Annotated in this window: 61 protein-coding genes, 1 tRNA gene and 3 pseudogenes (2 of these 65 running past the window's edge); 43 read left to right on the top strand and 22 right to left on the bottom strand. The window is 62.0% G+C overall.

The genetic code is table 11. The features are described from left to right. Positions 1-853 carry the 3' portion of a Si-specific NAD(P)(+) transhydrogenase gene (gene sthA / locus AC0NIE_RS24605; RefSeq protein WP_473487786.1) on the top strand. It extends 536 nt beyond the left edge of the window, so 853 of the gene's 1389 nt are visible here — the last part of the coding sequence; the start codon falls outside the window, past its left edge; it ends in the stop codon at positions 851-853. Between the two features lie 12 nt (positions 854-865). Here sthA and AC0NIE_RS24600 read toward each other — a convergent pair whose 3' ends face one another. Then, positions 866-1537, bottom strand: coding sequence for an alpha/beta hydrolase (locus tag AC0NIE_RS24600; RefSeq protein ID WP_473487732.1), 672 nt, complete (start codon positions 1535-1537; stop codon positions 866-868). Between the two features lie 203 nt (positions 1538-1740). Here AC0NIE_RS24600 and AC0NIE_RS24595 point away from each other — a divergent pair, with 203 nt between their 5' ends. Continuing rightward, on the top strand, positions 1741-2970 hold the full coding sequence (locus AC0NIE_RS24595) for an OpgC family protein (protein ID WP_473487731.1): 1230 nt from the start codon (positions 1741-1743) through the stop codon (positions 2968-2970). A 16-nt stretch (positions 2971-2986) separates the two neighbouring features. On the opposite strand, the gene AC0NIE_RS24590 is transcribed toward AC0NIE_RS24595, so the two are convergent. Further along, the gene (locus tag AC0NIE_RS24590) at positions 2987-4069 is read right to left on the bottom strand and encodes a LacI family DNA-binding transcriptional regulator (protein ID WP_473487730.1); all 1083 of its coding nucleotides are present in this window, start codon (positions 4067-4069) and stop codon (positions 2987-2989) included. Positions 4070-4216: 147 nt separating this feature from the next. On the opposite strand from AC0NIE_RS24590, the gene AC0NIE_RS24585 reads away from it, so the two are divergent. Both AC0NIE_RS24585 and AC0NIE_RS24580 read left to right on the top strand, forming a co-directional pair. Further along, on the top strand, positions 4217-4360 hold the full coding sequence (locus AC0NIE_RS24585) for a hypothetical protein (protein ID WP_473487729.1): 144 nt from the start codon (positions 4217-4219) through the stop codon (positions 4358-4360). Between the two features lie 61 nt (positions 4361-4421). Further along, complete coding sequence (locus AC0NIE_RS24580) at positions 4422-4586, top strand: hypothetical protein (RefSeq protein ID WP_473487728.1); 165 nt, start codon at positions 4422-4424, stop codon at positions 4584-4586. A gap of 100 nt (positions 4587-4686) precedes the next feature. On the opposite strand, the gene AC0NIE_RS24575 is transcribed toward AC0NIE_RS24580, so the two are convergent. Together AC0NIE_RS24575 and AC0NIE_RS24570 are read right to left on the bottom strand one after the other, a co-directional pair. Then, positions 4687-5061, bottom strand: a complete 375-nt coding sequence (locus AC0NIE_RS24575) for a DUF423 domain-containing protein (RefSeq protein ID WP_473487727.1) — start codon at positions 5059-5061, stop codon at positions 4687-4689. A gap of 34 nt (positions 5062-5095) precedes the next feature. Then, positions 5096-6344 (bottom strand): annotated as a pseudogene (locus tag AC0NIE_RS24570) (multidrug efflux MFS transporter). A gap of 175 nt (positions 6345-6519) precedes the next feature. On the opposite strand from AC0NIE_RS24570, the gene AC0NIE_RS24565 reads away from it, so the two are divergent. Next, entirely contained in the window at positions 6520-7185 is a 666-nt protein-coding gene (locus AC0NIE_RS24565) for a GntR family transcriptional regulator (protein ID WP_473487726.1), read from the top strand. A gap of 58 nt (positions 7186-7243) precedes the next feature. Next, the gene (locus AC0NIE_RS24560) at positions 7244-7501 is read left to right on the top strand and encodes a DUF982 domain-containing protein (protein ID WP_473487785.1); all 258 of its coding nucleotides are present in this window, start codon (positions 7244-7246) and stop codon (positions 7499-7501) included. 55 nt (positions 7502-7556) lie between these two features. Here the strand turns inward: AC0NIE_RS24560 and AC0NIE_RS24555 are convergent, their stop codons facing one another. Next, a complete protein-coding gene (locus AC0NIE_RS24555) occupies positions 7557-7715 on the bottom strand; it encodes a hypothetical protein (protein WP_023798419.1) in 159 nt (52 codons plus the stop codon). Positions 7716-7918: 203 nt separating this feature from the next. On the opposite strand from AC0NIE_RS24555, the gene AC0NIE_RS24550 reads away from it, so the two are divergent. After that, positions 7919-8890, top strand: coding sequence for a glycosyl transferase family 90 (locus AC0NIE_RS24550; RefSeq protein WP_473487725.1), 972 nt, complete (start codon positions 7919-7921; stop codon positions 8888-8890). Positions 8891-8920: 30 nt separating this feature from the next. On the opposite strand, the gene AC0NIE_RS24545 is transcribed toward AC0NIE_RS24550, so the two are convergent. Then, positions 8921-9964 (bottom strand): aldo/keto reductase, encoded by a 1044-nt coding sequence (locus AC0NIE_RS24545; protein WP_473487724.1) that lies wholly within the window; start codon positions 9962-9964, stop codon positions 8921-8923. 258 nt (positions 9965-10222) lie between these two features. Here AC0NIE_RS24545 and ppk2 point away from each other — a divergent pair, with 258 nt between their 5' ends. Beyond that, positions 10223-11143 (top strand): polyphosphate kinase 2, encoded by a 921-nt coding sequence (gene ppk2 / locus AC0NIE_RS24540; protein WP_473487723.1) that lies wholly within the window; start codon positions 10223-10225, stop codon positions 11141-11143. Between the two features lie 273 nt (positions 11144-11416). Here the strand turns inward: ppk2 and AC0NIE_RS24535 are convergent, their stop codons facing one another. The 5 genes from AC0NIE_RS24535 to AC0NIE_RS24515 all read right to left on the bottom strand — a co-directional run bounded on the left by AC0NIE_RS24535 (position 11417) and on the right by AC0NIE_RS24515 (position 15007). Beyond that, a complete protein-coding gene (locus AC0NIE_RS24535) occupies positions 11417-12061 on the bottom strand; it encodes a dihydrofolate reductase family protein (protein ID WP_473487722.1) in 645 nt (214 codons plus the stop codon). 148 nt (positions 12062-12209) lie between these two features. After that, positions 12210-12560, bottom strand: coding sequence for a HepT-like ribonuclease domain-containing protein (locus AC0NIE_RS24530; protein ID WP_473487721.1), 351 nt, complete (start codon positions 12558-12560; stop codon positions 12210-12212). Next, entirely contained in the window at positions 12560-12856 is a 297-nt protein-coding gene (locus AC0NIE_RS24525) for a nucleotidyltransferase family protein (protein ID WP_202363192.1), read from the bottom strand. The genes AC0NIE_RS24530 and AC0NIE_RS24525 overlap by 1 nt, the downstream gene beginning before the upstream one ends. A 48-nt stretch (positions 12857-12904) precedes the next feature. Continuing rightward, a complete protein-coding gene (hemB, locus tag AC0NIE_RS24520) occupies positions 12905-13936 on the bottom strand; it encodes a porphobilinogen synthase (RefSeq protein ID WP_473487720.1) in 1032 nt (343 codons plus the stop codon). Positions 13937-14188: 252 nt separating this feature from the next. Next, positions 14189-15007: a DUF2066 domain-containing protein gene (locus AC0NIE_RS24515; protein WP_473487719.1), complete on the bottom strand. Its 819-nt coding sequence runs from the start codon at positions 15005-15007 to the stop codon at positions 14189-14191. 159 nt (positions 15008-15166) lie between these two features. Here AC0NIE_RS24515 and AC0NIE_RS24510 point away from each other — a divergent pair, with 159 nt between their 5' ends. From AC0NIE_RS24510 to AC0NIE_RS24430, 17 genes and pseudogenes are all read left to right on the top strand, one after another. After that, complete coding sequence (locus tag AC0NIE_RS24510; protein ID WP_473487718.1) at positions 15167-16210, top strand: enoyl-CoA hydratase/isomerase family protein; 1044 nt, start codon at positions 15167-15169, stop codon at positions 16208-16210. Next, complete coding sequence (locus tag AC0NIE_RS24505; protein ID WP_473487717.1) at positions 16207-16629, top strand: DUF6163 family protein; 423 nt, start codon at positions 16207-16209, stop codon at positions 16627-16629. Before AC0NIE_RS24510 ends, AC0NIE_RS24505 begins: the two co-directional genes overlap by 4 nt. A 277-nt stretch (positions 16630-16906) precedes the next feature. Continuing rightward, positions 16907-17422 (top strand): transcriptional regulator LdtR, encoded by a 516-nt coding sequence (gene ldtR, locus AC0NIE_RS24500; protein ID WP_473487716.1) that lies wholly within the window; start codon positions 16907-16909, stop codon positions 17420-17422. 351 nt (positions 17423-17773) lie between these two features. Next, positions 17774-19027, top strand: coding sequence for a L,D-transpeptidase family protein (locus tag AC0NIE_RS24495; protein WP_473487715.1), 1254 nt, complete (start codon positions 17774-17776; stop codon positions 19025-19027). Between the two features lie 108 nt (positions 19028-19135). Then, positions 19136-20774 (top strand): annotated as a pseudogene (locus AC0NIE_RS24490) (Na+/H+ antiporter); the annotation flags it as partial. Between the two features lie 126 nt (positions 20775-20900). After that, positions 20901-22214 (top strand): serine hydroxymethyltransferase, encoded by a 1314-nt coding sequence (glyA, locus tag AC0NIE_RS24485; RefSeq protein WP_473487784.1) that lies wholly within the window; start codon positions 20901-20903, stop codon positions 22212-22214. An 83-nt stretch (positions 22215-22297) separates the two neighbouring features. Continuing rightward, positions 22298-22888, top strand: coding sequence for a hypothetical protein (locus tag AC0NIE_RS24480; RefSeq protein WP_473487714.1), 591 nt, complete (start codon positions 22298-22300; stop codon positions 22886-22888). Positions 22889-23038: 150 nt separating this feature from the next. After that, positions 23039-23515, top strand: coding sequence for a transcriptional regulator NrdR (gene nrdR, locus AC0NIE_RS24475; RefSeq protein ID WP_023798407.1), 477 nt, complete (start codon positions 23039-23041; stop codon positions 23513-23515). 2 nt (positions 23516-23517) lie between these two features. Continuing rightward, a complete protein-coding gene (gene ribD / locus AC0NIE_RS24470) occupies positions 23518-24642 on the top strand; it encodes a bifunctional diaminohydroxyphosphoribosylaminopyrimidine deaminase/5-amino-6-(5-phosphoribosylamino)uracil reductase RibD (protein WP_473487713.1) in 1125 nt (374 codons plus the stop codon). Positions 24643-24750: 108 nt separating this feature from the next. Continuing rightward, the gene (locus tag AC0NIE_RS24465; RefSeq protein WP_473487783.1) at positions 24751-25368 is read left to right on the top strand and encodes a riboflavin synthase; all 618 of its coding nucleotides are present in this window, start codon (positions 24751-24753) and stop codon (positions 25366-25368) included. Positions 25369-25418: 50 nt separating this feature from the next. Beyond that, the gene (locus AC0NIE_RS24460; protein WP_473487712.1) at positions 25419-25724 is read left to right on the top strand and encodes a type II toxin-antitoxin system TacA family antitoxin; all 306 of its coding nucleotides are present in this window, start codon (positions 25419-25421) and stop codon (positions 25722-25724) included. A gap of 3 nt (positions 25725-25727) precedes the next feature. Next, positions 25728-26240: a GNAT family N-acetyltransferase gene (locus AC0NIE_RS24455; protein ID WP_473487711.1), complete on the top strand. Its 513-nt coding sequence runs from the start codon at positions 25728-25730 to the stop codon at positions 26238-26240. Positions 26241-26491: 251 nt separating this feature from the next. Next, entirely contained in the window at positions 26492-26986 is a 495-nt protein-coding gene (ribH, locus tag AC0NIE_RS24450) for a 6,7-dimethyl-8-ribityllumazine synthase (RefSeq protein ID WP_473487710.1), read from the top strand. Next, a complete protein-coding gene (gene nusB, locus AC0NIE_RS24445) occupies positions 26983-27483 on the top strand; it encodes a transcription antitermination factor NusB (protein WP_123147541.1) in 501 nt (166 codons plus the stop codon). The genes ribH and nusB overlap by 4 nt, the downstream gene beginning before the upstream one ends. Next, complete coding sequence (locus tag AC0NIE_RS24440) at positions 27480-28700, top strand: MFS transporter (RefSeq protein WP_473487709.1); 1221 nt, start codon at positions 27480-27482, stop codon at positions 28698-28700. Before nusB ends, AC0NIE_RS24440 begins: the two co-directional genes overlap by 4 nt. 155 nt (positions 28701-28855) lie before the next feature. Next, positions 28856-28957 (top strand): annotated as a pseudogene (locus AC0NIE_RS24435) (ABC transporter permease); the annotation flags it as partial. A 278-nt stretch (positions 28958-29235) separates the two neighbouring features. Further along, entirely contained in the window at positions 29236-31377 is a 2142-nt protein-coding gene (locus tag AC0NIE_RS24430) for a sodium-translocating pyrophosphatase (protein ID WP_473487708.1), read from the top strand. 255 nt (positions 31378-31632) lie between these two features. Here the strand turns inward: AC0NIE_RS24430 and AC0NIE_RS24425 are convergent, their stop codons facing one another. Beyond that, positions 31633-32172 carry an outer membrane protein assembly factor BamE gene (locus AC0NIE_RS24425; protein ID WP_473487707.1) on the bottom strand — a complete coding sequence of 180 codons (540 nt, stop codon included), beginning with the start codon at positions 32170-32172 and terminating at the stop codon, positions 31633-31635. A gap of 115 nt (positions 32173-32287) precedes the next feature. Between AC0NIE_RS24425 and AC0NIE_RS24420 the strand changes: the two genes are divergently transcribed. From AC0NIE_RS24420 to AC0NIE_RS24390, 7 genes are all read left to right on the top strand, one after another. After that, complete coding sequence (locus tag AC0NIE_RS24420; RefSeq protein ID WP_473487706.1) at positions 32288-32830, top strand: ubiquinol-cytochrome C chaperone family protein; 543 nt, start codon at positions 32288-32290, stop codon at positions 32828-32830. Positions 32831-32837: 7 nt separating this feature from the next. Then, positions 32838-33386 (top strand): YceD family protein, encoded by a 549-nt coding sequence (locus AC0NIE_RS24415; protein ID WP_473487705.1) that lies wholly within the window; start codon positions 32838-32840, stop codon positions 33384-33386. Between the two features lie 131 nt (positions 33387-33517). Beyond that, positions 33518-34588: a phosphate acyltransferase PlsX gene (gene plsX / locus AC0NIE_RS24410; protein ID WP_473487704.1), complete on the top strand. Its 1071-nt coding sequence runs from the start codon at positions 33518-33520 to the stop codon at positions 34586-34588. A 9-nt stretch (positions 34589-34597) separates the two neighbouring features. Continuing rightward, positions 34598-35569, top strand: a complete 972-nt coding sequence (locus AC0NIE_RS24405) for a beta-ketoacyl-ACP synthase III (protein ID WP_473487703.1) — start codon at positions 34598-34600, stop codon at positions 35567-35569. A gap of 104 nt (positions 35570-35673) precedes the next feature. Beyond that, positions 35674-35997 carry an integration host factor subunit alpha gene (locus tag AC0NIE_RS24400; RefSeq protein WP_095485783.1) on the top strand — a complete coding sequence of 108 codons (324 nt, stop codon included), beginning with the start codon at positions 35674-35676 and terminating at the stop codon, positions 35995-35997. 195 nt (positions 35998-36192) lie between these two features. Beyond that, positions 36193-36735: a MerR family transcriptional regulator gene (locus tag AC0NIE_RS24395; protein WP_123147533.1), complete on the top strand. Its 543-nt coding sequence runs from the start codon at positions 36193-36195 to the stop codon at positions 36733-36735. A 292-nt stretch (positions 36736-37027) separates the two neighbouring features. Continuing rightward, positions 37028-37366: a hypothetical protein gene (locus AC0NIE_RS24390; protein ID WP_123147532.1), complete on the top strand. Its 339-nt coding sequence runs from the start codon at positions 37028-37030 to the stop codon at positions 37364-37366. Between the two features lie 53 nt (positions 37367-37419). Here the strand turns inward: AC0NIE_RS24390 and AC0NIE_RS24385 are convergent, their stop codons facing one another. Beyond that, complete coding sequence (locus AC0NIE_RS24385; protein ID WP_473487702.1) at positions 37420-37698, bottom strand: hypothetical protein; 279 nt, start codon at positions 37696-37698, stop codon at positions 37420-37422. Positions 37699-38159: 461 nt separating this feature from the next. Here AC0NIE_RS24385 and AC0NIE_RS24380 point away from each other — a divergent pair, with 461 nt between their 5' ends. The 3 genes from AC0NIE_RS24380 to AC0NIE_RS24370 all read left to right on the top strand — a co-directional run bounded on the left by AC0NIE_RS24380 (position 38160) and on the right by AC0NIE_RS24370 (position 39469). Continuing rightward, positions 38160-38447 (top strand): helix-turn-helix domain-containing protein, encoded by a 288-nt coding sequence (locus AC0NIE_RS24380; protein ID WP_473487701.1) that lies wholly within the window; start codon positions 38160-38162, stop codon positions 38445-38447. Positions 38448-38623: 176 nt separating this feature from the next. Next, positions 38624-38700: transfer RNA gene (locus AC0NIE_RS24375), tRNA-Pro, on the top strand. A gap of 382 nt (positions 38701-39082) precedes the next feature. Continuing rightward, positions 39083-39469, top strand: coding sequence for a hypothetical protein (locus AC0NIE_RS24370; protein WP_473487700.1), 387 nt, complete (start codon positions 39083-39085; stop codon positions 39467-39469). A gap of 17 nt (positions 39470-39486) precedes the next feature. Here the strand turns inward: AC0NIE_RS24370 and AC0NIE_RS24365 are convergent, their stop codons facing one another. Further along, complete coding sequence (locus tag AC0NIE_RS24365) at positions 39487-39720, bottom strand: hypothetical protein (RefSeq protein WP_473487699.1); 234 nt, start codon at positions 39718-39720, stop codon at positions 39487-39489. Positions 39721-39955: 235 nt separating this feature from the next. On the opposite strand from AC0NIE_RS24365, the gene AC0NIE_RS24360 reads away from it, so the two are divergent. After that, entirely contained in the window at positions 39956-40369 is a 414-nt protein-coding gene (locus AC0NIE_RS24360; protein WP_473487698.1) for a hypothetical protein, read from the top strand. 218 nt (positions 40370-40587) lie between these two features. Here the strand turns inward: AC0NIE_RS24360 and AC0NIE_RS24355 are convergent, their stop codons facing one another. Beyond that, a complete protein-coding gene (locus tag AC0NIE_RS24355; RefSeq protein ID WP_473487697.1) occupies positions 40588-40761 on the bottom strand; it encodes a hypothetical protein in 174 nt (57 codons plus the stop codon). Between the two features lie 524 nt (positions 40762-41285). Continuing rightward, a complete protein-coding gene (locus tag AC0NIE_RS24350; protein ID WP_473640376.1) occupies positions 41286-42125 on the bottom strand; it encodes an ATP-dependent DNA ligase in 840 nt (279 codons plus the stop codon). Between the two features lie 875 nt (positions 42126-43000). On the opposite strand from AC0NIE_RS24350, the gene AC0NIE_RS24345 reads away from it, so the two are divergent. The 3 genes from AC0NIE_RS24345 to AC0NIE_RS24335 all read left to right on the top strand — a co-directional run bounded on the left by AC0NIE_RS24345 (position 43001) and on the right by AC0NIE_RS24335 (position 45302). Next, positions 43001-43804, top strand: a complete 804-nt coding sequence (locus AC0NIE_RS24345) for a MipA/OmpV family protein (RefSeq protein ID WP_244555124.1) — start codon at positions 43001-43003, stop codon at positions 43802-43804. 373 nt (positions 43805-44177) lie between these two features. Continuing rightward, complete coding sequence (locus AC0NIE_RS24340) at positions 44178-44627, top strand: hypothetical protein (RefSeq protein ID WP_474044162.1); 450 nt, start codon at positions 44178-44180, stop codon at positions 44625-44627. A 66-nt stretch (positions 44628-44693) separates the two neighbouring features. Next, a complete protein-coding gene (locus AC0NIE_RS24335; protein ID WP_474044160.1) occupies positions 44694-45302 on the top strand; it encodes a hypothetical protein in 609 nt (202 codons plus the stop codon). An 84-nt stretch (positions 45303-45386) separates the two neighbouring features. Here the strand turns inward: AC0NIE_RS24335 and AC0NIE_RS24330 are convergent, their stop codons facing one another. From AC0NIE_RS24330 to AC0NIE_RS24320, 3 genes are all read right to left on the bottom strand, one after another. Then, a complete protein-coding gene (locus AC0NIE_RS24330; protein WP_258117765.1) occupies positions 45387-45878 on the bottom strand; it encodes a hypothetical protein in 492 nt (163 codons plus the stop codon). A gap of 152 nt (positions 45879-46030) precedes the next feature. Further along, complete coding sequence (locus tag AC0NIE_RS24325; RefSeq protein ID WP_473490040.1) at positions 46031-47386, bottom strand: IS5 family transposase; 1356 nt, start codon at positions 47384-47386, stop codon at positions 46031-46033. A gap of 648 nt (positions 47387-48034) precedes the next feature. Then, positions 48035-48193, bottom strand: coding sequence for a hypothetical protein (locus AC0NIE_RS24320; RefSeq protein ID WP_258117762.1), 159 nt, complete (start codon positions 48191-48193; stop codon positions 48035-48037). 112 nt (positions 48194-48305) lie between these two features. Between AC0NIE_RS24320 and AC0NIE_RS24315 the strand changes: the two genes are divergently transcribed. Both AC0NIE_RS24315 and AC0NIE_RS24310 read left to right on the top strand, forming a co-directional pair. Then, positions 48306-48485 carry a DUF3606 domain-containing protein gene (locus tag AC0NIE_RS24315; protein WP_258117761.1) on the top strand — a complete coding sequence of 60 codons (180 nt, stop codon included), beginning with the start codon at positions 48306-48308 and terminating at the stop codon, positions 48483-48485. 121 nt (positions 48486-48606) lie between these two features. Further along, positions 48607-49071 carry a hypothetical protein gene (locus AC0NIE_RS24310; RefSeq protein ID WP_473489897.1) on the top strand — a complete coding sequence of 155 codons (465 nt, stop codon included), beginning with the start codon at positions 48607-48609 and terminating at the stop codon, positions 49069-49071. On the opposite strand, the gene AC0NIE_RS24305 is transcribed toward AC0NIE_RS24310, so the two are convergent. Beyond that, positions 49072-49461, bottom strand: a complete 390-nt coding sequence (locus tag AC0NIE_RS24305) for a hypothetical protein (RefSeq protein ID WP_473489896.1) — start codon at positions 49459-49461, stop codon at positions 49072-49074. Positions 49462-49757: 296 nt separating this feature from the next. Here AC0NIE_RS24305 and AC0NIE_RS24300 point away from each other — a divergent pair, with 296 nt between their 5' ends. Continuing rightward, the gene (locus AC0NIE_RS24300; RefSeq protein WP_473489895.1) at positions 49758-50180 is read left to right on the top strand and encodes an ATP-dependent DNA ligase; all 423 of its coding nucleotides are present in this window, start codon (positions 49758-49760) and stop codon (positions 50178-50180) included. Between the two features lie 382 nt (positions 50181-50562). Continuing rightward, complete coding sequence (locus AC0NIE_RS24295) at positions 50563-50943, top strand: hypothetical protein (protein ID WP_473489894.1); 381 nt, start codon at positions 50563-50565, stop codon at positions 50941-50943. Between the two features lie 675 nt (positions 50944-51618). Here the strand turns inward: AC0NIE_RS24295 and AC0NIE_RS24290 are convergent. Together AC0NIE_RS24290 and AC0NIE_RS24285 are read right to left on the bottom strand one after the other, a co-directional pair. After that, a complete protein-coding gene (locus tag AC0NIE_RS24290) occupies positions 51619-52878 on the bottom strand; it encodes an O-antigen ligase family protein (protein WP_473489893.1) in 1260 nt (419 codons plus the stop codon). Beyond that, positions 52875-54058: the 3' portion of an undecaprenyl-phosphate glucose phosphotransferase gene (locus AC0NIE_RS24285; protein WP_473489892.1), read on the bottom strand. It continues 352 nt past the right edge of the window; 1184 of the gene's 1536 nt are visible here — the last part of the coding sequence; its start codon lies off the right edge, out of view; it ends in the stop codon at positions 52875-52877. The genes AC0NIE_RS24290 and AC0NIE_RS24285 overlap by 4 nt, the downstream gene beginning before the upstream one ends.

Genomic DNA, 54058 nt, shown 5'->3' with positions numbered 1-54058 from the left:
CGGCGCCGGCGTCATCGGCGTCGAGTACGCGACGATCTTTTCGGCGCTCGACGTGCCGGTGACGCTGGTCGAGCCGCGCAACACCATCCTCGATTTCGTCGACCGCGAAATCGTCGACGATTTCATCCATCAGATGCGCGATCGCGGCATGACGATCCGGCTCGGCAGTGCGATCAAGGAGATCGCCTCGAAACCCGACTACGCCGAGGTGACACTCGCCGACGGCCGCACCATACGCTCGGAGATGGTGCTCTATGCCGCGGGGCGCACCGGCAATGTCGGCGCGCTCGGCCTGGACGCGGTCGGCATCGAGGCCGATTCCCGGGGCCGCATCAAGGTCGATCCGCAGACCTTCCGGACCAGCGCGCCGAACATCTATGCCGCCGGTGACGTCATCGGTTTTCCGAGCCTCGCCTCCACCTCGATGGAACAGGGCAGGGTGGCCGCCTGCCATGCCTTCGGCGTGCCGTTGCCGCCGCCGCCGGAAACCTTTCCCTACGGCATCTACGCCGTGCCGGAAATCTCGACCGTCGGCCAGTCCGAGGAGCAGGTGCGCGAGAGCGGCGGCGCGTATGAGGTCGGCGTGGCGCGCTTCCGCGAAACCTCGCGCGGCCATATCATGGGCGTTAACACCGGCTTCCTGAAGCTTCTGTTTTCGATCGAAACGCGCAGGCTGCTCGGCGCGCATATCGTCGGCGAGGGCGCGACCGAACTGATCCATATCGGCCAGGCGGTGATCAATCTCGGTGGCACCGTCGATTTCTTCGTCAACAACACCTTCAACTATCCGACGCTGGCCGAAGCCTACAAGATCGCTGGGCTGGATGCCTGGAACCGGATGGGGCGAGCGTAGAGCGTCGGCTGATCAATTCGCCTGCGCGATGGCGGTTGCCGGACGCGCCAGCCACTGCCTGACGATTTCAGCATCCCGATCGCCGATTTCATGGCCGGAGGCGATGGTGTGGGCCTCGACCTCGGCGCTACGTGATTCGAGCAATGTGACCAACGCCGGCGCGAAAGGCGCGTAGGTCTGGTCGGCGGCACCGGCGATGATCAGCACGCGCGCTTTGGACAGGTCGGCTGGGGGCACGTCATCGAGCACCGGCATCGGGCGCAGCAATGCTGCCCGTTCGATGGGGCCGGAATGCAGCAGCAACACGGTCGAAACCAGGTTGGCGCCGTTCGAATAGCCGAGAAAAATCGTTCGGGAGAGATCGAGGCCGTGGCGCTTCGCGGCCGCGGTGATGAAGCCGGCGAAAGCGTCCGCCTCGGTGCGGATGCTCTCCTGTTCGAAGAGCGTCGGCGTGATCCGCGCGAACCAGCGGAAACCGTCCTCCTGCGCGATGCGGCCACGCACCGCCACCAGCACGGCGCGCGGTGCGATTTGCCGCGCCAGCGCCACCAGCGTCGTCTCGTCGACGCCGGATCCATGCAGCAGAAAAAGGCATTCGCCGCTCGCATCCACGGGCCGATAGAGTCGGTAGAAAAACGGCAGGTCGCGCCGCAAAAAGCCGTCTTCCGGAGGTTTTTCGGCCATATTCCATCCTTTTGATTTCGTGTGGTTTTTATTCATTTGCCGGCTTCAAAACGGAATATTTTCGGGCTCCTTGAAAGTTGATTGAACCGGGCGCATTTCAGTCCGTTTGTTTGCCGATATGCTCCTGCGGGAGGAATCGAAGCGGTGCGTCCGGCGGTCGCATCGATCGCGGCATGAACAACCAGCTTTGAGGCCTTTTATCGATGACCATGCCAATTTCACCGGATCGCGGCATGCGTATCCCGGATCGCGATACGCGTATCCCGGATCGCGGCACGCGTGCCGCGGGACGCGATACGCGCATTGACGTGTTCCGCGCTCTCGCTCTGCTGATCATATTCGTCGATCATGTCCCGGGCACGGTTTTCGAAACCCTGACATACAAGAATTTCGGCTTTTCGGATGCCGCCGAGGCCTTCGTGCTGATCTCCGGCATGTCCGTCGCGCTCGCCTACGGCCCAAAATTCCAGTCCGGAGACCGGCTCCTGGCGACATTGAAATTGTGGCGCCGCGCCGGTGTGCTCTATGTCGCCCACATCGTCACCACAATGGCGGTGCTGGCCATCTTCTGCGCTGCGGCGATGTTGGCGAAGCGGCCGGACATGCTGACGCTGATCAATATCGAGCCATTGATCAGGGACCCGCAACACGTGCTGATCGGCATCGTCACGCTTGGCCATCAGCTTGGCTACAACAACATCCTGCCGGTCTATGCGGTGCTGCTGCTGATGGCGCCAACCTTCCTGCTGTTCATCAGCTATCGGCCTTTCACGGCGCTCGCGCTGTCCGGAACTCTGTGGCTGGTTGCCGGGATCTACCAGATCGCCCCGCCCAATTACCCTGAGCCCGGCTTCTGGTTCCTCAATCCGCTGTCGTGGCAGTTCCTCTTCAACATCGGCCTGGCGAGCATGCTGCACATCAGGCGCGGCGGCGCCATTCCGGTCAATCGCTGGCTGGTCGGCGCGTCGGCGGTTTATGTCGCGACGGCGTTGGTCTGGGTGCACAGCCCGCTATGGGGGCACGTGTCGTGGCTGAACCTGCCGGTGGTGCTGACTGGCTTCGACAAGACCTTCCTGTCGCTGCCGAGGCTGCTGCACATCCTGGCGGTGAGCTATCTGATCGTGGCGTTTCCTTCTGTCTCCAACCTGTTCCGCACCAGCCGCGACCATCCGCTCGCCATCTTGGGCAAGCGATCGCTGCCGGTTTTCATCGCCGGCACGCTGATCGCCATGGCGGCGCAGGTGATGAAGCTGATCAACCCGGGCGGATTTGCCTATGACGGCCTGCTGATCGCCGCCGGCATCGCCATGCAGTTCGCGCTCGCCTATTACCTCGAATGGCTGTCGGGTATTGGCGGCAACAGCAAGCCGGTCCGCAGCGAGCCGCCGCCGGTCAATGCATCCTTCGGCGTGAGCGGCATGGCGACAGGCTGAATCGATAGCGTCTGCCTCACGCTGTCTTGGGCGGCGGCCCCGAAGATGCCCTGACGACAAGCTCGACGCCAAGCGTCTCGCGCCGCACCGTGCCGTCGAAATCGAGGATCGTTCGCGCCGCCCGGCGGCCGATCTCGGCGATTGGCTGCGCGACCGTGGTCAGCGGAGGATCGCAAAGTGCGGCGTCAGGCACGCCGTCGAAGCCGACGACGGAGACGTCGCCGGGAACCGCAATGCCACGCGCGGCCAACCATTCGATCGCGACCATGGCGATCCGGTCCGACATCGCCAGGATGGCGGTCGGCGGCTCTGCCGAGGCGAAGATCGTTTCGAGGCCGGCCCTTGTGGTGGCTTCGTCGTTTTCGGTCTCGTATACCGGTATCCCGGCGGTATCGACGCCATACCGGGAAAATGCCTCGAAATAGCCGACGAGGCGATCGCGCGTGCCGGTGTAGAGCGCCGTCCGGACCTTCTCCGGCGAGACAAGGCCGGTGCTGCCGTCGGCGAAAGGCAGCGCTAGCACGGCGAAGCGCCGATGGCCAAGCTCGGCGAGATGCTGCGCCGCCAGGCGGGCGCCGGCGACATTGTCGACGCCGATTGCCGAAACAGTGTCGTCGTCGAAACCGAGCTCAAGCGCGACGAAGGGGAGTTTGCGTTCGCGCGTCAGTTCGACGAGGCGCGAGCCGCCCTCGATGCAGAACAGGATGAAGCCGTCGACCAGCGCGCTCTGGATGTTCCAGGCAAGCTTCTCCTGATTGCCGGCCGATACCAGCGCGATGCCGGCGCCGGTGGCGTCGCATGCCTCGGAAATCCCCGCCATCATCGCGCGGGCAAAGGGATCGTCGAAGAAATAGGACAGCGGCTCGGTCGTGGCGACGCCGATCGCGTTGACCTTGCCGGCGCGCAGCAGCCGTCCCTTCGGGTCGGGACCGGCATAGCCCATCGCCTCGGCCGCCGCCTTGACCCGTTCGCGGACTTCCTCGCGTACGATCTCGGGACGGCTGAACACGTTGGAGGCAGTGCCGTGCGAAACTCCGGCGGCCTTGGCGATGTCTGCCAGCCGGATGGGTTTCGTATTGCTTTCGGTGGATGACGCCATTTTCTGCTTCCGGACTCCTTATCCAGTATCTAGCACCTTTGTTGGATCGATTCAAATTTTGCTTGACATTGGTGCATTTGGGCGTATTTTTGAATCGATCCAAATTTCGCTAACTGTCGATGGGATCGATTCAGGAAGGAGAGAGCCATGCACCCCGTCAATTACCTGTTCGAAGACATCTATCGCAACGACTGGAGCATGATTTCGAACGCGGTGACCCGGAGACGTCGCGGCGGCGCCGGTTCGTGGATCCGCGGTCTGCGTTTTCTCGTGGAGCGCAAGCGGGGCTGATCGGCACGGTATTTTCTGGCCTGTCGATTGGATCGATTCAAGTTTGAAAAAGGAGCCAAACATGCATCCGATCAATCATTTGTTCGAAGACATCTATCGCAACTATTGGGGCATCTCGCCGGCCATCGACAGGCCGGAGCGACGCCGGCTGACCAAGCCGGCGGCACACAATCGCGACCTGCCGGTCCGGCCCGAACGCCGGCAAGACTGGTCATCGTCTGATTGATCGTCGTTTGGCGGGACCTGGCCGCCTGTCCGCAAGCGCCGTACTTGAGCTGGGGAGGGCTACCAGCCTAGCTCTCCCGCTAAGCTGCGGGAATGCCATTTCAGGAGCGTGGGCGCACCAGCGCCGAGGCTGCAACAGCCAGCCAGCCGGCGATGAGCAAGGTGCCGCCGATCGGCGCCGACATCGAAAAAAGCCGCGAGCCGAGGAAGTCGCGGGCAAGCAGATCGCCGCAGAACAAGGCAAGCCCGACGAGAAGAATAAGGCTTGCGGTACGCAGCATCCGGTTTGCGCCAACGAGGCCGACGGCAAGGAAGACCGGTGCATGCATGAGCAGGAACGACGCGACCGTGCCGACAAAAGCGCCGCCCAGATGTGCCGCCGCGGCAAAAAGCGCCACACCGGCGGCGCCGCACAGGCCGCCGACGAAAACGAGGATGCGGCCGATGCCGCTTGCTGGGTGGTCGGCTGTGCTCATGTCTTGGACTCCATGAAGTGGCCCGCAAACGGTGTCAGGATTTGTCCGCCCGCACCAGCATGTCGCGTGCGCGGCGCGTCTGGACCAGCCAGTTATACGCCGCTCCGCCCGCCATCAGCACGGATGTGCCGAGAAACACTGCGCGCATGCCGAAATGACCGCCGACGAAGCCGCCGAGCAACGGCCCGGCGACCTGTCCGACATATTGCGCCGAGATCGACATTGCCGCCGACGCCGTCCGGAACATTGTGACGGATGACGCTGGTGATGCAGGGCAAGAGACCGCCAAGCGCCAGCCCCATCAGGAAACGCAGGCCGACAAGCTGCCAGCCCTGTGTCACGAAGGCCTGCGGGATCAACAGCAGCGCCGAGACGGCGAGCGCCCCAATGATGACGTTCCAGTGGCCGACGTGGTCGGCAAGCTTGCCGAGGCGCGACGCCGACAGGATAGCGCCAAGTGCTGCCGCCGACATGACGACGCCGGAGGTCAGTGTTAGCAGGCTTTGGTCCTCGATGAGCTGCTGGACGTAGACCGTGATGATCGGCTCGATCGACATGGTGGCGAAGCTCAACAGCATGCCGGTCGCCAGCATGGCGACGACCGGGCGTTTGTCCGAGATTTGCGACCAGCCGCCTTTCGGCTTCTCAGTCGGTGCTGATTTGTCGGCTGCCGGGCGAGGGTTCTCCTTGATGAGAAAAGTCGTTGCCAGGAACGCCAGGAAAATGACGCCGCCGGCGAGCAGGAAGGTGGCGCGGATGCCGATCAAGGGCGGCAGCGCGCCGCCGAGCAGGGGACCGACGAGGGCACCTGCGGTGATGCCGGCCGACAGCACGCCCAGCGCCCAGCCCGACCGGTCCCTCGGCGTCTGCATGGCGACGAGAATGGTCGAACCCGAGGAATAGCCGCCGGCGAAACCGATCAGCAGGCGCAGCAGCACCAATTGCCAGACAGTCTCCACCATGCCGGTCAGCGACATGCAGACGGCCATGCCGAAACTGGCGCGCACCAGCATCAGCTTGCGGCCGTAGCGGTCGCCCAGCCGTCCCCACAGCGGCGCCACCAGCGCGGCGGCGAAGAACGTCGCGCCATAGGCGAGGCCGGACCACTGCACGATCGCCGCGTGCCCCTCGGCGCCCAGCTGCTCGACGTAAAGCGGCAGGAAGGGTAACAGCAGCGTCATGGCGACAAGTGTGCTGAACGAGCCGGCAAAGCACACGGCGAGATTGCGGCGCCAGTGGATGTTGTGGGCGCCTTGCATGGCAGGGGTGGCTTCTTGCGGCATGTCCTGTCCGGCAGGTCTCTCGACGACTTGTTCCGGATTGCATTTTGGGATACCAAGTTGGTATCCGTCATGGACGCAAGCTCGACGGCTGTCAATGCGGCGCTCTCTAACGTGATCGGCAAACGATGGTAGTCGAGCCGATCGCCAGCAAAACGGCCAGAAATCGGAAACCACAATGTCGCAGATGCAGAATGTCGAAAAGCAGCTTCGGGAGATGATCCTCGGCCTCGAGATCGGTCCCGGCGAGCGGCTGACGGAACGCTGGATCGAAAGCCGCTTCGGGGCGTCGCGCACGCCGGTCAGGGCCGCATTGCTGCGGCTCGAGACGGAAGGTCTGGTCTGCCGCGACGGGCGCGGCTGGACGGTATCCCCAATCAACCTCGCCGAGATCGAGCAGATCGCCGTCTACCGCGAGGCGGTCGAGGTCGCGGCGGTCAAGCTGACTTGTGCCTTGGAGGACAGGAGCGCCGTCGACGTCGTCGAGGCGATGCTGGACTCCTGCGACGCCGGCACCCCGCGCGAGGAATGGCATCGCGTCGGCATGGACTTTCACATCGAGCTGGCACGCCTGTCCGGCAACGAGTTCCTGTTCAGGGCGGTTCGCGATGCCATGATGCGCCTGTCGCGGGCGCGTTGGCTGGAGGTGCGCGACGAGGCAGCACTCGGCCGTGCCTGGGCCGAACACCGTGCCATTCTGGCAGCGGTGCGGGCCGGCGATGCCGATGAGGCGGCACACCGGCTTTCGACTCATATCGTCGGCAGCCGCGACCGGCTGGTGACATCGCTGCACAATGACCGGCGCGGCCTGCGTGCCAGGGGATTTGCCATCGTCGCGGCGTGATTGCGGAGGCAACCACTTTCGCCCTCGCTTCGCGAGCGCCGATGGCGTAAGAGCGGCGATGGAAAACAACCGATTTGAAACACCCGTGACCGTCAAGTCGGCGGACGGAACCACTCAGCTCTTGCGGACCGCGCGCGAGGCTTCCGACTACCTCCTCAACAATTGGCCCGGCAAGCGCAGTCCAAAGCATCGCGAAGCGCTGCAGGCCTGCCATGATGCCCTGGCCGGCGACAAACCGGCCATGATCGCGAGGCGCGCCTTCATCGCCGCCGCGCGCGAGGTGAACGTTTTCGTCAGCGACAAGGCGCCGGCCTGAAGACGCAGCGGAATTCCCAGGCCAAATCCGATCCGCCTCGCGGGCCGGATGCGTTTTACTCTGCCGTTTCTGTTTCGGTCTCGGACGTGGTCTCGTCTTCGGGCTTCGAACGTTCCTTGGCTGCGACCTTGGCCGCTTGCTTTTCCGCCTTCTTGGCGGCCTTCTGCCGGTCGCGTTCCTTGCGTTCCTGGCCGTAATTCGGTGCTCGCGCCATATCTCTTCCTTTCACAATCCCACAGGTTTCTTAGCCCTGCCTAGGAGCATTGGGCTACAAACACAACACCGCAAAGGGCGATCGGCTCCATACACAGCCGGCAGGCCGGCTGAACACGGTTCCGTGGCTTGCAAGATAGCCGGCACAATGGTGTAGGAGGGCCGGGGGGTGCAAATCACAAGCCGATTTTTACCAAGTGACCGATGGCCACCCTGCAAAGAAACACACAGAAGCTCTTCTACTATGCGCGCAATGTCGTGCGCGATATCGCACCGCAGGCGCTGTTCCGCCGCAGGCTCGCCGGGCTGCTCGATCAGGCCAGGCTTTCGGACGGATCGGTCCGCGCGCGTCTCAACCACTACAACAGCTTGCAGGGCGCTTTCGCGCCGAGCGCCGGGGCCCTGCCGGTCAGCCGGCTACCGAGAGGCCGGAGCATGTATTACTACGATCTGAAGGAATTTACCCGCTACTTCGATCCCGATTTGCGCATCGACCTCGAATTCGGCGACGTCGTCGAAGTGCCTGCGATGCCGTCGATCGTCAAGGATCGGCCGATCGCCGGCGACAACAGGAACGGGATCCTGTTCAAGCTCAACAAGTTCCGCCACTTCCACATGCCCGCCGACGATTTTGCTTTTGCGGACAAGCTTCCGGTTGCGGTGTGGCGCGGCGAGCTCAACAACCCGATAAGGACCTTGCTTCTGGAGGCGGCGCACGATCTGCCCTTTTGCGATGTCGGCACGCCCAAACCGACGGCAGCGCCCGAATATCGCAAGCCTTATCTGAGCATCGATCAGCAGCGGCGCTGTCGCTATATCATTTCGCTCGAAGGCAACGATGTGGCGACCAACCTCAAATGGATCATGAGTTCGAATTCGCTGTGCCTGATGCCGCCGCCGACATACGAGACATGGTTCGCCGAAAGCGATCTCGTGGCCAACGTCCACTATGTGCCGCTCGAACCTGATTTCACGGATCTTGCCGAGCGGGTGCAGTATCTCGAACGCCATCCGACTGAGGCCGAACGCATCGTCGCCGCCGCCAACGCCTATTGCCGCAACTTCGCCGACGAACGCGCCGAGCAGGCGATCTGCTTGCTCGTGCTCTACAAGTATTTTGTGCTCAGCGGTCAGATCGAGCCTGATCCCGAGGTCTGGCGTTTTATCTCAGGCTAAGCCCGCGGCGACCTTCGACCTGATCCGTTGTCAGACACCTTCCCGGTCGAGAACCAGATCGGCCGGACCAAACCGGTCCTTTGCCGTGAACTGCTGGTGCCAGTAGGGGTAGAGAACGGGCGGGCGGCTGACTGCGTCGAGGCGTGCGCGCTCATCGCTGGTCAGCACAAGGCTTGCAGCGGCGATATTGTCCTTGAACTGTGCTTCGGTCCGTCCGCCGATGACCAGCGAACTGATGGCCGGCCGGCCGAGCAGCCAGGCAAGCGCCACCTGCGCCGCCGACACGCCATGGTTGTTGCCGATATAGGCAAGCACGTCGACGATCCGCCATAGCCGCTCCTCATCACGGATCGGCGGTTCAGACCAGCCGCTGAGCTGGCGGGCGGTGGCCTGGTCGCGTTTGTATTTGCCGGACAGCAGTCCGCCGGCGAGCGGGCTCCACACCAGCACGCCAAGCCCCTGGTCGACCGAGATCGGCAGCAGTTCATATTCGGCTTCGCGCGCTTCCAGCGTGTAGTGGATCTGCTGGGTGACGAAGCGCGGCTGGTGCTGGCGGTCGCTGATCCCCAGCGCCTTCATCACTTGCCAGCCGGAATAGTTGGAACAGCCGACATAGCGGACCTTGCCCTGGCTGACGAGCGTGTCGAGCGCGGCGATGGTCTCCTCCAGCGGCGTCGTGCCGTCCCATTCGTGCAGGAAATATATGTCGATGACGTCGGTCCTGAGGCGCTTCAGGCTCTTCTCGCACTCGCGGATCAGATGGTAGCGCGACAGCCCTTCGTCGTTGGGACCGTCACCGATCCGCATGCGCGCCTTGGAGGCGATCAGTACATCGCCCTTGCGCCTGCCACCGAGCGCGTCGCCGATGATCTCTTCCGAAAGCCCATTCGAATAGACATTGGCGGTGTCGATGAGATTGATGCCGGAATCGATGCAGAGGTCGATCATCCGGCGCGCCTCGTCGAGATCGGTCTTGCCGACCGCCGAAAATGCGCCGGCGCCGCCAAAGGTCATGGTGCCCATGGTCAGCGTCGAAACCTTCAGCCCGGAACGGCCGAGAGTGCGGTATTCCATGTCAGATCCTCGCAATTGCGTTGAGAAGGGCTGCTTCGAAGGCTGCCCAAAAGGACGTGGCATTTGTAGGACAATTCGCGCCGCTTGTCGTGCATGCGATTGAGGTTGATCGATCACATCTCACGGATTTGCGCGACCGGCGCACAGGCCGGCTGCAATAAAACCGTCATTGCCGGCCTGTATGCAAGTCGGCTCAAGGTGTTCGATCTTGGCTGGCAGGCCGGACGCCGACACGGGCGTGCACGCGGAGCAGCATAAATGACTGAAGCAAAACAGAATTCTCCCGCCAAGGACTGGCTGGAGGCGGAACTCGCCGACACGCTCGACGAAGACTATGAGCTGGAAATGTCGGAACCGGCGCTGTCGCTGGAAATCGCCAGAATCTACAAGAACGCGCATCCGCCCTCGATGAATCGCCTGCAATATTTTCGCGACCTGATCACGCTGCAATCCGAATTGATCAAGCTGCAGTCCTGGGTGGCTTACACCAAGAAGAAGCTGGTTGTGGTTTTCGAGGGCCGCGACTCGGCCGGCAAGGGCGGCGTCATCAAGCGCATCACCCAGCGGCTCAATCCGCGCATCTGCCGCGTCGTTGCCTTGCCGGCGCCGACCGAGCGCGAGAAGTCGCAATGGTATTTCCAGCGCTACGTGCCGCATTTGCCGGCAGGCGGCGAGATCGTGCTGTTCGACCGCTCCTGGTACAACCGCTCCGGCGTCGAAAGGGTGATGGGATTTGCCGAACCGGATCAGGTCGAGGAGTTTTTTCGCGACGTGCCGGAGTTCGAGCGCATGCTGGTCCGCTCCGGCATCACGCTGGTCAAATACTGGTTCTCCATCACCGACGAGGAGCAGCAGATGCGTTTCCAGATGCGCATCCATGATCCGATGAAGCAGTGGAAGCTGTCGCCGATGGACCTGCAGTCGCGCGTGCGCTGGGAGCAGTACACCAAGGCCAAGGAAGAGACCTTCGCCCGCACCAACATTCCCGAAGCCCCCTGGTTCATCGTCGAGGGCAACGACAAGAAGCGGGCACGGCTGAACTGCATCGATCATCTCCTCAAGCAGATGCCTTATCAGGAGGTGCCGCACGAGGAGATCACGCTGCCCGACCGCGTCTTCAATCCCGAATACGAGCGCCAGGTATTGCCGCGCGAGCTGTATGTGCCGGAGAAGTATTAAGGCAGAGCTCCCTTCTCCCCGTCACTATACGGGAGAAAGATGCCGGCAGGCGGATGAGAGACAGCGCCAACCTCGACAGTTGAACCTGCCAAAGTCACTGCATGGGACCAAATTTATTTTGATGTCATATTGCCATAGGGGGTATTGTCCGGCAGCGTAATCATTGATCGATTGCGCCGCCCCTCATTGCCCTGCCGGGCATTTTCTCCCCGTATAGTGACGGGGAGAAAGGGGCCTGTACCGAGGTTTCGCCAACAGAGCAGACGAAACGTCCTAATCGCGCTTGATGATCAGATGCGTGGCATTCGGCGTTGCGACCTGCTCGCTGCAGCGGTAGCCGAGCCGGGGCATGTCGATGCCGGCAAAAAGATTCTCGCCTGAGCCGAGCAGCATCGGCGATATCGCAAGATGCATGTCGTCGACGAGCTTTTCCTGGAGATATTGCCGGATCGTGGCGACGCCGCCGCCCAGCCGTACATCCTTGCCATCAGCCGCTGCCTTCGCCTTTTCCAGCGCTGAGTGGATACCATCGGTTACGAAATAGAAGGTCGTGCCGCCGTCCATGACAAGAGGATCCCGCGGAAAGTGGGTGAGCACGAAGACCGGCACATGGTAGGGCGGATTGTCTCCCCACCAGCCTTTCCAGGTGTCATCGGGCCAAGGTCCGCGGATCGGCCCGAACATGTTTCGGCCCATGATCCACGCCCCGATATCTTCGAAGCTGCGCGTCACAAACGTGTCGTCGGTATCCGTGGTCCCGCCATCTTCACCAGACATGTTGCGGAAGGTTCGGGTGCCGAGCATCCATGTGTGCAAGGCTTCCCCGCCGATGCCCAGCGGCTCTTTCAGGTCCTGGTCGGGACCGGCGCCGAAGCCGTCGATAGACAGGGTGAATGCGTTGACACGAAGCTTGGACATGAGTACCTCTTAAACCGGTTGTGAAATGCAATCAGTTGTTTTTAGCTGGACTGATTGCGTTTTGCAAGCGGTACTTCGCCGCCGAGCAAGAGCGGCTTGTTTGGCCAGCATCAGGACCACCGCAAAGAGGGGATGGTTGCAGCAGCAGCTACTTGCGCCGCGACGCCTCGAGTATGCGCTCGACAGCTAGGCGGAGCGGCGACAGGCTGTCTGTCACTACGGTCCAGACGATGGCGTCGGAAGTCTTGTGGTATTCGTGACGCAAAACGTTGCCAATTCCACGAATCTGTTTCCAGGGAATTTCTGGAGCAAGAGCGAGCAAATCGTCCGGGATGTGCCGGGTGGCTTCAGAAATGATCTCGATGCCGCGCTCCACGCCATGACGAAGCAGCCAGTCGTCACGAAAGTCATCCAGGGTCTTGCCGGCGGTGGCAGTGCTGATGCCATCCAAAGCCGCTATGATCTCGGCTAGGATCGGCTCGATCCGGCGGACTGCCATCAGAATACGCGCACGGCCGATTGTTCGATCTCGGCCTTCAACATGGGATGAAGGCTGTCGCGTGTGGTGATGTCAATTTCCGTTGACATCTTCTCTTCCAGAAATTGCTTGATCCCGACCAGGTCGATCAGAGAAAAGCGCCGCGCCGGATCATAGTCGATGAACAGATCAAGATCGCTGTCCGGCTGCGCATCGTCCCGCGCCGCCGACCCGAACAGATACAGCGAAGTCGCGCCCATGCCCTTGATGGCATCTGCGTTCCTCTGCAACCGTTCGATGACCTCGTTCCTGCTCATGAGTCCATTCTAGCGGATTGCAGCAAAATCCCAAAACGATGCGAGTGCCTACCCCTTCAGCATCGCCGCCACCTCGGGCGCGAAATAGGTGAGGATGCCGTCGCAGCCGGCGCGCTTGAAGGCGAGCAGCGATTCCAGCATCGCCTTGTCGCCGTCGATCCAGCCATTGGCGGCGGCCGCCTTGATCATCGAATATTCGCCCGACACCTGATAGGCGAAGGTCGGCATGCGGAATTCGTCCTTCAGCCTGCGGATGATGTCGAGATAGGGCAGGCCGGGCTTGACCATCAGCATGTCGGCGCCCTCGGCGAGGTCCTGCTCGGCCTCTCGCACCGCCTCGTCGAAATTGGCATGGTCGAGATAGTAGGTCTTCTTGTCGCCCTTGAGCAGGCCGGCGGTGCCGACCGCCTCGCGATAGGGTCCGTAGAAGGCGGAGGCGAATTTCGTCGCGTAGGACATGATCGCCACATCCTGAAAACCATTGGCGTCGAGCGCATCGCGGATGGCGCCGATGCGGCCATCCATCATATCGGACGGGGCAATGATGTCGGCGCCGGCCGAAGCCTGGATGACGGCAGCCGCGGCGACCTGCTCCACGGTCTGGTCGTTGACGATGATGCCGTCGCGCAAGATGCCGTCATGGCCGTGCGAGGTGAAGGGATCAAGTGCTGCGTCGGTGATGATGCCGATCTCGGGCACCGCGTGCTTGATGGCGCGCGTGGCGCGGTTGATGACGTTTTCCGGATCGAGGATGTGCGAGCCGGTCTGGTCGCGCAGGCCGAGCTCGACATTGGGGAAGGTGGCGATCGCCGGAATGCCGAGCTTTGCCGCGCGCTCAGCCTCCTTGACGGCAAGGTCAAGCGACAGGCGGAAGACGCCGGGCATGGCGGCGATCGGCTCGCGGATGTTTTTCCCGTCGACGACGAAGATCGGCCAGATCAGGTCGTCGACGGAGAGCCGGTTCTCCTGGACGAGGCGGCGCGACCAATCGGCCTTGCGCATGCGGCGCAAACGGCGGCTGCCGGTGATCTCGTCGACGCTGCGCGCGCCGGCAGGCTTTGCTGGGGTAAATTTGTTCATCGCCAAATCTCCGGATCGGGCGGCTTTTACCACGAGCCTCCGCCGCTGACCAATGCGACACGATTGTGCCAGCGTCGTAAGGGAGGGGTATGCCGAGTTTCAGGTCAGGCCGAGCCGGAGTCGAAGACGGGCGCGAAGCGACCAAACAGGTGTGTTCCGAGAACCGGAACGGAGCGTACGTTTAGGTACGCGAGTACTGGAAGCGCAGGAAACCACCGTTTGCAGGCCGGCATCACCTGAAACTCGGTATACCTATGGCTGACCGTTGCCGGACAGGACCTGCGCCGCTCCCCGCATGGCGACGCGGAACGCCTCGTCGAAGCTGACGCCGCGCACCTGCCAGCTGTAGGTCCTGCCGCCCGTGGCCAGCCGCCAGTCGGCGATCCAGCCCAATTCCTTGTCGCTCCAGACGATCCTGCCGGCAAGCGCCTGGTCGGCGCCGGCCTGTTTGGCGGCCTTGTCCAGAGCCGCGATATCCACCTCGTGCAGCGCCTTGTCGTCCAGCCCGGATTCGGAGAGCAGCGACGCCTTGAGGAATGCGATCCGCATCGCCACCGGGTCGGCAGCATTCACGAACGATTCGCGCATCGGTGCGCCGCGCTCATCGTCGGCGGCCAGCGCGAAATGCCTGGCGCCTCGCTCCGTTGCGAGAAAGATCGCCAGCCGCGGCCGCTCGGCGAGCCACGGCTTGCTGCCGAGCGAGGCCAGTACCGGGTCGATCACACCAGGCCTGTAGAGGCAGGTAAGATCGTGCGGCCGGTCATGCGTGCCTTGCTCGTCGTGGATCGGAATGCCTTCCATCCGGTCGCGATAGCGGAATTCGGCAACGAAGCTGCCGGCCTTGTCGCGCAGCGCCGCCATTTCAGGCTTTTTCGGCAGCCGCTGATCGCCGGAGACCCTGACCAGAACCGCATCCAGACAGGCCTTGAAGCCGATCCGGCGGTTTTCTTCGCCCTGGCCGGTGACGATGGTCTTCGCACGATAGAGGTCGTCCCCGGCCAATGCGGGACGAGCGGTCGCGCATACCATCAGGCCGATCGCCACCAGGGCAAGACGGGAAAATCCAAGCATGGCTCAACGTCCGGTTTGAAAGCCCGTCATCAAGATGGTCCGTTCTAGCATCGGCCGCCGGCGGTGGCCAAGGCGGTAGGATTGCCCTTGGCATTGACGCAGCCATGCGCCACGCTTTAGCACTTCAGTCCCGGCGGCGCGGGGAGGGATTCTTAGGCGATGGATTTTGGTGGCGGCAACGAGATCCGCTTCGAACGATCGGGCAGGGCCGGCATCGTCACGCTGACGCGGCCGCAGGCGCTCAATGCCGTCACCCATCGCATGGTCAACGCGCTCGACAAGGCGCTGCGCGCCTGGGAGCGCGACGACGGCGTCGATGTCGTCGTCGTCAAGGCCGAGGGCAGGGCGTTTTCGGCCGGCGGCGATATCCTCCACATCTACGAGGCTGGCCGGGCCGGAAAGCCGCCGGTCGATTTCTTCGCCGACGAATACCGGCTGAACGCCCGCATCGCGCGGTTCGAAAAACCCTATGTCGCGCTGATCGACGGTATCGTCATGGGCGGCGGCGTGGGCATCTCGTTCCACGGCTCGCATCGGGTGCTGACCGAGAACGCCCAGTTCGCCATGCCGGAAGTCGGCATCGGCTTTTTCCCGGATGTCGGCGCCAGTCATCTCCTGCCGGATCTCGGCGGCAGTTTCGGCATGTATCTGGCCCTGACCGGAAACCGCATCCGCTATGGCGACGCTTTGTGGTCGGGCTTGGCGACGCATACGATCAAGGCGCAGGATCAGGCCGGCTTTCTCGACCGGCTGGTGGCGAGTGGCGACCCGGAACCGGCGCTGCGCGGCTTTTCCATCCCGGCCCGGCGCGAGACGGACAGTCCGACGCTGGAAGCGATCGCCCGCCATTTCGCGCAACCGACGCTGGGTGACATCATCGGCAGCCTCGAGCGCGCCGCACCCACCGATGCGTTCGCGGCCAAGACGCTGGCGACGATCCGCACCCGCTCGCCAACCAGCCTGCATGTCGCCTGGCGCGAGATCAGCGCCGGACTGACGCTGTCGATGGACGAGTGCATGCGGATGGAGTTCCGCATCCTCAACCGCATGCTTGCCGGCCACGATTTCTACGAAGGCATCCGCGCCGCCATCATCGACAAGGGCTCGACGCCGCAATGGCGGCCGGCAGGCATCGACGACGTCAGCGCTGCCGACGTCGATGCCTATTTCGCTCCGCTCGGCGAACGGGAACTCGAACTGTGAGCGACGTCACGTCGAGACGCGTCGTGCTCCAGCCCTCGACGGCCGAGGTCATCTTCGCCTGGTTCCAGCGCGTCATATCGGGCTACTGCCTGTTGTTCGGGATTTTGTACTGGATCCGGCTGATCGGCTTCTATCCCGGTTCGTTGTGGCGCTTCGACCTGATGCCGGTGCATTGGCAGGTGGCGGCGGTGACGCTCGCCGTCTTCTTCCCCTTCGCCGCCGCCGGCCTGTGGATGCTGGCCTCCTGGGGGCCGGTGATCTGGTTCATCTGCGCGGCGACCGAGACCGTCATGTATGCCGGCTTTCCCGAGCTCTTCGGCCACCGGCCGCTTATCCTCGCCTCGCATGCGGCGGTGGCGCTGCTCTACATCGTCTTTCGCGTGGTGATCTGGATGCAGAAGCGCCAGAGCCGGCAATAGAGCATCGACCGATGCTCAACAAGAATGGCGCCCGCGCGTCCTGTCGTACGCGCAAAGGACGCTCTAACTTCTATCGGCTTCCGCCCGGAATCATTGGCTAAATCTTTAGGTTAATCATCCTTGTTCGGGTGACCCTTCGTTAAGCCTCTTTCGAAACCTATTGCCGGTAAGCTCTTGTTAGCCCTAGCGTTTAAGTCGAATTTTATGAGTATTCGATAGTGTCGCGATCAAGGTGAAAAACAAAAAATCACCAGGCGACAAACGAGAGGCAAAGACAATGATCAATTCCCGTCCGGCGGCGAAGACCGCCAACGTATCCGATGACCGTCGCGAGGCGATCCGTTCGCTGTACATGGAGTCGCTGCAACTGGTGGAGCGCCTGCACCGCCGCCTGCTTGACGTGATCAAGGACGAATTCGACCGCAACGGCCGTTCCGACATCAACGCCATCCAGGCGCTGCTGCTCTTCAACATCGGCAATTCGGAGCTGACCGCCGGCGAGCTGCGCTCGCGCGGCTACTATCTCGGCTCGAACGTCTCCTACAATCTGAAGAAGCTGGTCGATCTCGGCTTCATCAACCACCAGCGCTCGCGCATCGACCGCCGCTCGGTACGGATCTCGCTGACGCCAAAGGGCAGTGAGGTGGCGGAAGTCGTCGCCGGCCTATACGAGCGCCATGTCGGCTCGATCGAGCAGGTCGGCGGCATCAACACGGAAGAATTCAAGCAGATGAATCGCGCCCTGCAGCGCCTCGACCGCTTCTGGAACGACACCATCGCTTACCGGATGTAACGCATCCGCAGCATGTAGGGGAAAACCGCGCCGAAGAAGCGCGGTCGGGAGCGACCTAAAGACCGGTGCCGAAAAGCACCGGTCTTTCCGTTTCGTCACGCCAGACGATCCAAATCGCGGTCAGGGTCACGTTGCCGCCATATTCCCGGTGAAAGCGAGAATGCGAGTGATGTTGCGGCGAGAGCGAACCGTCTCCCTGCCAACCGTCTCTCTGAACGCGCATTGCGCCCGGCGCGTTCTCACACAGCAGGAACAGGGGGCCATGGTTGGCTAATTGTTAAGGACGCCAACCCTAGAGTACGGTCGGGATCGCCCGGTGAAAAAACTGTTACAGGAATGTCTGGAGCGTAAATGAGAACCAGTCGCCGTTTCTTCCTTTCTGGAGCCTCCGCGTTGGCCGCGACGATGATTGCCGGCGGCGCCAGCGCGCAGGACGTGATCGCGGATATCCTGAAATCCTCCGGCCGCGGCAACTGGGACGACCAGTTCGACGCCCGCGCCAGCCAGGGCGGCAAGGTGGCCTCGACGCTGCCGATCGTCAGCCTGCAGACCGTTGCGTTCACCGAGCAGGCGATCGCGCAGTATCAGAATATTGTCGCGCAGGGCGGCTGGCAGCCGGTCCCGGACACCAAGAAATTGCAGCTCGGCGTCATCGATCCCGACGTGGTGCCATTGCGCAGGCGCTTGATGATTTCGGGCGACCTGGCGCAGAGCGCCGGCCTTTCAGAGGCCTTCGATTCCTACGTCGATGCGGCGGTCAAGCGCTTCCAGGCGCGCCATGGCCTGCCTTCCGACGGGACACTGGGCCAATATTCGTATGCGGCGATGAATGTTTCGGCGCAGGTCCGCCTTGGCCAGCTGCAGACCAATCTGCAGCGGCTGCACGAGCGCGCCGGCACGCTGGGCAACCGTTATGTATTGGTCGACATCCCGGGCGCCCAGATCGAAGCGGTCGAGAACGACCGCGTCGTGCTGCGCCACACCGCCGTTGTCGGCAAAATCGATCGCCAGACGCCGATTGTCGATTCCAAGATCAACGAGATCATCGTCAATCCCTACTGGAACGCGCCGGTCTCGATCGTGCGCAAGGACATCATTCCGCTGATGCGGAAGGACCCCAACTATCTCAAGGACAGCAACATCCGTCTGTTCGCACCGGACGGCAGCGAGGTCGATCCGCTGACCGTCGACTGGTCGACCGACGACGCGGAGAAATACCGCTTTCGCCAGGATCCGGGCGCCGGCAATGCGATGGCCTCGGTCAAGATCAATTTCCCGAGCCCGGACGGCGTCTACATGCACGACACGCCGCAGCAGAGCCTGTTCGGCAAGATGATGCGCTTCGATTCCTCGGGCTGCGTGCGCGTCCAGAACGTACGCGACCTCGTCACCTGGATCCTGCGCGACACGCCGGGCTGGAGCCGCCAGTATTTCGAGGCGGCGATCAAGAGCGGCGAGAACATCCCGGTGCAGGTCACCAATCCGGTGCCGGTCTTTTTCCTCTACATCTCGGCCTGGTCGACGGGGCCTGGCGTCGTGCAGTTCCGCGACGACATCTACGGGCTCGACGGAGCCAACGAGCTGCAGATCACCTCCGCGCTCTAAGCGACTGATTTTTTTACTGAAAGGGCCGCCGGTGAGGGCGGCCTTTTTGCATCCGGCTGGGGCGCGCGCTTTGCGCCGGGTCCGGAAAGCGCCGTTCGGTACAGGCCCATGCAAGTCGCCATCTTCATCCTGATCGTGCTCGTCTTCGTCGCCGTTTCCGGCGCGCTGGTCCGGCTGGTGCGGGTGCCGTTGCCGGTGCTGCAGATTGCCATAGGTGCCGCACTCGCCTGGCCGATGCGCGGCATCCATGTCGAGATCGATCCCGAGCTTTTCCTGCTGGTGTTCATTCCGCCGCTGCTGTTCAGCGATGCCTATGGCGCGCCGAAGCGCGAACTGGTGGCGCTGCGCGGGCCGATACTGGACCTTGCCATCGGGCTGGTCTTCTTCACCATCGTCGGCTTCGGCTACGCCTTGCACTGGCTGGTGCCGAGCGTTCCGCTCGTCGTCGCTTTCGCGCTCGCCGCGGTGCTGTCGCCGACCGACGCAGTGGCCGTGTCCTCGATCGTCGACAAGAATGTGGTTCCGGCACGGCTGATGCACATTCTGGAAGGCGAGTCGCTGCTCAACGATGCGTCGGGACTGGTCATGTTCCGTTTCGCGGTGGCGGCGGTGTTGACCGGCAGCTTTCCTTCGCCGCGGTATCTCTGACTTTCCTCTACGCGGTGGCAGTCGGCATCCTGGCCGGCGTGGTGGCATTGTTCGTTGCCGCCAAGGCGCTGCAATTGCTGAACCGCATCGGCGGCGTGCCAGCCGAGGCGCAGGTGCTGATCATGATCCTGCTGCCCTTCGTCGCCTATCTCGGCGCCGAGCATGTCGGGGCTTCGGGTATCCTGGCTGCGGTCACCGCCGGCGTGCTGACCGGCGGTTCCGAATATTCCGCTTCCTCGGCGTTTCGGCGCGTATCCAGACGATGTCGCTGTGGACGACGCTGTCTTTCGTTTTCAACGGCGCGCTCTTCATCCTGCTCGGCCTGCAGTTTCCCGACATCATTGCCAACGTGCCGCCCGAGCTCAGCGGCCGCTATCAGGTCATCCAGCCGATCCTGACGGTGTTGGCGCTGACGCTCTGCCTGATCGCGCTACGCTTTGTCTGGATCTGGATTGGCGACACTACGGCCCGCGTCGTGGCGCGATTGCGCAAGCGCAAGGCCGAGCCGTTCGGACTGCGTATTCTCCTCGCCGGCTCGGTGGCCGGCGTGCGTGGCGCGATAACGCTGGCCGGCATCCTGTCGCTGCCGCTCGCCATGCCGGACGGCTCGCCCTTTCCGGCGCGAGACGTGGCGATCTTCCTGGCCGCCGGCGTCATCATCTGCTCACTGGCCATCGCCAGCCTCACGCTGCCCTGGATAGCGCGCGGGCTGGTTGAGCCGGGCGAGGATGCCGGCGCTGCCGAGGAACGCCTGGCGCGTGTCGGCGCGGCCAAGGCCGCCATCGACCGCATCGAGAGCATCGCCGGTGCGGAAGACGGGGACGAAGGTGAGGTGCCCGTCGCCCGGCTCGCCGCGGCCGACAGCATTGTCGCCGGTTACCGCCGCCGCATCGCCGCCTCCGACGAGGCCGATGAAGCGCGCACTGAAGCCCGTGAAGCCGGACGGCTGGAGCTCGAAATGAGGCTCGCCGGCATCGAGGCCGAGCGCAAGGCGGTGCGCGCCATGTTTCGCAGCCGTGAGATCAACGATCACACCATGCAGGCGCTGCTTACTGAGATTACGCTTACGGAAGCTTTGCTGAAGGGCCGTCAGGCGCGAGGAAATAGCCAGCTCTTCGCCTTGCTGCCGCAATCCGGCCAGCAAATTTCGCGCTGCAAACGTGGCGGGGCGAAAGCAACTGTGTTAATGGCGCGGCAGGCCCCCCGGACGACAAGGATCTCAAGCATGGCAACAGCAGCGGCAGTGTCGAACAAATTCGAATCCTTCTTCGAAACCACGCTTGCCGATGCGGATCCGGAGATTTTCGGCGCGATCCGCAACGAACTCGGCCGCCAGCGCCACGAGATCGAGCTTATAGCATCGGAAAACATCGTCTCCCGCGCCGTTCTGGAAGCGCAAGGGTCGATCATGACCAACAAATATGCCGAGGGCTATCCGGGCAAGCGCTACTATGGCGGCTGCCAGTTCGTCGACGTGGCCGAGGACCTGGCCATCGAGCGTGCGAAAAGGCTGTTCAGCTGTAACTTCGCCAACGTTCAGCCGAATTCCGGCAGCCAGATGAACCAGGCGGTGTTCCTGGCGCTGCTGCAGCCCGGCGACACCTTCATGGGTCTCGACCTCAATTCCGGTGGCCACCTGACGCACGGTTCGCCGGTCAACATGAGCGGCAAATGGTTCAAGGTCGTTTCCTACGGCGTGCGCAGGGACGATCATCTGCTCGACATGGATGCGATCGAGAAGACCGCCCACGAGACCAGGCCGAAGCTGATCCTGGCCGGCGGCACCGCCTATTCGCGCGTCTGGGACTGGAAGCGTTTTCGCGAGATCGCCGACTCGATCGGCGCCTATCTGATGGTCGACATGGCCCATATCGCCGGCCTGGTCGCCGGTGGCGTGCATCCGTCGCCGCTGCCATATGCCCATGTGGTTACCACCACCACGCACAAGTCGCTGCGTGGCCCGCGTGGCGGCATGATCCTGTGCAACGACGAGGAGATCGCCAAGAAGATGAACTCGGCGGTGTTTCCGGGCCTGCAGGGCGGGCCGCTGATGCATGTCATCGCCGCCAAGGCGGTGGCCTTCGGCGAAGCGCTGAAGCCGAGCTTCAAGGTCTATGCCGAGAGCGTTGCCGCCAATGCCAAGGCGCTGGCCTCCAGCCTGCAGGAAACCGGTCTCGACATCGTCTCCGGCGGCACCGACAACCATCTGATGCTGGTCGACCTGCGCCCCAAGAACGCCACCGGCAAGCGCGCCGAGGCAGCGCTTGGCCGCGCCAACATCACCTGCAACAAGAACGGCATTCCTTTCGATCCCGAAAAGCCGTTCGTCACCTCGGGTGTGCGGCTCGGCACGCCGGCCGGCACCACGCGCGGCTTCGGCCAGGGCGAGTTCCGCGAGATCGGCAAGCTGATCGCCGAGGTGCTGGACGGGCTCAAGGCCGCGAATTCGGACGAGGGCAATGCAGCCGTCGAGGCCGCGGTGAAGGCGAAGGTGGCCGCGCTGACGGATCGTTTTCCGCTCTATCCCTATCTCGGTTGAGCTTACGCAAAAGTGTCATCCGTTATCGGCCACACGAGAAGCACTGTTGCAGTGGGGACCGAGTCCGGACAGGAGGCTTGACGATGATGCAGATTTTCCGTGTCGCTGGGTTTTGCGCGCTTGGCGTAGTGGCGACATTGACCGCCTTGCCGCTGTCCGCCGCCTTGGCACAGTCTGCGCCCACCCCAGCCGCACCGAAGACCGAAACCTTCGGCATGTGGTCCACCACTGTGGACGAGATCGATACCGGCGAGGATCTGCGCAAGACCTGCGTCGCCTCGACTGCCTTTCTCGACGCGAGCGGTGCCAGCGGCACTCTCACGCTCGCCATCTCGAACGGCGATGCACTGCCGCCCAGTGGCTATCCGACGCTTGTCATCGCCATGAAGAACAAGGACTTGCCGACTGGCGAGAATATTTCGGCGGTGTTTGGCGACAGCAACGGCAAGGTCAAGGCGACGGTCAATGCCATGGCCGGTGCCGGCGGAAAATGGATGTTGAACAACAAGCCCGAGATCAGCCTGGCGCTGCTGCGTGCCATGCGCCGCGCCAGCGCACTCGACGTCACCTTCGGCGACATGCCGGTCGCGACGGTATCGATGGACGGCTTCACCAAGGCCTATCGCAGCCTTGGCGTGTCATGCGGCTTTCCGACCGGCGACGTCACGCCGTGATCGGCTGGTATTGCCGTCTGGTATGATGCTGGCAATTTTCCTCGCGCCTCGCTATCTCTGAGGCGCGAGAGGCCATCCCCGGTGCTTTGCCATCCCGGCAAAAACCTCTAAGCCTTTCGCCCCACGAGAATCGCGAACACAAGGCTCTCCATGCGCTGTCCCTACTGCCAGTCCGAAGATACGCAGGTGAAGGATTCGCGCCCCGCCGAAGATGGCGCAGCGATCCGCAGGCGGCGCGTCTGCCCCGATTGCGGCGGCCGCTTCACCACCTTCGAACGCGTGCAGTTGCGCGACCTCGTGGTGGTGAAGAAGTCCGGGCGCAAGGTGCCGTTCGACCGCGACAAGCTGCTGCGCTCGGTCGAGATCGCGGTGCGCAAGCGCAATGTCGATCCCGAGCGCATCGACCGCGCGGTGACCGGCATCGTGCGCCAGCTCGAAAGCTCGGGCGAGACCGAAGTCGCCTCGGGCGAGGTCGGCCGCCTGGTGATGGAGGCGCTGAAATCGCTCGACGACGTCGCTTACGTCCGCTTCGCCTCGGTCTATCGCAATTTCCGTGAGGCCAAGGATTTCCACGACGTGCTGGGCGAACTGAAGGGTGACGAGCTCAAGGAAGAGGACGCCGGCTGAGCATGGCAAGGCGCAGCCAAGCCGAACAAGAAGTTCTTGATCGCCGCTTCATGGCGGCAGCACTCAGGCTGTCGCGCAAAAATGCCGGGCGGACCTCGACCAACCCCTCCGTCGGCACGCTGATCGTGCGCGACGACGGCACCGGGCCGATGATCGTCGGCACCGGCGTCACCGCTGTCGGCGGCCGGCCGCATGCCGAGACCGAGGCGCTGGCCGAGGCCGGCGAGCTCGCACGCGGCGCCACCGCCTATGTCACACTGGAGCCCTGCGCCCACCATGGCCGCACGCCGCCTTGCGCCAATGCGCTGCTCAATGCCGGCGTCGCGCGGGTGGTTGGGGCTGCGAGCGACCCCGATCCACGCGTGTCCGGCAACGGCTATGCGATCCTGCGTGCCGCCGGTGTCGAGGTGGTCGAAAAGGTGCTGCTGGCAGAAGCCGCCGAGCAGATGGCCGGCTATCTCATTCGATCTCTGAAAAAACGTCCGGAAGTGATCCTGAAACTTGCGCTTTCCAGCGACGGCAAGATCGGCACGGAAGGCGCGGGGCAGGTCTCGATCACCGGCGACGTCGCCCGGCGCGAAGTCTACCTGATGCGGGCCGAAGCCGACGGCATATTGATCGGCATCGGCACGGCGCTGGAGGACGATCCGGCGCTGACGGTGCGGTTGCCGGGGCTGGAAAACCGTTCGCCGGCGCGCATCGTGCTCGACCGCCAGATCAGGCTGCCGGAAACGTCGAAACTGGTCGCCGGCGTCGACCGGGTTCCGCTCTATGTCGCCGCCTGCGCCGAAGCTGATCCGCACCGGCGCGCCGCGCTCGAACGCGCCGGCGTGCGCTTCATCGGCACCGAGACGTACGAAGGCGATATTGCGCTGCCGGAACTGCTCGAGGATCTGGCCGCGCTCGGCATGGCCAGCGTGCTGGTCGAGGGCGGCGCCAAGGTGGCCAAGGCCTTCCTCGCCGAAGGGCTGGTCGACCGCATCGTGCTGTTCCAGGGCCAGGAGCCGATCGGCAAGCGCGGCATTGTATCGCCCATTGACGCCGACCATATCCCGGCAGGATTTCGCAAATTGCGCGACATGCGTTTCGGCGAAGACAGCTACGCCGAGTGGATAAGGGATTTCTAGGCCATGATCCCGAACCGAAGGTCCGCGTTAGCGAAAAGTGGGAACCGGATTTCGGAATAGATCATGCCAAACAAAAAAGATCATGGCCAAACAAGAAGACAGGATCTGATGTTCACCGGGATTGTCACTGATGTCGGCACCGTCGCTGCCGTGAAGCCGCTGAGAGATGGCATCGGCTTGCGCATCGACACCGCCTATGACCCGCAGACCATCACCATTGGTGCTTCGATTTCCTGCGGCGGCGTCTGCCTGACGGTGACGGCGCTGCCGGAAAGCGGCGCCAATGCGCGCTGGTTCGAGGTCGAGGCCTGGGAAGAGGCACTCAGGCTGACGACGGCGATGGCCTGGAAATCCGGCACCAGGATCAATCTGGAGCGGGCGCTGAAGATCGGCGACGAACTCGGTGGCCACATCGTTTCAGGCCATGTCGACGGCACGGCCGAGATCGTGGCGCGCAAGGAGGAAGGCGATGCCGTGCGCTTCACGCTGGAAGCGCCGCGCGACCTGGCCAAATTCATCGCACCCAAGGGCTCCGTCGCGCTCGACGGCACTTCGCTCACCGTCAACAAGGTCGAAGGCACCCGCTTCGACGTGCTGCTGATCCATCACTCGCTGACCGTGACCACCTGGGGCGAACGCCAGGTCGGCGACCGGGTCAATCTGGAGATCGACACCATGGCCCGCTACGCGGCGCGCTTGGCCGAGGCCGCGAAAGAGGGGCTTTGAGGCAACAGCCTTGAAGTTTCCGGCCATTGGCCGTACATTGCCGCTGGAGAATGACGATGACAGCACATGCACAGCCACCTCGCGGCCGTGTCCGTGGCGAGCGTTTGGAGACGCGCGTTACGGCCGACCAGAAAAGCCTAATTGAACATGCTGCGGCCCTGCAGGGCCGGACGGTGACGGATTTCGTGCTGACCAGTGTGCAAGAAGCCGCCCGCAGGACCATCGAGGAGCATCAGCGTCTCGATTTGTCTGTCCGCGACAGCCGGGCCTTCGTCGATGCCCTAATCAATCCGCAGCCGGTAAACGATCGTTTGCGCGATACCGTGCGTCGGTATCGTCAGGCCACCGGCACCTGACGAGTGAGCGCCTCCAACGAGGATTCTCTTCGGGTTGAGGTGCTTGGCCCACATCACGAAAGGACTTCGTTCGAGAGCGACGTAGAGCCGCTCGATCGATATTTCCGAATGCAGGCTGGACAGGACGCGCGCAAGAACATCGCGGCACCGTTTGTTCTTGTCCTGCCGGACGGAGCCATCGCCGGCTACTACACGTTGTCGGCGACTGCCGTGGATATTGGCGAGTGGCCCGCCCAGACCATCCGCAAGCTTCCTCGCTACCCCCTCATTCCAGCGACGCTGCTCGGTCGTCTCGCCGTTGATCGGCGATATCGGGGGCAAGGCCATGGTCGCTATCTCCTGGCCGATGCACTGTCCCGGTGCGTCAGAAGCGAGATTGCCTCGTTCGCTGTTATAGTCGATGCCAAAGGCGAAGACGCACGCCGCTTCTATCAACGCGAGAGCTTTCTGCCGTGCCCAGATCAGCCAATGAAGCTGTTCCGGCCGATGGCTGATATCGCTGAGCTGTTCAAATGAGGAAGGGACTTTGATGGAAAGCAGGGATTCCAAAGAGGAAGAGCGGCTGACGCGCGAAGCCTTGGCCGACGTGGATGACGGCCGTGTGGTGGATCACGAGGCCGTTCTTGTGTGGACTGAAAGCATCGGTGCTGACTGCCCCCACTCCGCACCTCGCCCAAAGATGCGATAAACCTGGCTCGTCTCCACCAATCTTCCGCTTGCGATCAAACCGGCTTCGGCCTAAGTCACCGGCGATCCCGGAGACATCTATGGCTGGCACATCCCAACACGGCAAAGCGTTCATTCGCCCGAAGAAGAAGGCCCACCTTCTTGTCATCGAGGCGCGCTTCCATGACGATCTTGCCGACGCGCTGCTCGAAGGCGCGACAATCGCGCTCGAGGAAGCGGGCGCGACATACGATGTCGTCACCGTTCCGGGCTCACTCGAAATTCCCGCAGTGATTTCCTTCGCGCTCGACGGCGCCGCCGAAGGCGGGCCGAGCTATGATGGTTTTGTCGCCCTCGGCACCGTCGTGCGCGGTGATACCTATCATTTCGACATCGTCGCCAATGAATCCAGCCGTGCCCTGATGGACCTGTCCGTGCAGGATGCGGTCTGTATTGGCAACGGCATCCTGACCACCGAAAACGACGAGCAGGCCTGGACGCGGGCCAGGCGTTCGGAAGGCGACAAGGGCGGCTTTGCCGCGCGTGCGGCGCTGACTATGATTGCCCTCAAGCAACAGTTGGGAGAGCGATCGTGAGCGAACCCGCATCACCCGGCCAGCCTGCGGTACGCCACGCCAACAAGCGCGGTGCTGCCCGTCTGGCCGCCGTGCAGGCGCTCTACCAGATGGATGTGGCCGGCAGCGGCGTCTTCGAGATCACCGCCGAATACGAGGCGTTCAGGCTCGGCAAGGAAGTCGACGGCGCGCTCTATCGCGAGGCCGACGCGCAATGGTTCCGCGCCATCCTGGCCGGCGTCGTCGAGAACCAGAAAACCATTGATCCGATCATCCGCCAGGCGCTGACCGAGGACTGGCCGCTGTCCAGGCTCGATTCGACGCTGCGCGCCATATTGCGCGCCGGCGTCTACGAACTGATGAAGCGAGAGGACGTGCCGGTGGCTGTCATCGTTTCGGAATATATCGACATCGCCAAGGCGTTTTACGAAGAAGACGAGCCGAAGCTGGTCAACGCGGTGCTCGATCGCGTGTCGCGCCGGGTGCGCGGCGAGGGGCGTGGCAAGGACGCTTCATGACGGCCGTCGCTATCGCCGACGCTGGCAGGGAAGCGCGCCGCACGGCGCTCATCCTTGCCGCTTCGCAGGCGATCATCGGCTCGGCCGCACCCATCGCCATTTCCGTGGGTGGGTTGGCCGGGCACTATCTGCTCGACTCCGACAAGTCGCTGGCGACGGCGCCGATCACCGGCTTCAACGTCGGCGTGGCGCTCGGCGCCCTGCCGGCCGCAGCCATCATCCGCCGGCTCGGCCAGCGCGACGGCTTCATGACCGGCACGATCGTCACCGCGCTCGGTGGTCTGGTCGCCACGCTGGCGCTGTTTTACGCCAGCTTCTGGCTGTTTGCCTTCGGCCTGCTGGTGATCGGCATCGGCGGTGCCTTCGTCCAGCAATTCCGTTTCGCCGCCGCCGACAACGCGCCGTCTGAATTCAAGGCGCGCGCCATCTCCTTCGTGCTGGCCGGCGGCATCGTCACCGCCATCCTTGGGCCGCAGATCGTCATCTTCACCCGCGAATTGTTTGCGCCGGTGATGTTTGCCGGCTCGTTTGCGTCAATCCTGGTGCTGGCGGCGGTCGGCGCCGCCATCCTGTCGTTCCTGCGCATCCCGGCGAGGGCGACGGGCAAAGCAGAAATCGCCGACAGCGACGCGCGGCCGCTCGCCGAGATCGTCACCAGACCGCGTTTCGTTGCGGCGCTGTTCTGTGCCGTCGGCAGCTATGCGCTGATGAGCTTCGTCATGACCGGCGCGCCGCTCGCCATGGTCGGCTGCGGCCTGTCGACGGACGACGCCACTCTCGGCATTTCCTGGCATGTCATGGCGATGTTCGCGCCGAGCTTCTTCACCGGCTCGCTGATTTATCGCTTCGGCGCCGAACGGATCGTCGCAACCGGCCTTGTGCTGCTGATCGGCTGCGCCGTGGTGGCGCTGTCGGGCCTGGCACTGTGGCAGTTCTGGACGGCGCTGATCCTGCTCGGCCTTGGCTGGAATTTCGGCTTCATCGGCGCCACCGCCATGGTCGCCGACAGCTACCGGCCATCCGAAAAGGGCAAGGTCCAGGGTTTTCACGACTTCGTCCTGTTCGGCTCCGTCGCCTTCGCTTCGCTGATGTCGGGCGCCGTCTACAATGCCTGGGGCTGGGAGATGCTGAACTGGATCATCTTCCCGGTGACGGTGCTGTGCTTCGTGGCGCTGGGCGTGCTGAAGATGACAAGCGCGCGGCCGACCAGCGGATGACCCCGAACCGAAGGTTCGGAAAGGATCATGCGCAAATCAAAATTGCTACAGCGTCCTTTGCGCGTCCAAGCGGACGCGCGGCGCTGTAGTGACATGACGCTGTCGGGATCAGACAGCCGCGGATTCACCCGCATCCGAACAAAATTATTGCCTGCAGGGGCGGCCTGATCGTCGCCGCCCTTGCCGTGCTGATCTATGACGGGCTGTCGGCGATCGAGGGCTACACCGCGCGTCGCATGGGGCAGGAGACGGCGTAGTCACCAAAAACTCAGATGTCGCGTTCACTCATCTCGGCGGAAATGGATTCCAAACAGCGATTTCGATGACTCGGCCGGGGTTCTGAAGTGAAAGAGCGGCTCTGCCGAGAGGCTTTTGGGCGAAAGCCGGGCAAAAACCGAACAATATCTTGACGTTCGCAACCCTGTTTCGCATAAGCCGGTGCGAAGGGAGCGGATTCCGCGCGCGGAATCCGCTCCCCTGTCTCAACGGCCCAGGGAGGGGTTCTTTTGGGTCATCAAGCGAGGAAAATCCGGCAATGACCATAATTTCAGCTGTCATCGCCTGCGGTCTGCTTTCAGTCCTTTACGCCATCTGGGCGACACGTTCGGTCCTCGCGGCCGATCAGGGCAATGCACGCATGCAGGAAATTTCCGCGGCCATCCGCGAAGGCGCGCAGGCCTATCTGGCGCGCCAGTACACCACCATCGCCATCGTCGGTGTCGTGGTCCTGCTGCTCGCCTGGTGGCTGCTTTCGATCACCGCCGCCATCGGCTTCCTGATCGGCGCCGTTCTGTCGGGCGCTGCCGGCTTCATCGGCATGCACGTCTCGGTGCGCGCCAATGTCCGCACCGCGCAGGCGGCTTCCAACAGCCTCGCTGCCGGCCTCGAGATCGCCTTCAAGTCTGGCGCCATCACCGGCATGCTGGTCGCTGGCCTGGCCCTGCTCGGCGTCTCGATCTACTACCTGATCCTCACCCAATTCATGGGCCTCCAGCCCAACGACCGTGTCGTCATCGACTCGCTGGTTTCGCTCGGCTTCGGCGCCTCGCTGATCTCGATCTTCGCCCGTCTCGGCGGCGGCATCTTCACCAAGGGCGCCGACGTCGGCGGCGATCTCGTCGGCAAGGTCGAAGCCGGCATTCCCGAAGACGATCCACGCAATCCGGCCACCATCGCCGACAATGTCGGCGACAATGTCGGCGACTGCGCCGGCATGGCCGCCGACCTGTTCGAGACCTATGCGGTGACCGTGGTCGCCACCATGGTTCTGGCCGCCATCTTCTTCGGCGGCACTGCCGTTCTCGGCGCCACGATGCTCTATCCGCTGGCCATCTGCGGTGCCTGCATCCTGACTTCCATCGTCGGCACTTTCTTCGTCAAGCTCGGCGCCAACGGCTCGATCATGGGCGCGCTCTACAAGGGCCTGATCGTCACCGGCCTGCTGTCGATCGTCGGCCTCGGCGTCGCCACCTCGGCAACACTGGGCTGGGGCGAAATCGGTACGGTCGACGGCATGGCCATCACCGGCGCGAACCTGTTCATCTGCGGCCTGATCGGTCTCGTGGTGACCGGCCTCATCGTGGTGATTACCGAATATTATACCGGCACCGACAAGCGCCCGGTGAACTCCATCGCCCAGGCTTCGGTCACCGGTCACGGCACCAACGTCATCCAGGGTCTTGCGGTCTCGCTGGAATCGACGGCACTTCCGGCGATCGTCATCATCGGCGGCATCATATCGACCTACCAGCTCGCCGGCCTCTACGGCACGGCGATCGCAGTCACCACGATGCTCGGCCTTGCCGGCATGATCGTTGCGCTCGATGCCTTCGGCCCGGTCACCGACAATGCCGGCGGCATTGCCGAAATGGCCGGCTTGCCCAAGGAGGTGCGCCAATCCACCGATGCGCTCGACGCCGTCGGCAACACCACCAAGGCGGTGACCAAGGGCTACGCCATCGGTTCGGCCGGTCTCGGCGCGCTGGTGCTGTTCGCGGCCTACTCCAACGACCTGAAGTTCTTTGCCGCCAATAGCGACAAATATCCTTACTTCCAGGGTATGGGCGAAGTCTCTTTCGACCTCTCCAACCCTTACGTCGTCGCCGGCCTGATCTTCGGCGGTCTGATTCCGTATCTGTTCGGCGGCATCGCCATGACCGCCGTCGGCCGTGCGGCGGGTGCCATCGTCGAGGAGGTGCGCAAGCAGTTCCGCGAGGATCCGGGCATCATGGCCGGCACGTCGAAGCCGAACTATGCGCGTGCGGTCGACCTTCTGACCAAGGCGGCGATCCGGGAAATGATCATTCCGTCGCTGCTGCCGGTGCTGGCGCCGCTGGTCGTCTATTTCGGCGTGCTGCTGATCTCGGGCTCGAAGGCATCAGCCTTTGCGGCGCTCGGCGCCTCGCTGCTCGGCGTCATCGTCAACGGCCTGTTCGTCGCGATCTCGATGACCTCTGGCGGCGGCGCCTGGGACAACGCGAAAAAATCGTTTGAGGACGGCTTCACCGGCAAGGACGGCGTCAAGCATCTCAAAGGTTCCGAGGCACACAAGGCCTCGGTGACCGGCGACACCGTTGGCGATCCCTACAAGGACACCGCCGGTCCGGCAGTCAACCCGGCGATCAAGATCACCAACATCGTCGCCCTGCTGCTGCTGGCCGTGCTCGCGCACGGCTGAGGCCGCTCGGCCCTTCCGGGCCCGAAGTCCAGAACCGAACCCGCGGGAGCGATCCCGCGGGTTCTTCTATTTTGGACGTCCAGCATCAGGGCATTGACGCCCTTCAAGTCGTCTGCGGCCCGCAGCCCGCGACGCTGGCTTGCTGTCTCAAAACAAAAACCCGCAGGATCGCTCCCGCGGGTTTTCGGTCGCCTGAGATGTTGCTGCTTCCAGGGAAGCAAAAGGAAAGGATGAAGCCGATTCTGCCGGGATGGATCAGGTGCCGGGCGAGCCGCCGCCGCCGGGGAGGCCGGGCGCCAGCTTGCTGGCGCCGCCGATGATCTGGCTGAGGAAGTTCTGGTCCTTGCCGCCGGTCGGCGTGGTCCGCGAGATGAAGTCGAACACCTTGCCGTCCTTCAAGCCGTAATTGGCGATCTGGGTAACGCGCCCGTCCTCGCCGAAATAGACGGCGAGCACCTTCTGGTCGACCAGCCTGGGCTTGTCGAAGGCGACGTAACGCTTGCGCGTCTGCGAGATGTAGTAGAAGGCCTCGTTGTCGAAAGTCGCCTTCGTCGACGGGGTGCCGAGCGCCAGAAGCACCTGTTCGCGGCTCGAGCCGACCGGCACCAGGTCGATCGCCTGCTGGTCGATCACGTAGCCCTGCGTCAGCGTCTCGCTCGGATTGAGATCGCCGATCATTTTCGACGAGTTGCAGGCGGACAGCGCCGATGCAACCACCAGCAGCGAGACCGCGCCGGTGGACCTGGACAAAGCGGACCTGGACAGAAAAGCCGACTTGAATTTCAGCGCGCGCAACTACAACTCCATTAGCTGGCCGCAACTTGCGCTGGGCCGCAAAACCGGTAAACCAGCTTGCTCGCCGATGCAACAAGGCCAATTCAAACAAGCGGTCCCCGGGAGACCACCCTCAATGTTCCAGCGCCTTTTTGGTCGCGAACGTCACGCCAACCGCGCTATCACCGAGGCGCTTTACGCACAAATCGTGGCAGCGGCGCGGCAAACCGTGTTTTATTCCGACTGGAATATACCGGACACGCCGCTTGGCCGCTTCGAGATGCTGGCGCTGCACATGTTCCTGTTCCAGCACCGGCTGCGCGGCGAGGGCGGTGTTGCCGGGGAGGTCGCGCAGGTGCTGATCGACGAGTTCTTCATGGATGTCGAGCATTCGCTGCGGGAACTGGGCATCGGCGACGTCGGCGTGCCGAAGCGCATGAAGAAACTGGCGAAGATGTTCTATGGCCGCACCGCCGCCTATGACGATGCGCTGGAACGAAACGACCATGATGCACTCATCGCCGCCCTTGCCCGCAATGTCAGGCCCGATGCCGGCGCCTGGCCGCAAGCAACGCAACTGGCCGGCTACGTCGCCGATGTCTCCAGGCGACTCGCGGAACAGCCGACCGAATCGATTGTTTCCGGCACGGTGGCATTCCCCGTCCCCAAGACTATCTAAGGAAAAGATGAAACACGCCGATTCCCAGAGCCCTGTGTCCTTCGTGGCCAATGTCGCCAGGCTGCCGCAAAAGGGACTGCCGGTGGTGATCGAGGCCGACGCTGCGCAGCGCGCCGCGCTGGCGGGCGAGCACGATTTGCTCTCGGTCGAGAACTACCGTGTCGAACTCCTGGTGGCGCCGTGGAAGCGCAACGGCGTCAAGGTCAGCGGCCGCGTCGAGGCCGATATCACCCAGGCCTGCGTCGTTACCCTCGACCCGGTCGAGGCGCATATAGCCGAGGCGGTCGACGGACTGTTCCTGCCGGAGCAGTCCAAGCTTGGGCGGCAGGGTTTCGAGGGCGGCGGCGAGATAATGCTCGATGCCGAAGGGCCGGACAGCCCGGAAACATTTTCCGGCAATACGATCGATGTCGGAGCGCTCGCCGAACAGTTCTTTGGGTTGGCGATCGATCCCTATCCGCGCAAGCAAGGCGTTTCAATGGAGGCTGCCGACGATGCCGGGACTGCGGAAAGCGAATTCCAGCAAAAGCTGCGTTCCCTGCTGGGAAAATCCTGAAAACCCGACCCAATCGGAGAAAGCCGGTTGTGCGGCAGCCCAAAAACGCTATTTTCGCCGAACCTTCGCGAGCCCCAAAACCGTTGCCAGCGCCAGGCGCTCGCTCAAGCAAACTGTGAGATGAACACCGCGTGATCAGGATTTCCATCGATGCCATGGGTGGCGATCACGGACCAAGCGTGGTCATCCCGGCGCTCATGACGGTCGCGACGCGGCGTCCCGACATCCGCTTCGTCATCTATGGTCGCGAGGAGGCAGTGCGCCCCGAACTCGCAAAACTCCCCAAGCTGGCGGAAGTGTGCGAGTTCATTCACTGCGAGATAGCAGTCAGGATGGACGACAAGCCGAGCCAGGCGCTGCGCCATGGCCGCTGGAAGTCGTCGATGTGGAAAGCGGTCGAGGCGGTCAAGGCAGGTACTGCCGACGCCTGCATCTCGGCCGGCAACACCGGCGCGCTGATGGCGATGTCGAGGTTCTGCCTTCGCACAATGGCGACCATCGACCGTCCGGCGATCGCGGCGCTCTGGCCGACATTGCGCAGCGAAAGCGTGGTGCTGGACGTCGGCGCCACCATCGGCGCGGATGCGCATCAACTGGTTGATTTTGCCATTCTGGGCACCGGCATGGCGCGCTCGGTTTTCGGCATCGAACGGCCGAGCGTCGGCCTGCTCAATGTCGGCGTCGAGGAGATCAAGGGCCAGGAAGAGGTCAAGGAGGCGGGCCGCATGTTGCGCGAGGCCAACATGGCCTCGATGAACTACCATGGTTTCGTCGAGGGCGACGACATCGGCAAGGGCACGGTCGACGTGGTCGTCACCGAAGGATTTGCCGGCAACATCGCGCTGAAGACGGCGGAAGGCACGGTAAGACAGATCGCCGGTTATCTGCGTGCCGCGATGGACCGGACGCTGATGGCCAGGATCGGCTATATATTCGCCAAAGGCGCCTTCGATCGCCTGCGCGAAAAGATGGATGTCGGCCGCTCCAATGGCGGTGTTTTCCTGGGTCTGAACGGCATCGTGGTGAAAAGCCATGGCGGGGCTGATTCGGACGGCTTCGCGGCGGCGATCGAGCTTGGCTACGACATGGTGCGCAACAATCTGCTCGACCGCATCGAAGCCGATCTCGACCTGTTCCATGCGCGCAATCCGAATGCCCAGACATCTAGGAAATCCGACGTCGTTGCCGACGCAGAGGAATAGGAAAGAGCCTTGATCAGATCAGTCGTGCGCGGCACAGGCGCCGCGCTGCCCCTCCGCATCATGAAGAATGCCGATTTCGAAGGCATGGTCGAGACGTCAGACGAATGGATCGCCCAGCGCACTGGCATCCGCCAGCGCCATGTCGCGGCCGACGACGAGACGACGGCTTCGCTCGGCGAGGCTGCGGCGCGCGCAGCCCTCGACAATGCCGGCCTGACGCCTGCCGATATCGACCTGATCGTGCTGGCGACCTCGACGCCCAACAACACCTTTCCAGCGACCGCCGTCGACATCCAGAACCGGCTCGGCATGCATCACGGCTTCGCCTTCGACATGCAGGCAGTGTGCTCGGGCTTTGTCTACGCGGTGACGACAGCCGACCTCTATATCCGCGGCGGCCTGGCCAAACGCGTGCTGGTGATCGGCTCCGAAACCTTCTCGCGCATCCTCGACTGGAGCGACCGCTCGACCTGCGTCCTGTTCGGCGACGGCGCCGGCGCGATGGTGCTGGAAGCAGGAGAGGGGGCGGGCAGCATTGCCGACCACGGCGTGCTGGCGGCCAGCCTGCGCTCCGACGGGGCCCACAAGGACAAGCTGTTCGTCGACGGTGGACCGTCGACCACTGGAACGGTGGGCCATCTCAGGATGGAAGGCCGCGAAGTGTTCAAGCACGCGGTCGGCATGATCACCGACGTCATTGAGGCGACGTTCTCAGCTGCCGGCATCACCGCTGAGGATCTCGACTGGTTCGTGCCGCATCAGGCCAATAAACGGATTATCGACGCTTCCGCCAAAAAGCTCGGGATAGCAGAGCAAAAGGTGGTGGTTACGGTCGATTTGCACGGCAACACCTCGGCTGCTTCCGTGCCGCTGGCTCTGTCGGTGGCAGTCGCCGACGGCCGCATCAAGAAGGATGACCTGGTGCTGATCGAGGCGATGGGCGGGGGCTTCACCTGGGGCGCGGTTTTGGTTCGCTGGTAAGTGCCGAACTGACAGGTTCGGTCCTTGACCTTGCCGGATCAATTACTTAGGCTCTATCTTTGCTTGTATCGAGTTATGTTTTTGAGCTGATGGGGACGGTTCGCATGGGGGGAAAGACACTTACGCGCGCCGATCTTGCTGAAGCCGTTTATCGCAAGGTTGGCTTGTCGCGTACTGAATCGGCCGAGCTCGTTGAAGCGGTTCTGGACGAGATTTGCGAAGCGATCGTTCGCGGCGAGACGGTGAAATTGTCGTCGTTCGCGACGTTCCATGTCCGCTCCAAGAACGAGCGCATCGGGCGCAATCCCAAAACCGGCGAGGAAGTGCCGATCCTGCCGCGCCGCGTGATGACCTTCAAATCGTCGAATGTGCTGAAGAACCGCATTCTGCGCGCCCACCAGAACAGCAAGGCCAAGGGCAGCAAATAGCGGCTGCGCATCAAAGCCCGGTTGAAAACGGTCGCCCGCTTTGACGCCGGGCTTGAATATTGTTTCATAAACCGCTGAAATAAGGCCCGATTCGGCAGAACCAGCCGGATCGGAATGACTCTTTGTTGAGCATGATCTTGGCTGAAAACCGATTCCCACTTTTCGGGATCATGCTCCAGCGTGAGGATTTCGCCCATGGACAAGAGCCCCGATGCTTTCCGCACCATCAGCGAGGTCGCAGAAGATCTCGACCTGCCGCAGCATGTGCTGCGTTTTTGGGAAACGCGTTTCAACCAGATCAAACCGATGAAGCGCGGCGGCGGCCGCCGCTACTACCGGCCGCAGGATGTCGAACTGATCAAGGGCATCCGCCACATGCTCTACGACCAGGGCTATACGATCAAGGGCGTGCAGAAGCTGCTGCGCGAGAACGGCAATCACTTCCTCGTCGCCATCGGCAGTGGCGACATGGCGGCCGTCGAGGCGATCTCGCAGCGCCGGCAGGCCGATGCGGTGCCGCTGACGCCGGCGGCCCAGCCGCGCGGCGCCGATGACGAGATGCTGGTCGGCGAGCCCAAGGTGAAACCCAGCCGGCGCTTTTTCGGCCTGGGCAAGACCGACGACGACGGGCCGGTGCAGCCGGGCACGTCGAAACTCTCGCGCGACAACCGTGCTTTGCTGCAGGAGGCGCTGTTCGACCTTCTGGAATGCAAGCGCCTGCTCGATCAGGTGCGCTAGCACATGACCCCGAAAATCGGAATCGATTTTCGGAAAAGGATCATGCGCAAAATTAAAGTGCTACAGCGTCCCTTGCGCGTCCAATAGGACGCGCGGCGCTGTAGTGCATGTCGCCCAAAAGCATGCCCTCGGGCTTGAGCCGGATGCGCAGGACAACGACGCATAAAAAGAAAAAGTGGGTCGCATGAATCCCTTCAGACCCAGCGCGCTTTAAGGCCCGATCGATCGCCGGCAAAGACCGGAACTGCTTCCGAAATCATGCGTTCTTTTTCGCAAAGGAAGGAAGCATATCATGGTATCTTTTTCGACCCTCTCCGACATCGACCTTGAAAAGCAGGTCGCATCCCTCTCCAGGGAACTGGCGGCGCTGAGAAAAGCCGTGTCCAGGCGCGGCAGCGCCTATTACGAGGACGGGCGTGACACCGCGTCGGACTATTACTCGGACCTTGCCGAGCGCATCAGTGACGCTCTGCCTGCGATCAGGAGGCATAGCAGGGTGATAGAGAAGACAGCCCGCGATCATCCCGCGACAGCGGCCGCTGTCGGGTTGGTTGTGGTCGGGCTCGTCGCCAGCCTGTTGCTCAGCCGACAGCAGAAGACGTCGCGACCGACATCCAGATCGGCACGTTGAAACAAAGAAAATGGCGGCGCGGACGACCGCCATTTTCGTTGATAATAAGTCGATCAGCGCGCGAGCTTGAGCTTGTTCTTCGGGCTGACCTGCGCGGTTTGGCTGCATTTGCCATAGACGGTGCCGTTGGGGTCGGTAGCATCCGTGTATGTACCCTTGCAGTCGAGCTCCAGCACCAGACAGTGACCCGCACCCTTACAAACCGCGCCGCCGTCGCCGGTGGGGTGCGTGCCGTTGGCGAAGGCCGAGCTCGGAACGGAAATCGAGCCGAAGGCCGAGACGACGATGGCAGCGGCGAGCGACAGGCGCTTGAAGTTCGAGATATTGGTCATTCGAGCATTTCCTTCTCTGGATCGAGGATCGCCGTCAGGGCGTCCTTCTGGTTGGGGACTGCCTTTGTGGCGTCCATACCGTCTTGGTGCGGCCCGGAGAGGAAAGGTTCACGCGTCGGTTCAAAAATATTCGCAGCCCCCTGACGCGTTCTGCGCTTGGGTCAAGCTCCCGCTGCTGATTCGATCCGTTCAAAGCGGCTGACGGGCCAGCGACAGCCGCTTAACAAGGGAGCGGCTCAGAACCGTCGAACAATTCGGCGATCGGCCAGTCAAAGAACTCGATCGGGATGACGGTCCCGTGCCGGTGCCGCCGAGGCCTGTGCCAGGCTGCGCCGATCGGAATCACGATGCCGTGACGGCATTTTTGTTGCTTGGCAAATCACCATCGAGAGGGCATTCTCTGCGCCGTCTCAGGCAACTTCTTGATTTGATCAAACTCTTTAAATCCACGGAGTTGCCAAATGCCCCAAATAGCAACAAGCGAAGCTTTTTCCGAACTGTCGGCGACCGAAGCTGCGCCCGACCACAGCGCCCTCAAGGCCATCCGAGAAACCAGGGGATACAGCATGGAAGAGCTGTCTCTGACGTGCGGCCTGGCGGTCGATGAAATCGCGGACATCGAGAACGGCAAGAATGCAGATTTGTCGAAGCTTCGGCGAATAGCCTCTGCGCTTCGGCTTCCGGAAGACGCGCTGATCAATACGGGCGCGCTGACACAATCTGTGGAAAATCCAAGACCCGTCTCATAGCAGCGACGCCAGAGCATCAAGCCAGACAAACGAGTGTGATACTGGATTTGAAGTTTCTGAATGCTGACGACGTCCAACAGAGCAGGAACTTCAAATCCACCATGCCGGGCATCGGCGCGACGGCCGCCGAATTCGGTTGACCCGAACCGGGTTATCACGATACATCGCGACCGGTCCGGAGTGTAGCGCAGCCCGGTAGCGCACTTGACTGGGGGTCAAGGGGTCGTCGGTTCGAATCCGGCCACTCCGACCATTAAAAACAAAGACTTAGTCAGTATCCCCCAAGCTGGCTATACGGAAAATAGCCGCACTGTAGCCAGCACAACAACCGCGCGCAAGGTGGACGCGGCAGATGTTGCCTGAGCCGCCGCATCGGTGTTGCCGAAAACGGTTCACCGCCGCGCCCGATTTGAGACTATGGTGAATCGGGATCACGGCGGTAATGACGAATTGTGTCTTCGGGAACCGGGCGCAGTGTTCAAGCGCCACGCGTTTAGGTTCGTTTCCTGTGCATTGATCATCATTCGCGGGTTGCCGCAACCTGACGTTGCGTTAGGTTGACGCTGCGACTCGTATGTACCAAACCGACACACTATATAACGGAAGTCGCCCGCACATTAACGGCAAGCCGTCGATTGGAAGAGATCACCACGCTTTCGCCCAAAAACAAAGGGAGAAGCGATATGACCTTCGACCGCGCAACGGATCCAGCGCAGATTTCAATGCTTGCCGCGGTGGTCGACGATTATTGCCATCAGGCCGGGATAGCAGTTGGCGACCCGGCCAGAGAGCGTCTTGGTCGTCACATCATCGAGTTATTCCAAGGCGGCATGGATGAGCCAGACGAGTTGTTGTTGGCCTTGAACCATCGCTATGATGAGTGGCTTGGCGAGGTTGGCCTACCGTCGTCTTCTTCAGAACGGGCAGCTGAGGCTGGTCCTTCTAAGGAACTGGCGCATTACCCTTCAGTTTCTCCGCAACGCTTCCCTCAACGAAAAACCCCGCCGAAGCGGGGTTTCTAGGTTGCGGTGCGAGGCGGTCAGGCCGCAAGTTCGGCGGCCCATTCCGGTGTTAGCAAGCAAGCCGCCCAAGCCTCATCATCAATCGGCCGCAGCGCCGAGCCTAGCATCATTCTATCCCGGTTCGGATCCACGGTTGCGAACGATCGCACGCCGTAAACCTCTCCTAGATTGCCGGCCTTGTGCCGCATCATAACCAGCGATGGCATGTCTTGGTCGCGGTGGGTGATCCACTGGCCGAGTTCGATTGCCATGTTCCGGCCGGTCTTTCCGTGACGGTTGCATGAGCGTTCATTTATTCTCTCCAGATGGCCTCTCAGGCCGCGCCGGATAGGCCCGGCAGCCGGGGGTGAGAGGCGACAGGCTGGGACCGTGAGGCACGACCGCGTCTTCGATGAACTAATCACCGCCACTCGACTGGCGCAGGCTAGCCCACGCCGCGGCTCGCCGAGATGTACGAACTTCAGGTCTTCGAAAACGTTCGGTGGCGTGCAAAATCAATTCATTATTCTATCGAAGACGCAAAAGAGGCTGCCGCCGATATCATCGTGGCCCGTCTGGAATGGGGAGACGCCCAATGAGCGCCGCATCGCTGGCGGGATCGATCTGCACCAAGCGGTATGCGGCCTCGACCAGACACCGTCGCGCGCGTATCCTGCTGCAAAGCGCGGTATTCTCGGCCAGCAATTCCTCTGTGCGCTCAAGCGCGAGCTTTGTCCGGTTGATGCGCTCCCTGGCATCCGCCATCGCGCGTCCGTGGGGTTCCATGGTGTTCATCATGATTTACTAACTCATGGCGGACCGGATCGTTCCCGCCTACCAGAATTGGATCTTGGCGGCAAACTCGCTGCAGGGCTGGTGATTGGCATAGGCATTGCCGTCGGCCTGGCGCTTGCCGGCTAGCTAATTCTGCTAGCTTCTTCCTGCGGCGAACCCCAAACCGCCTGGCCGGCGCCCTAAAGGCAAATCTACCCCAACGCCCCCCAAGCGGCGCCGGCCACTTTCAGCCCCTTCGTTCGAAAGTTGGCTTCCAGTCGCGATTGCGCGCCCGCTGCTGGCCTTCGTAGTCAGGAATGCATGTGAAGAACACCTGCCGGCGGTCACGCCGGCAGCCTTGCAATTTAGCAGATAAAGAGCCCGACCAGGTCGTCATGCATCGAGCCGTGGTCACGGCCGAGCCTGTCAGTCAGCGCCTGGATGTCGAGCTTCGTCGATTTGCAGCACATCGGGTGCGCACAATTGACATAGATGGTTTCGCGGGCGGCCAGAGTGTCGGCGAGGGTCTTTCGAGGCATGGCGATCTCCGTTGAAGGGGGTTCGCCGCAATGGAGATTATATTCCTCATTTCGAAGGGCGCTAGCAAGCCCACCAGGCCGGGACGCTCGATAAGATCGCATCTTGCATGTATGGACTCGCTCGCTGACTAGCCGCATTCTCTCGCCCGCAAGCGGCCAGTTGGCGAAAGGCGGGGCGATGAAGCGCGTTTGCCTGACAGCACTATTCGTAACGGCGGCTCTATCTGCTCACGCCGATGGCGGTCGCCGGAGCATGATACCTGCTTGTGTGTCGGCAGTCAGAATGGCAGTCAGGATCGCGTCGGCAGTCAGGATCATTCGCCCGGACTTCTTTCGGCTCCTGCATGCCGACGAAGATTTCGCCGAGCGTACCGCAAGGATTGAGTACGCGACCCCAGACGACCACGGCACATTCGTTCATCATTCGGCACATTGCCTTTTTTGGAATCGCCGCCTGACTGGGATTAGCATCGACGGAGATGTCGAGGGACACATCATCGTAGACTGACCCGCGTGATGGCTACTTAGCTCTCATCCCAAAAGTCCTGCAGCGAGGCGTGGCGAAGGTCGTCCTCGCCCCTGAGGTGCTTCACGCGGGCTTTGATTCCCGCCTTGACCCACTGCGTTGCCGGTCGCTTCGGCATGTCCTTGGGCGGTGGCCCAGCATGTTCCTGAACCCGCTTCCAAAGCCGCTCGCGCATCTCGCGATTTACACTGACAAACGCGCTGCCGACATATTTGCGCGTGCCTGGTTCTGCCATGAGTGCGAACGCCGGCTTACCCCGCTCGCGTTCGATGCCAAGCAATTCGAACTCGCTTTCGGTGAAGGATTTTGTTTTCAGCCAATTGGTGGTCGGGCCGCTGCGATATTTGCTGTCCCGACGCTTTGATACCATCCCTTCCAGGCCGGCCCCGTCGATCAGATGATAGATCGCATTAGCCTCGCCCGGCATCGTCTCGCTGAACTGGATGCGGCTGTCAGACCCTATAAGGCCGGCCAGGATTTCCCGCCTGTCCTCCAGCACCATGTCGCGCAAGTCGTGGCCGTTGAGATGCAGCAGATCGAATGCGACGAAATAGAGGTCGTGCTGGCGCCTGGTGATTGCCTTGCGCAGCGCGGCAAAGTCCGAAAGGCCAGCCTCATTCAGAACGACGACTTCGCCGTCGATGATGGCGTTCTGTACGCAGAGACCTTTGGCTGCCTCGGCCAAATCGTGGTACTTCGATGTCCAGTCTAGTCCGCGGCGAGTGAAGATCCGCACACCGTCGGCGTCGATGATGATCTGGGAGCGGTAGCCGTCGAATTTGGCTTCATGCATCCAGTCATCGCCTTGGGGCGGCTTGGCTACCAAGGTCCGCATCATCGGAGGAATAAATTCTAGCCGGCCGCCGGCACTCACTCGTTTAGCCACCAAATTGACTCTAGGCTCATCCGATTTGACAGCCAGGGGAACGGAACGTGACCATTTTACTAAATTAGTAATGATGCATGAGAGGCTTATGGTAGAACTAGCCGGCGACCCAAACCCCCGCCGGTTAGGCCCGGCGGTCGGTTGCCTACCCCGCAGCGGCTGTCGGGCCGTCTGAAGTGGTAGGCACGGTGAGGCCAAGTGACCCGAATTAGAACCAGCCAGATCGGCATGCCGTTCTCCTTGAAATAGGACACCACCGGCAGCGTCAGGTAAGCCGTGGAGCGCCGTCCGCGTCACATTCGCCTTAGTAGCCGCCGCCGCCCATGCCGCCGCTACCGCCGGGGCTACCGCTGCCACCGTTTGTGGTCTGTGTCGTGGAATGCTGCGCTCCATTGCTGGTCATGCACCCGGCGGCACCGGTTAGGATCATGAGCAAGACTGCGATTGTGATGTGACTGGGCATAAGGGTTGTCTCCCTTCCGTGGGTTCCCCCGCAATCGGTCAACAACATTGCGCTCGGTTCTATTCCATCACGATCGAGTGACGGATTTGGGGCTTTTGACACCCATTTCAGACAGCTTTTGCCTTGGTCATGCCGGATCACCACCCAGCCCTTTTGAGATAGGCCGCGTCGGCGCGGCCCCAGTGATAATCACGACGGGCCGAGGTTGTGTTTAAGCTATGCCTCGATCTGTTCGCCCACGAACTCCAAAATTCGGCCACACGACGCGGTTGCTGATATTCACTATGCCAATTTCGCTTGCAGCATCTTGGTTGATACTTCACCATGCAGTGGAACGATTTCTAGCGTCCGAAGGTGGAAGGTTTTGATCAAAATTGGCCTCAGCGTGGTTGCTGCAACCGTACTCCTTGTGACGCGCGCCTGGTCAGCCGACAATTCAGGAGTGGATCAGGCGCCGCAGACTGATGTCGACGTTGTCATTGAACTCGGCCTTGGCGGAATAATTCAGCCTGAATACGAAGGTTCAAAGGATTATGAGATTTGGCCGTGGCCAGTGATCGGCTTCGGCTATCTCGCCATCCCCGGTTTGTTTGCAATCGGTAGCCCAGAGGCTCAGGCAGGCGGATTCGCGATCGGTCCGTCCTTCAACTACACCTCTGATCGGGACGTCAGCGATGATCCAGACCTGTCCGGGCTTGATGATGTCGACGCTACATTCGAAGCTGGTTTGCGGGCCAGCTATGAATGGACCAACGCGGAGGTTTGGGGAGAGGCTCGCTATGCTTTCGGGGGTGCTGACGGTGTCGTGGGTGAATTCGGCGTGAACGCGGTGGCCCGGCCTACGCCTGAGCTCGAGCTCAAATTGGGACCTTTCGCGACAGTTGCTTCAGCCGACTATATGGACAGCTATTTCGGAGTTTCGGCTCGAGAATCCGCTAACACAGGCTTCAGAGTTGACGCCTTTGATCCAGGCGGTGGCTTTAAGAGCGTGGGTATCAGGGGGCTTGCAAGATATGAATTTCGGCCGACCTGGTTTTTGAACGCAAAGGCATCGTACAGTAAGCTTGTGGGCGACGCCGCCGATTCGCCGATTGTTAAGTTTGGCAGCGAAGATCAATTCGCTTTCGGCTTGAGTATCTCGAAGAGGTTCTCGTTCGACTTGTTCTAATATCTGGCGTCTGGGCCCGGCCGCGTGAAAGAAGGCCCGTGACAGATGGGAGCGCGGTTGGCTTAAGCGCAACCGCTATGGAGATGACCACTGGTTGGTTGAGCCGATCACCGACAACAAGGCCGTAATCTACGTTCTCGCAATCCTCTTTTTCATCGTCCTACCGATCATACTTGGCCTTAACGGCATCTCTCATTAGGTCTCTGGGGGTCCACTTCAACGGAGCACGGTCAAAACGCTGATCGACCGTGGGATTGATGCCGACGCAAGGGCTGGTTTGGTCGAGCAATTCGTCCGGCTCAGCGCTCGCTTGCCCGATCTGAGGCAGGCTGAGAAAACGTCAGGATCGTTGGCTTCGACGCGAGCGCTCAACGTGGCGGTTGCCGAACAGCGGCGGCTGATTGTCGAGGTGTACAAGGGCGCGAAACCGAAGCGGGTGCAGGTCGATCCGGAGCCCGAGCCCGAGGCGGATCGAGTATGGCGTGCGAGGTACTGGGGCAATCTTAGCGTGAGCGACGATGAGCTTGAGCGGAGGTACGGCGCGCCAACATGGGCGGTGTTGTGCTACCCGACGCATGCCGAGTGGATCGAAGACGATGCGCGGCTGACCAGACTGGCGCAGGATGGGCGATTGGCGAGTCCTACGGCGCGTCAGGACGAGCGGAAGCCGCATCCCGGTCCCATAAGACCAGCCAAGGGCGAGATCGCGTCCAGCGGCTCGCCTGCGTTTCAAAATCAACCCCAGGCGCTTGCCAAACGGCCAGTTTCCGGCCACGGCCCGCCTAAGAACGACTTGGCAGGGAACCGATTTAACAAGCTCTGAGTTTCAATTGTTAACCCAAGGTGAAAGTCTTAGGGAACCATCCATCATCTCCTCGCCGGCACCGGTATGGTGCTGATTTCAAGTGCATTTTTCGGCTCAACGGCGACCGTTCCAGCATTTGCGCAGGCGATTGAGCGCCAGATCTCGGCGGGGCAGCAATGTCGCTTGTGCCCGCCGCTCACCACTGGCGAGGGCCATCCGACAGGCACAGCTAGTAGGGACACCATCGCCGGCAGCGGCAGCGTCGGCGACCACGGCACCGGCAGCGTCGGCGGCACCGGCAGCCTCAGCGGCAGCGGCAGCATCGGCGGCAGCGGCACCGGCAGCATCGGCGGCAGCGGCAGCATCGGCGGCAGCGGCACCGGCAGCATCGGTGGCAGCGGCAGCATTGACGGCAGCGGCACCGGCAGCATCAGCGGCAGCGGCAGCATCGGCGGCAGCGGCAGCATTGACGGCAGCGGCACCGGCAGCATCGGCGGCAGCGGCACCGGCAGCATCGGTGGCAGCGGCAGCATTGACGGCAGCGGCACCGGCAGCATCAGCGGCAGCGGCAGCATCGGCGGCAGCGGCAGCATCGGCGGCAGCGCCACCGGCAGCATCGGTGGCAGCGGCAGCATTGACGGCAGCGGCAGCGTCAGCGGCAGCGTCGGAGGCAGCGGCAGCGTCGCGCGCTGACAACGGCGGGCAATGGCGGCAATGTTAACGCCGGATTCGGCAACGGTGGCGAAGGTCCTGCCGGCGAGATCGAGATTGCCTGAGTCATGACCTGACCGCGATCAGCGCCGCGAACGCATCGCGGGCAGCCTGTCGATGCGGAGCCAGCCGCGCTTCGTGCTCAGCGGGCCAGCTTGCCGGGATGTAGCGGTTGATCGCCGCCTCGACCAACGCACGCGAACCACGCAGATCGCGAACCAGCGCATTGGCCTCAACCTTTCGCCGACCTTGACTGGCGATGTAGTTCTGGACGTAGGGCTTGCGGTGATCGGGGTGACCCGGATCGCCGAGGTCCTTGCCGCTGCCGGTCTCCAAGTTCTCGATCCAAGGCAGGCCGAGGTCGTCGATCTGCTCGCGCGTCAGACCGATGCGCTCGACGCGGATCGGCGACGGATCGAAGTCGACGCCCTTGACGTTGGCGCAGTCCATCAGGTTCGACTTGATGACATCGGAGATCAGCAGGCCAGCGGGATCGTGGTCGCCGACGTAGAGCAGCACGCACTTCCGCACGGCTTCGTGGTGGGTCTTGAACCGCATCAGCATTCGGCGGCGCAGGTTGATGTCGGCGAAGCCCTTGCTGGGTCAAGGGGTCGTCGGTTCGAATCCGTCGTCCGTGAAGAAAGCGATTTTCGCGTCAACCTTGAAAGTGATCTGCGTTGGAGCGCTTTGTCCCAACTGAGGGGCGGAGTTCAGGCTGATCGGGGCCGCAGTGGCGGCTTTGCGGTGGCTGCGAGCAGCGTCAGGAAGAAGGCACACAAAAGCCTCAGCCAGTTGAGCAGGAGGCTGAAGTTGTAGCCGACGGCGGCGAGCACGGCGTTGTTGGCGTCGCCTTCGGAGAAGGCCAGGAAGTTGCGCCCCATGCGGTGGTCGTTCTTGAGATGGCCGATGACGGGTTCGACGGCGGCCCGGCGTCGCAGCGCCCGTTTGACGGCCTTGGTGAGGCCGCGCTTGTAGCCGGCGACATGGACCTTGAACGTCTTGTCCTTCGGGGCGTTGTGGCCGCGGTAGCCGGCATCGGCGACGATCTTGGTGAGGTTGGCTCCGATCGAGGTCTCGATCGCGGGGATGACGGTGGCCAGCGTGTGGCCGTCATAGGGATTGCCGGGCATCGCCTTGATATGGGCGACGAACTGGCCGCCGCGGCTGCGATAGAGCGGCGTGGCGACCGAGACCTTGACGCCGAATTCATAGGGCTTGTGGGCCTTGCCCTTGCCGATGCATTCGACCTCGGGAGCGTGCAGGGAGTAGACCTTCCTGCCGCGTTCACGCTGGCGCTGGTCCCTGACGCGGCGGGCCAGCGACAGCGGCAGACCGAAGGGCGCCATCAGCTCCGGCCGCCCGGCGATCTTGCGGGTGATGTCGCGGATCACCGCGCCCAGCATGGTGCGCAGCCGCTTGAGCTGCCGGTTGGCCCGCTTGAACTGCTTGGCGTGGGCATAACGCTGATGCTTGATCAGCGCGATCTTGCCGACCCGCGCATAGGACTGGCGCAGGCGGATGCCGTGCTTCCCGGCCAGCTTGACCAGCCGCTCGCGGGCGCGATGCATCAGCTTGGCGTCGGTCGGAAAGGTGATCGCCTTCTCCTGCACGGTGGTGTCGACGATCACCGCGCGGAAGTCGGCCGGCTTGGCCGCCCCCAGCCGGGTCGCCGCCGCCAGGCTCTCCTGCAGCAGCGCCGTCAGCCGCTCCTCGCCCATGCGCAGGCGCCAGCGCGTCAGCGAGGTGCGGTCGAAGACCAGGCGGTGCTGGAAGAACTCCTCGCCGCAGAACAGCTGATAATAGGGGTTTTCCAGCCAGCGCTCGCACAGCCCTTCATCGGACAGGTTGTGCATCGACTTCAGGATCGCCAGCCCCGCCATCAGCCGCGTCGGCAGCGGCGGCCGGCCGGGGCCATCGTCGTAGACCTCGCCGAGCTTCTCTTCCAGGCAGCGCCAGTCGATCGCCGTCGCCAGCTTCACCAGTGCATGTTCCATGTTCAGGATCTGGTCGAGCCGGGACCGCAACAGGTCCGCCTGGCCACTGTCTCGCCGTTCCTTCGGCCGCATCGCTTGCTTCCCCTCTCCGGTCGAAACGCCATCGAATCACGCAACGCAGATGCAAACATTTTGCCGGAAATCGCCGCCCAAAGCCACGATTTCCGGCAAAACGAAACCCAAATTCAGGCGAAAATCTTAAATTAAATCAAAGCGTTCCGCGTTCTTCACGGACGACGAATCCGGCCACTCCGACCATTAAATCCTTGAGATCCCTAGTTTTTATTGAAGGCGCTTCTGGCGCCTTTTCCATTTTCGAAACGAAAGGCGCTCAAATCGCCCGTTTTCGGAACCCGGAGTCCCGAAAAGTCCCGAAGTGAAAGCCCGAATGTTCTGCATTCGTGGGCCTCGGCTACTCCGAATCTAGCCTGCGTAACTCCTCTAAGGGAACCCGAAATGCGTATCCTTTCTGTTGTGCTCGCCACCAACCCTGGTCTGTTGTGCTCGCCACCAACCCTGGCGACGCGCGTTTTCCGGGCGTCGCCAAGTTCGATGCAGAGATCACGGCCGCCTCGAGCGCCATCCACGAAGCCCCCTATGACCACTTCCCACACCGTCACCATCGGCGACGGCACCGTTCAAGCTCGCCGCATAAGTTGGAACGAATTCTGGAAGATCAGGCCAGACTTGAAGCCCGCGAATGACGATGAGCAAGCGCCCCTATGGCGGCTCGCCGAACTCTGCTTCGTCGCTTGCCGTCGGGCGATGCTCGTCATCGACAGGCGGCGATAGCAACGCTTCGGCTTCGGCGCGGCCGTATTCTCTACCAATTTGGAATGCCGCGTAGAGGGCGCCTGCAACGAGCAACAGTCTAAGCATAGTTGTCTCCCTTAGGCGGTAGAAACCATGCGGCCGGCAGATAGTTCCACATGGGTGGAACCTCAACGTTCGACACTCGTTGCCACTGACCGTGGAGCAAGGAGGCGCAGAGGTGGCCCGAAAGAAATCGACCGATACGAGCCGGGTCAAGAAAGGTGCAGAGCTTGAGGTTGAGCACTTGACGGAGGTCACAGACGTGACGCCGAAACAAGCGCGAGCCCTGCTTCGCAAGCACGGGGCCGACTGGCAAAAGCTAAGAGAAGAAGCCGAGATCCAGAAGGAAGACGACTAGGGGCCTTCCGATCCGTGGCTGGCGCGGTTGATTTTTCTACCGACACGCACTTTGCGGAAACGGACTGCCCGGCCTGGCCGGTTCACCACCATCCTGGCGGATGACTTCATGGGGAAATCCAATGTCTTTCAAACAGCTCGATCGACTTGCGCTCGAGGCCGGTATCGCTGTTGATGACAATCGTAGAAAGCCCGAGACCGATGAGATCGAATGGTCGCCATGCCGCGTCAAACGTCCCCTAGGAACGCCTATCACTCGCTCGGGAGACGGCCCTTCACCGGAGCAATTTATCGCGTCGGGTTTGGCTTGGTATGCCGGCGAGCCACGCGAAGCAGCCAATGACAACTGGCCGCTCGCGAAGGTGCTGCGCCGGAACGGCTTAGATCACTGCCTTACATTGGCCGAACGATATCTTGAAGAGTTTCAAATCGCCCATCGTTATGAACTCTGGGTCCGCTGCCTCGACAGCGCGGCCGACGGCCTGTTCGAGCACCCTGACCGCACGCTGCATTTGTTGCATGGGGGAGGCTGTCGCGTCGGATCCTCCGGATCATCCAGCTTAAAATCGTACCTTAGGCGTGTGTAGTCATTTGAAAGAGTGCGCGAGTGGATGAACTTCTCCACGGCCTTTGGCACCACAAGCCCGAGGCTTGCTCTCATCAAGCATTTTGCCGAAATGGTGCTGGTACTCGCGGACTTCATCCGGCGTTTTGCCCTGGAGCAGAAGGAAGCACCGGAGATAGTTTTCTAGCGCCTGGAAGTAGAGAAACGTTCTCGGGTGATCGGACAGGCTTGGCCCGATCTGTGGGACCACTAGGACATCGGCGTTCAACCTGTAGGTTTTGGCGAAGATGAACACGCCATAGGGCGTCATATCGGCGCCGTAGACCGTCTTTGGCTCTTTCGCTGCAACATCCCCCATGGCTAGGAAGATGCCGCTTTCGAGCCGCGAGGGCAAGACGAGCCGCAAGGGCAAGACGGGCTTCCGCCCGGACGAGGCGAGGCCTGTTCCATCAAAGTCTAACGACTGGGAAAACGCACTGGAAAGCACGTGCAGTAACAGTTGATTCAACCATTACTGGTATTTTGGAGGAGTGTGGTAGCGGCTCCGACAGTGGCGCGGGAAGGCGAATTGCCGGAGCCGCCAGCGCAGCCCGTTTGGGGTTTAGACCGCGCCGTCCTGTTCTGGGACAGCGCGGTCAACGATTCATTAAAATTTTCCGGAACTAATTAAGAGCATGCTAATTGAATCGCGGTTTTGCGAGTCAATGCATGCGTTTGAAGTTTGTCCCGCCACTAATGCCGACCTTGGTCGACAAGCCGCCCAAAAGTGACGATTGGCTTCATGAAGCTAAGTTCGACGGCTACAGGTCACAAATCATCATCGAAAACGCGGACATTCGCATTTTCACCCGGCGCGGCCTTGATTGGACTGCCAAATACCGCGACCTAGCGACGGCGGCCAAGACGATGGACGTCGAGAGTGCCATTATCGACGGCGAAATCATCGTCTTGAACGAGGATGGTATTTCGCTGCGAAGAGAGCGGGAAAAGCAAATCTTAAACCAAGTTAAGCTTGGTCCGCGCGGTCTAAGCATGATCCTGCTTTGCGCAAAATTCAAGCCATCTCTAATATGGGTAGTTGGTCAGTTTGAAATCCAAAAGCCGGAAGTAGATCTCATCCGGCTGGATTGAACTTGTGCCATTGGGCGCGAAGAAGCACGTCCATCTGAATCTGTGATAGGCCTCGAACTTCATATGGGGAATGATCGTTCGATAAAACGTCGTTAGCCGTTCGCAGATATGGTATCGATCATCAGGCGAGGTCTGGACACGCTCTCTGGGGATAAACCACTCCGCTTCCTGGGTTTCATTCAAGTAAGCGGGGCGCGGCAGCCTGACGAAATAGCCGTCTTTAGTCATCCTGACGTCGTTGGAATCGATCGGGTGGCAATCCTTGTTTCCGCAGCAGTCATAGTGAAGAACGGGATCAGTCTTGCCCGTATACCAATCATGGGCGTCTGCATCGCCGGGCAGCACAAGCCACGCCAATGCAATGTGTCCTAGCAACTGTCTCATGGAACTAGCCCCTCACCATTTTGCGTATAGCATATTAGTGAGAGCTAATCATAGCGCTGAAAGTTGCATTGATTTCACGCAGAGGTCGACGAAGCTCGACATCGAGGCGCTGACTGACAGGCTCGGCCGTGACCACGGCTCGATGCATGACGACCTGGTCGGGCTCTTTATCTGCTCAAATTGCAAGGCTGCCGGCCGTGTCCGCCGGCAGGTGTTCTTCACATGCATTCCTGACTACGAAGGCCAGCAGCGGGCGCGCAATCGCGACTGGAAGCCGACCTTCGAAAGTGAAGGGCTCGAAACGCGGGAACCTTTCATCCGCGAGCCGCTTTGTGTGCATGTCCCAAGCCGTGCAACCACCCATATTGCCAAAGGGTAGCCCAGATCGGGACGTCAACTGTGAAGTCGCCTTGGAAGTCGCATTTGCAGCCCTGGTGACCGCCTCGGAAGCGCAGGGGTGGACGCCGCGCGAAACGGCTGCAGCCCTACTTAAAATCGCAACGGAGCATGCCCAGCGGTTCAGGCTTGTGCCGGCTGAGCCGCCAAGGTGGCGAACGCGAAGAGGTATGTTGATCGCGTGTGCCGCGCTCGTGTTTTTGCTGTGTGCGGCCATCGTTTGGTGGGGTGCTTAGATGACGATCAACGTTTCGCCCCCGGTACGGCCGTTGCCGCGGTCGTGTTGATGGCGTTGCCGCCTAGACGTTAGATTGCGCGACGCTCGCCTAAGTTCATCCGGCCAGCGCCATGCCGACGGCTATGCCTATGCCCATCACCAGCCCTGCTGCGAGTTCGCGCTATATTCGACGGCAATGGCTAAGACCACCACTCGCTACGCCTACGTGCTGAACGAAGAGGTGGCCGCAGCGATGGACTTGCTCCAAAACGATGCCGCGAAGTCCCGAAAAAAGCCCGAACTAGGAAGGGGAAAACGGCATAACGCGATGACTTTAAATAGAAATCCGCGTTGCGTCCAATTTCCGCGGGGTCAAGGGGTCGCCGGTTCGATTCCGGCGACTCCGACCATTTCAAACCTTAGACTTGCCCCAGAAAACCATCATCCCTTAGCCGCCGGCGCAGGCAGCGCCACCAGCCGCAACTGCCGCTGATGGCGGTATTCCAGCGCGATGGCGCCCCAGATCAGTCCGAGCAGCAGATAGACGTGGCGCCAGTGATCGATGTCGATGAAGGTGCCCAGCGCGATATTGCCGATGAAGGCGACATAGGCGCACAGAAGGTAGGGCTGCCACGGCCTGTCGCGCAGGAGAATGCGGAAGCCGGCTGATATCGTCCAGCAGGTCAGCGTCAGGAACGACACGAAGCCGAGCCAGCCATAGTCCAACAGCATCTTTAGCCAGATGTCGTGTGTGTCCTCGCCGAACATCGTGCCGAAGACGAGCGGGCCGATGCCGAGCGGATGCTCCAGCGCCATCTGGAAACCGATCGTGTAGCGGGCGAAACGGCCGAGGCGGGCGGTATCGTAGCTTTGTTCCAGTTGGGCGCGGCTGGAGAACATCTCCGAGACGCCCGGCAGTTGCAGGATGACGAGCATCGCGATGACCAGCAGCGAGATGGCGGCGATGGCCATGACGACGACACGCAGCCGGAACATGACGCTGGCGCTCTGCAGGAACAGAGCGCCGGTGAGCAGGATCGCCGAAACGCCGAACATGCCCCAGGCGCCGCGCGAGAAGGAGAACAAAATGCCGGCCGTGATGATCAGCAGCGGCGCCGCCAGCAAGGGCATGCGTGAGACGGGGCTCGTCAGCAGGAGATAGAGCAGGTAGATGCCGGGCAGCACCAGGAACGGCCCGAACACGTTCGGATCCTGGAACGCGCCGGTGGCGCGGTCGTATTTGGTGAAGATCTCCGCCGCCGGGAAGGCATGGAAATAGCCTGCTATGCCGAGCAGCGAGGTCAGCACCGCCGACATCACATAGGCCAGGAAGATCACCCGGTAGAGATTGGGCTGGACTGATGTCACCGAGGCGAAGAACACCGCGGTGAAGGCAAGGAACAGCGACACGGAGAGATAGAGCGGGATGTTGGCAATGTCCGACATCTGGGTCATCGAGATCATACCGCCGATGTTCATGACCACCAGCAGCACCAGCAGCGGCGCCGCCGCGCGCGATATCCTCAGGCCGAACAAGCACCACACTATGATCAGCCCGACCATGCAGAGGTCGTATGGCGCCGGCTCGGCGATGACGAAGCCGGACAGAAAGACGCCGAGGAAAACCGCGCCCGACGCAATCAGCGCGATCAGCTTGGCGTTGACTGCAGCCGGCGGCAGTTCATGCGTGACTGCGCTCAATAGGCATTTTCCGTATTGAGCAGCCGGATCGGCGTCAGGAACAGAATCCTCAAATCGAACAGCAGCGACCAGTTCTCGATGTAATAGAGGTCGTATTCCGTCCGCATGCGAATCTTCTCGTTGGTATCCATCTCGCCGCGCCAGCCATTGATCTGCGCCCAGCCGGTGACGCCGGGCTTGACCTTGTGGCGTGCGAAATAGCCGTCGACCACCTCATTGTAGAGAAGGTTGTGCGACTGCGCGGCAATGGCATGCGGGCGCGGCCCGACCAGCGACAGCGAACCGAAAAGCGAATTGAAGAACTGCGGCAACTCATCGATCGAGGTCTTGCGGATGAAGCGGCCGACGCGGGTGACGCGCGGGTCGTTCCTGGTCACCGTCTGCTTGGCCGTCGGGTCCGCCTTGTCCGTGTACATCGAACGGAACTTGTAGACCTCGATGATCTCGTTGTTGAAGCCATGCCGTTTCTGGTGGAACAGCACTGGTCCCTTGCTGTCGAGCTTGATGGCGATTGCGGTCACCAGCATGACCGGCGAGAACACAATGATGCCGATGATCGAGAAGACGATGTCGAAGGCGCGCTTGGCGACCGAATCCCAGTCGTTGATCGGCGTGTCGAAGATATCGAGCATCGGCACCGAGCCGATATAGGAATAGGCGCGCGGCCGAAACTGCAGCGCGTTCGAATGCGCCGAGAGCCGGATATCGACCGGCAGCACCCACAGCTTCTTCAAAAGCTGCAGGACACGCGATTCGGCGGTCAGCGGCAGCGACACGATCAGCATGTCGATGCGGGCGATGCGGGCGAACTCGATGAGCTCGGAAACGGTGCCGAGCTTCGGATATCCGGCGACGATGGGCGGCGAGCGCTTGTCGCCGCGGTCGTCGAAGATGCCGCAGATGCGGATGTCGTTGTAGGGCTGCTTTTCGACAGAGCGGATCAGGACTTCCGCCGCCGTGCCGCCGCCGACGATGACGGCCCGGCGCTCCATGCGCCCGTTGCGCGCCCAGCGCCGGATCAGCTTGGACATCATTAGCCTGAGACCGAAGATCAGCATGAAGCCGACAACGAACCAGGTGCCGAAAAACAGGCGCGAATAGTCTTCCGACATCTTCATGGCGAATGCCGTCAGCGCCATCAAGGCGAAGGTGCCGGCCCAGACCAGCAGGAGACGGCCGA

The organism is Mesorhizobium sp. WSM4842, assembly GCF_055901575.1.
This window is presented reverse-complemented; position numbering and strand designations above follow the sequence as displayed.

Excerpts from the sequence above, each read along its gene's own strand:
- AC0NIE_RS24585 (WP_473487729.1), top strand. The coding sequence starts at position 4,217 with ATGCACCCCGTCAATTACCTGTTCGAAGACATCTATCGCAACGACTGG.
- ldtR (WP_473487716.1), top strand. The coding sequence starts at position 16,907 with ATGATCAATTCCCGTCCGGCGGCGAAGACCGCCAACGTATCCGATGAC.
- AC0NIE_RS24555 (WP_023798419.1), bottom strand. The coding sequence starts at position 7,715 with ATGGCGCGAGCACCGAATTACGGCCAGGAACGCAAGGAACGCGACCGG.
- AC0NIE_RS24565 (WP_473487726.1), top strand. The coding sequence starts at position 6,520 with ATGTCGCAGATGCAGAATGTCGAAAAGCAGCTTCGGGAGATGATCCTC.
- AC0NIE_RS24465 (WP_473487783.1), top strand. The coding sequence starts at position 24,751 with ATGTTCACCGGGATTGTCACTGATGTCGGCACCGTCGCTGCCGTGAAG.
- glyA (WP_473487784.1), top strand. The coding sequence starts at position 20,901 with ATGGCAACAGCAGCGGCAGTGTCGAACAAATTCGAATCCTTCTTCGAA.
- AC0NIE_RS24415 (WP_473487705.1), top strand. The coding sequence starts at position 32,838 with ATGAAACACGCCGATTCCCAGAGCCCTGTGTCCTTCGTGGCCAATGTC.
- AC0NIE_RS24300 (WP_473489895.1), top strand. The coding sequence starts at position 49,758 with ATGCGTTTGAAGTTTGTCCCGCCACTAATGCCGACCTTGGTCGACAAG.
- nrdR (WP_023798407.1), top strand. The coding sequence starts at position 23,039 with ATGCGCTGTCCCTACTGCCAGTCCGAAGATACGCAGGTGAAGGATTCG.
- AC0NIE_RS24295 (WP_473489894.1), top strand. The coding sequence starts at position 50,563 with ATGGAACTAGCCCCTCACCATTTTGCGTATAGCATATTAGTGAGAGCT.
- AC0NIE_RS24325 (WP_473490040.1), bottom strand. The coding sequence starts at position 47,386 with ATGCGGCCGAAGGAACGGCGAGACAGTGGCCAGGCGGACCTGTTGCGG.
- AC0NIE_RS24310 (WP_473489897.1), top strand. The coding sequence starts at position 48,607 with ATGTCTTTCAAACAGCTCGATCGACTTGCGCTCGAGGCCGGTATCGCT.
- AC0NIE_RS24510 (WP_473487718.1), top strand. The coding sequence starts at position 15,167 with ATGGATTTTGGTGGCGGCAACGAGATCCGCTTCGAACGATCGGGCAGG.
- AC0NIE_RS24515 (WP_473487719.1), bottom strand. The coding sequence starts at position 15,007 with ATGCTTGGATTTTCCCGTCTTGCCCTGGTGGCGATCGGCCTGATGGTA.
- AC0NIE_RS24440 (WP_473487709.1), top strand. The coding sequence starts at position 27,480 with ATGACGGCCGTCGCTATCGCCGACGCTGGCAGGGAAGCGCGCCGCACG.
- ppk2 (WP_473487723.1), top strand. The coding sequence starts at position 10,223 with ATGACTGAAGCAAAACAGAATTCTCCCGCCAAGGACTGGCTGGAGGCG.
- AC0NIE_RS24320 (WP_258117762.1), bottom strand. The coding sequence starts at position 48,193 with ATGCTTAGACTGTTGCTCGTTGCAGGCGCCCTCTACGCGGCATTCCAA.
- AC0NIE_RS24355 (WP_473487697.1), bottom strand. The coding sequence starts at position 40,761 with ATGCCTCGAAAGACCCTCGCCGACACTCTGGCCGCCCGCGAAACCATC.
- AC0NIE_RS24365 (WP_473487699.1), bottom strand. The coding sequence starts at position 39,720 with ATGGCAATCGAACTCGGCCAGTGGATCACCCACCGCGACCAAGACATG.
- AC0NIE_RS24525 (WP_202363192.1), bottom strand. The coding sequence starts at position 12,856 with ATGAGCAGGAACGAGGTCATCGAACGGTTGCAGAGGAACGCAGATGCC.
- AC0NIE_RS24575 (WP_473487727.1), bottom strand. The coding sequence starts at position 5,061 with ATGAGCACAGCCGACCACCCAGCAAGCGGCATCGGCCGCATCCTCGTT.
- AC0NIE_RS24380 (WP_473487701.1), top strand. The coding sequence starts at position 38,160 with ATGCCCCAAATAGCAACAAGCGAAGCTTTTTCCGAACTGTCGGCGACC.
- AC0NIE_RS24430 (WP_473487708.1), top strand. The coding sequence starts at position 29,236 with ATGACCATAATTTCAGCTGTCATCGCCTGCGGTCTGCTTTCAGTCCTT.
- ribH (WP_473487710.1), top strand. The coding sequence starts at position 26,492 with ATGGCTGGCACATCCCAACACGGCAAAGCGTTCATTCGCCCGAAGAAG.
- AC0NIE_RS24390 (WP_123147532.1), top strand. The coding sequence starts at position 37,028 with ATGGTATCTTTTTCGACCCTCTCCGACATCGACCTTGAAAAGCAGGTC.
- AC0NIE_RS24530 (WP_473487721.1), bottom strand. The coding sequence starts at position 12,560 with ATGGCAGTCCGCCGGATCGAGCCGATCCTAGCCGAGATCATAGCGGCT.
- AC0NIE_RS24480 (WP_473487714.1), top strand. The coding sequence starts at position 22,298 with ATGATGCAGATTTTCCGTGTCGCTGGGTTTTGCGCGCTTGGCGTAGTG.
- AC0NIE_RS24495 (WP_473487715.1), top strand. The coding sequence starts at position 17,774 with ATGAGAACCAGTCGCCGTTTCTTCCTTTCTGGAGCCTCCGCGTTGGCC.
- AC0NIE_RS24560 (WP_473487785.1), top strand. The coding sequence starts at position 7,244 with ATGGAAAACAACCGATTTGAAACACCCGTGACCGTCAAGTCGGCGGAC.
- AC0NIE_RS24590 (WP_473487730.1), bottom strand. The coding sequence starts at position 4,069 with ATGGCGTCATCCACCGAAAGCAATACGAAACCCATCCGGCTGGCAGAC.
- AC0NIE_RS24580 (WP_473487728.1), top strand. The coding sequence starts at position 4,422 with ATGCATCCGATCAATCATTTGTTCGAAGACATCTATCGCAACTATTGG.
- AC0NIE_RS24545 (WP_473487724.1), bottom strand. The coding sequence starts at position 9,964 with ATGGAATACCGCACTCTCGGCCGTTCCGGGCTGAAGGTTTCGACGCTG.
- AC0NIE_RS24395 (WP_123147533.1), top strand. The coding sequence starts at position 36,193 with ATGGACAAGAGCCCCGATGCTTTCCGCACCATCAGCGAGGTCGCAGAA.
- AC0NIE_RS24600 (WP_473487732.1), bottom strand. The coding sequence starts at position 1,537 with ATGGCCGAAAAACCTCCGGAAGACGGCTTTTTGCGGCGCGACCTGCCG.
- AC0NIE_RS24535 (WP_473487722.1), bottom strand. The coding sequence starts at position 12,061 with ATGTCCAAGCTTCGTGTCAACGCATTCACCCTGTCTATCGACGGCTTC.
- hemB (WP_473487720.1), bottom strand. The coding sequence starts at position 13,936 with ATGAACAAATTTACCCCAGCAAAGCCTGCCGGCGCGCGCAGCGTCGAC.
- AC0NIE_RS24335 (WP_474044160.1), top strand. The coding sequence starts at position 44,694 with ATGGTGCTGATTTCAAGTGCATTTTTCGGCTCAACGGCGACCGTTCCA.
- AC0NIE_RS24595 (WP_473487731.1), top strand. The coding sequence starts at position 1,741 with ATGACCATGCCAATTTCACCGGATCGCGGCATGCGTATCCCGGATCGC.
- AC0NIE_RS24400 (WP_095485783.1), top strand. The coding sequence starts at position 35,674 with ATGGGGGGAAAGACACTTACGCGCGCCGATCTTGCTGAAGCCGTTTAT.
- AC0NIE_RS24420 (WP_473487706.1), top strand. The coding sequence starts at position 32,288 with ATGTTCCAGCGCCTTTTTGGTCGCGAACGTCACGCCAACCGCGCTATC.
- AC0NIE_RS24550 (WP_473487725.1), top strand. The coding sequence starts at position 7,919 with ATGGCCACCCTGCAAAGAAACACACAGAAGCTCTTCTACTATGCGCGC.
- AC0NIE_RS24350 (WP_473640376.1), bottom strand. The coding sequence starts at position 42,125 with ATGATGCGGACCTTGGTAGCCAAGCCGCCCCAAGGCGATGACTGGATG.
- AC0NIE_RS24460 (WP_473487712.1), top strand. The coding sequence starts at position 25,419 with ATGACGATGACAGCACATGCACAGCCACCTCGCGGCCGTGTCCGTGGC.
- AC0NIE_RS24330 (WP_258117765.1), bottom strand. The coding sequence starts at position 45,878 with ATGCGGTTCAAGACCCACCACGAAGCCGTGCGGAAGTGCGTGCTGCTC.
- AC0NIE_RS24385 (WP_473487702.1), bottom strand. The coding sequence starts at position 37,698 with ATGACCAATATCTCGAACTTCAAGCGCCTGTCGCTCGCCGCTGCCATC.
- ribD (WP_473487713.1), top strand. The coding sequence starts at position 23,518 with ATGGCAAGGCGCAGCCAAGCCGAACAAGAAGTTCTTGATCGCCGCTTC.